Origin of the sequence: Streptomyces sp. NPDC059534, from assembly GCF_042743475.1 — a bacterium.
Taxonomy (GTDB): domain Bacteria; phylum Actinomycetota; class Actinomycetes; order Streptomycetales; family Streptomycetaceae; genus Streptomyces.
This window is the reverse complement of the sequence record NZ_JBHWAQ010000005.1, coordinates 287,249-338,143: the sequence shown is the minus strand read 5'-3', so window position 1 is coordinate 338,143 and position 50,895 is coordinate 287,249. Positions and strand designations below refer to the sequence as shown.

Genomic DNA, 50,895 nt, shown 5'->3' with positions numbered 1-50,895 from the left:
TCTACCGCCTCGCCTATCTGGGCCTCGGCCACGTTCTCACTGGTCATCGATGCATCCTCCATGATCGGGAGTTACACCGAACGATTTACAGTCCCGTCTCAGCCGGCACTGAGGTCTCGCATCGGGCCTCGACGCAGTACCGGAAGAGATACCGCACGTGGGAGGGCTTGATGCCGGTACGGGGATCCGCCGTCGCGTAGACGATGACCTCGTAGTCGCGCATGTAGTTGGTGTATCCGTGGTGTGCGCGGCACGGGACTCGGGGCCGAGCTCGTTCATCCGGCCCAGGATGGCGATGGCGCGCTGGGCATGGCCTCGGGCCAGGAGGCGAGGGCCTCCAGGGAGGAGCGCATGGAGTCGGGGTTGGCGTTGTAGGCGTCGTTGACGATGGTGACGCCGTCCGTGCGGGTGGTGACCTCCATACACCAACGGGACTGCGGGGTCGCGGCGGAGAGGAGGTCCGCGATGTCGGCGACGCTCAGGCCGGCCTCGCGGGCGACGGCTGCGGCGGCGAGGGAGTTGGAGACCTGCGGGGCGCCGACGAGCTGGAGCGACACCGGGGCGCTTACGACGCGGCGCGAGTGACGGGTGCAGGGCCGGGCGGCTGGCCGGGGCGCGGTCGACGTGCCCCGGCCGTCGTGAGGGGCCGGTCTCAGTCGGCGACGGAGCCCGGGTCGTCGAGTTCGTGCAGCCCAGCCGGGTCCTCGTCGCTCTGTACCTCCCCTGCCGCGGTGACGAAGCGCTGGGCGTGGCCCCGGTGGACGCACAGGAGTTGGTCGTGGGTGCCGGTCGGGTCCCGGTGCACGGCCAGTGCCGGACCGTACTTGCTGTGGTGCCCGGGCATCTCGGTGTCCGTGCTCCATCCGGTGCCGTCGAAGGCGGACCACCACAGCTGCTGGCGCGCGGGGTCGCGGTGGACGCACATCAGTTTGCCGTCGAAGACGGCGAGGCCGATGTTGCTCCGCGTACGGTGCCCCGGCAGCGCGCCCTCGGGGGTCCAGCCGGTGTCGCGCAGCCGGCTCCAGTGGATGGCCCCTTCCTTGGGGTTGCCGTTGAGCAGGTGAAGGGCGCCGTCATACACGGCGAGTGCCGGGGACCTCGTGGTGGCGCACCCGGGGACGGGTTCGGGGGTTGTCCAGTGGTGGCCGTCCGGGCTGGTGGTGACCATGATCCGTTGGGCGGCGTCGGCGTAGGCGAGGTGGAGGGCTCCGCGGAAGACGGCCAGCGCCGGGCCGTAGACGCTCTCGGCGTGCGGGACCGGCCGGTCCGGCGTCCAGCTACCGCTGTCGTAGGAGGTCAGCGCGATGCCCCAGTCGCCCGAGCCGCCGCGGTGCGCGCAGTACAGGCGGTCCCGGAACACGGCCAGGGCCGGGCTGCCCAGGGTGTGGTGGGCGGGAAACGGCTGGTCCTCGGTCCGGCTGCCGTCCGCGCGGTGCGCGGTCCACCACAGGTCGGGATTGTCGCCCCGGCCCTGGTAGACGCAGTACAGGTCATCGCGGAAGACGGCCAGGGCGGGGGTTTCGGAGGCGTAGGGGGCGGTGAACTGGGCGTCGGTTCCCCAGCCCGTGCCCGGTGCGAACACGCTGAACCAGAGGCCGGTCTCGCGAGGCGGCGCGTCGAGGGCCATGGGGGCGAGGAGGGTGGGCACGGACCATGGTGAGAGCAGCTCGCAGCCGGTGCCCCGGGCGGCCGACCTGATCTGTTCGGCGCGGCCGGTCAGCGCCGTGTCGACGGCTCCGGCGACACCCGCGGGAAGGGATCCGGCGAGCACCTCCGACACCAGGTCGCGGAAGCCGTCGACGGGCCCGGTGCTGTCGAGGTCCGCGAGGCGGGCGGCGGCCCGTCGGTCGAGGCGGAGGGCGAAGCCCCACTCCAGGGGGCGGACGGAGACGGCCGTCCCCGCCGCGGCGAGCTCCTTGGCCGAGTCCTCCGCGCGCTCCACGGCCTTGGCCGAGGGGGCGTCCGCGCCGAAATCGGGTGCTGCGCCGTGTGGCGCTGTGCCGTCCTTCCGCCCGGGGGCGGCGCCTTCGATCGCCATGTTTGTCTTCCTGTCTGCAGGGCCACGGCCGGGCTGGTCGCCCTGCGCGCGGGCGAGTCATCCGGATACGCGGGCATGGGGGCTTGTGATGTGTGGTGTTCCGTCGGGCACGGTTGCCGGGCCGGCGAGCGGGAGGATTCGGTCGCCCACCCGGATCGTTCCGCCGCGGATCACCTCGGCCCGCAGCCCGCCTCGGTGCAGCAGGCCGCGTATCAGGCCGGGGCGCACCAGGTGTTCGAGGCGGGCGCAGGGTTCGCTGAGTTTGAGACCGCGCAGGATCACCGTGCCGATCCGGAACTCCCGGTCCACCAGAGGGTTGAGCCGGATGTCTCGGCAGACGAGGTTGCGGCGGCACTCGGCGGGGGTGAGCGTGATGCCGTGTTCGCGGGCCAGGGCGTCGAGGGCCTCGGCCTCGATGAGGGTGACGTCGCAGACACCGGACGCCCGGCCGGCTCCCCGGCGCCGTGGCCTGGGGCCTTCGCCCGCCCAATAGTTACGGTCTCCTGCCAGGCCGCGGCCCGCCACCGCGTGGGCCTGCGTGACGTGGAAGGTGGGCTCGCCGACGCGGGCGGCGAGGTGCAGGGAGGTGATCCGGGCGGGTCCGGGCAGCGGGTCCTGCGCCATGGGCGGTTCACCCTTTCAGGAAGGTGTCCTTGAGGGAACGAAGCGTGCGGAACTGGTCCACGTCGATCCGGTCGATCTGTAGTTCCCGCCCGATCAGGTCCTCCAGGAGGAGGATGAACTCCATGAAGCCGAGCGAGTCGATCAGCCGGCTCTCGATCAGGTCGAGGTCCTCCGGGATCTCTTCGACGGTGGGGTTGCGTTCGCGCAGCCAGTCCACGACCGGCTTGATCACGTCGTCCATGGGTCCCTCTCCTGGATCCGGTTCGGCCGGGGGAAGCGGCTCGTGCGCACGGTGGTGGCGTTCGCGGAGCCGGGGGAGGCGGCGTGGGGCCCGCGGGCGTTCTCGTACTCCCGGCTGAGCCGGGCGACGGTGACGGCGGCCGGGTGCCGGGCGGTGACGCGGGCGCAGGAGCGGCCGCAGTACATGGCCATCTCCTCGACGCGGCCGGTGGTGCCGTCACCCGGAGCCGCCGCGCTGTAGCGCGGTACCGGGTACTCCCGCCCGTCCACCTGCGTGGTGGCGATGAAGGTGGCCGGGGCGCGTTTCGCGGTGTCGGTGAGGGGATTGCGCAGGACGCGGTGCGGGCGGTGCGGCCAGCCGATGTCGAACAGGGAGGTGACGAGGGTGTCGTCGGCCTCGGCCTCGACCACTCGCCGTTTGAACTCCGGGTGCGCGGTGGATTCTCCGGCCGGGACGAACAGGGTTCCGGCCATGGCCCCGTCCGCGCCTCGGGCCACGGCGTCCGCGAGGTCCCGTCCGGTGGCGATCCCGCCCGCCACGGCCAGTACGGCGTGCGGGTAGCGGGCCCGGACGGCGGTCAGCAGGAGGTCCACGGGCAGCCGGCCGAGCAGGTGGCCGCCGGCTTCGGTGCCCTGGAGGACCAGGACGGCCGCACCCTGTCCGAGGGCGGTGCCGGCGTCCGCGAGGGTGCCGACCTGGACCACGAGCGGGTGCCCGGCGGCCTGGACGGTCCGGGCCGCGTCGGCGTCGGGCAGCCCGAAGGAGGTGACGAAGGCGCCCGGGGGCAGTTCCGGCAGGACGGCCCGGAGCTGGTCCAGGCAGGCGGCCGGTCCGGTGACCTCGGGGACCACGTTCACTCCGAACGGGCGGGTGGTGGCGGCCGTCACCTCCCGCACCAGCCGGGCGGCCCGCGCGGGTGGTTCCTTGTACAGCGCGAGGGTGCCGCCCGCTCCGGCTTGGGACACCGCGGCGCACAGCCCGGGCCCGGCGACGGCGCCCATCCCGGCTTGCAGCAGCGGCAGTACGAGGCCGAGCCGGGCGGCCAGCCGGGTCACGAGCGCTCACCCGTCCGCCGTACCGCGCGGTGCGCGGCGACCAGATCCCCTTCGAAGCGGTCCCCCAGGGCGTGCACCCATCGCTCCAGGCCGAAGGCGACGCAGCCGGTGAAGGCCGGGCGGCCCGCGTGGCGGATGGCACGGCGCTCGCCGAAGAAGTTGCGGTGGTTGTTGGTGGAGGACACGGCGGTGCCGTCGGTGTGCAGGTACTCGTCCTTGACCGGGGCGAGCATCTGCAGGACGGCGCGGGAGCCGTCCTTCTCGAAGAACGGGTCGGTGGCGGGCTGCCGGTCCAGGGTGAGGCCGAGTGCCGTGCCGAAGGCGGCGATCCGCTCCTGGTGCCGGTCGAGGTGGGCCCGTACGGCTTCGGCGGAGCCGACGCACACGATCTCCCGCATGGTGAACCCCCAAAGCCGGCGCAGCCCGTCGTGGTGGTCCTCGTTGCGGAAGCACTGCGCGAGGGTGGTGATCAGGACGGGGGTGTCGGCACTGGTGCCGGAGAGGTGCAGGAGGCAGCCGTAGCAGGCTGCTGAGGGCAGCAGGTGGGTGGCGTCGGCCAGGTCGGCCGCGGGCACTGCGGTGGTTCCGGGCGGGGCCGCGGCGCCGGCGGCCAGCCGGTCGGGGCGGATGCGGGTGACCGGGCTGCCCAGGTGCGGGAAGTTGCGGAAGTAGTCGAGGTCTCGCAGGTCTTCGGCCCGGAGTAGCGGTGGGTAGCTCTGCCGCCGGGCGCCGGCCTCGGTGCCCCAGCGGGTGAACACCGCGTCGAGCGCGTCCTTCAGCAGGACGGCGGGTTCGTCGAGGGTGGCCAGTCCGTCCCGGACCGACCAGGTGGTCCGGGTCTCCCCCGTGGCCGCGGGGTCAGTGATGGGCATCGAGCACCCCGATCCGGTGGAGGAAGCCGGTCGTCTTGTGCAGGACCTTGGCGTGGGCGGCCTGCCGGGCGGGGTCGGTGAGCAGCCGCCGGCGCAGCGCGAAGCCGTCCGGGAGTCCGGCGTCGCGGTAGACGGCCGGGTTGTAGAAGGACTCGATGCCGGTGGTGAGGTAGCGGCCGAGATAGCTGCGCAGTTCGTGCCGGGCCGCCTCGTCCAGGCCGCGGTCGAGGAGCCGCTTCCACAGCAGGTGCACCAGGCGGCAGCCGAAGGCTATGTGCCGGGACTCGTCCTGGTGGTGCAGCCGGTTGATGTGCCGGACGGTCGGGTGCAGGCGGGGGTCGGCGGCCAGCTGGACGTTGTAGTGGTCCACGATCTGCTCGAAGATCAGGATCCGGGCGAAGACCAGGAAGTTCTCGACGTCCGGGTCGCGTGGGGGCTCGGGCAGCTTGAGCGACTTGTCGGGGTAGATCTTGCCGGCGTACTTGAGGCAGAAGGTGGCGAAGAACCACATGTGGTCGTTCTCCTCACCGATGAAGTGGTGGAAGAACTCGGAGGGGAGCTCGAAGCCGGTCGTGTGGACGCGCCGGGTGACCTCGATGAGCAGTTCGCGGATGCCGTGCACGTTGAGGCTGTAGAAGTTGACGCTCTCCCACCGGCTCAGGGCCTGGAGCTGGGTGGGGCTCAGCTCGTCCATCAGCTCGGTGCCGTGGACGGAGAGCAGTTCGGGGGACATCCAGAGTTCGTCGGTGGGGATCGAGGCCGGCCAGTCGAAGGTGGTGAAGGGGTTGTAGTAGTCCGCGGTGGCCTTGTCGGAGAGCCGGTCGAGCAGGGTCCGGAACTCGGTGTCGTCCGCTGTCGCGGTGACCGCCCGGGCGGGCGGGATGTTCGGGGGGCACATGGAGGTCACTCCTTCCAGCGGATGGTCGACAGCAGGGCCCGGTGGAGTTCGGGGGTGGAAGCGGCCACGCAGGAACGCTGGTTGGCGATGCTCAGGTCGGTCAGGACGGTGTCGCCGAGCGGTTTCCCGTAACCGTCGGTGATGACCGCCCCGGCACGCTCGGCGAGGAAGACGGCCGCCGCGATGTCGTACGGGAACAGGTGCAGGACCCGGCCGTTCCCGACGCGTTCGAACTCGGGCAGCAGCGCCGGATCGTCGCGCAGCAGCCGGTTGCCGATGTCGACGTAGGCGTCGAGCTGGCCTGTGAGCACCCGGGAGATGGACCAGGTCGCGCTGTTGAAGACGAAGACCCCGCCGGTGTTGGCCGAGCGGTCGACGAGGTGGCCGTACGCCTCGGTCATCAGGCGGGCCGGGTGGCCGTTGAATTCCAGCGACCAGAGCATGCGCGCGGGGTCGGTGGTGCGGGTCAGCGCCGGGACGGGATGGTCGTAGCCGTGCGCCGTGATGCCGGGCGTCACCCGGTCCCCGTAGAGGTAGGCGCCCGTACGCAGCTCCATCAGAATCGCGTGCTCGACGTCGGCGATGCGTGGGCGCTGCGACATGCGGGCGACGGCGACCGAGACGGTGGCCGACTCCAGGCCGGCGACGGCGGGCCGGGTGCCGTCGATCGGGTCGACGACCAACAGGTGGGCAGGATCCGTGCCGTGGTACTGCAGGCCGCGGTCCTCGGAGTAGACGGCGACGGGCAGATCGTGGTCGGCGACGTACTTCCAGGTGGCCGCCTCCGCGATGTCGTCGAGGCCGAACTGGGCGTCCCCGCCGGGCGAGTGGCCCCGGACCAGGCGGCTGCCGGCCCGGTGCTGGGCGGCCAGTACGGCCTCACGGACCGTTCCGGCGAGGCCGGTCACGTACTGCCGCATGGCCGCGGCCCCCGGGGAGCCGTCATGCTCGGGTCCGGTCATGCGGCGGCCTCCGCGGCGAAGAGGGATTCGAGCCGGTTACAGAGCAGATCGGCCTCGGCGCGGGTGAGGATCAGCGGCGGGCGGATCTTGATCACATTACCCCGGCCGTATCGGGAGGTACGCAGGATCAGGCCGTGGTCCATGCCGCGCCGGGCCAGGGCCTGGGCCCGTTCGCTGTGCGGGCGTCCCTGGTCGTCGCCGATCTCGATCCCGATCATCAGGCCAAGGCCGCGCACGTCCACGACGGCGGGGTGGCGGGCGGCGAGCGCGCGCAGCCGTTCCATGACGTGGGCGCCGACCTCCCGGACGTTCTCCAGGAAGCCGGGGCGGCCGATCACGTCGAGGGTGGTGGCCGCCGCGGCGGCGGCGAGGACGTTGCCGCCGTAGGTGAAGGAGTGGTGGTCGCTGCCCAGCCCGGACATCCGCTCGTCGGCGACGATGGCCGCGACCTGGGCGCCGGAGCCGCCGAGGCCCTTGGCGGTGGTCAGGATGTCGGGCCGGACCTCGTAGTGCTCGGCGGCGAACATCCGGCCGACCCGGCCTATGCCGGTCTGGATCTCGTCGAAGATGAGGACGATGCCCCGTTCGTCGCACAGGGCGCGCAGCGCGGCCAGGTAGCCGTCGGGGGGCACGATGTTGCCGCCGCTGCCGGAGACCGGTTCGACGACGACGCAGGCGACGCTGCCGGAACTGGCGTGGTCGAGGAAGTCGTTGATGCGCTCGACGCAGAGCATGCCGCAGCTGTCGGGGCCCGCCTGGCGGTAGAAGCAGCGCAGGCAGTAGGGGTCGGGGACCTGGAGCACGCCGGGCATCAGATGCGGGAAGGGGGCCTTGCGGAAGGACTCGCCCGACATGGTGGTCGTCATCATGGTCTGGCCGTGGTGGCTGCGGAACAGCGTGACGACGTCGCGGCGGCCGGTGGCGAGCTGCGCCATCTTGACAGCGCCCTCGTTCGCGGTGGAGCCGCCCGACACCTTGAGGTGCACCTTGGTCAGGTTGGGAGGGGTGACCTCGACCAGCCGCCGGACGAGCTCGTTGACGGGCGCGGTCTGGAAGGTCGAGGTGGTGTGCACCAGCCGTTCAGCCTGGTCCCGCATCGCTTTGACCACTTCTGGATGTCCGTAGCCGAGGCTCAGGTTGAAGGTGCCGGAAGCACAGTCGAGGTACTCGTTGCCGTCGGTGTCGTACAGGTGGACGCCCTCGCCGTGGTCCATCTCATACGCGCTGACCGGGTAGTACAGGTGGTTCTGTGCGTAGCTCAGTGCATCGCTTCGTACGTCACTCCGGGCGTCGTGCTGGGCGCGCATGAGGTCGGCCATGTGACTCCTGTCGAATTCCGTCCGTGGACGCGACTGACGGAGAATGTCGATATCTCCGGGCAGCGGAATGAAGGGTTCCCTCGGGATTTCAGGGCAGAGGCAGGTTCATACGTCCAGGACGAAGGTGAACTCGGCGTCCCAGCCCTCGGGCGTCTCCCGCACATCCATGAGACATTCCGGCCGGAAATACTTGTCGAGGTGGTTTCGGCGCTCCCCGGGGAAATACAGCATCGTGGTCAGGACGACTCCGCCGGGCGGCTGCACCTTCACGTGCACGTGCCGCGTCCGCCCCGGGTACACGGCGGGCAGTACCGTCTCCAGTCGCCACCGCCCCGCGGTGTCCGCGAACTGGTGCCCGCGCAGCCGAAAACCGTCGTCGTCGTAGACTCCGGCATCCCCGACCTGCCAGAAGTCGAGCAGGGTGCCGCCGATCGGTTCCCCGTCGGGGGTGCGCACCGCACCGTGCAGCAGCATCGGGACACCCCCGTCCACATCGCCCCGGAAGCTGGTCCTGAAGGGGGTGTCGGGCTTGTAGTACGGCCCTTCACGCAGGGCGGGCGTGGGCGGCGTCCCGTTGCAGCGAACGGTCGGCGTGAGCGTCTTCAGGACGTTCTCCGGACTTCCGATCTCCACGGCGGAATTCTCCCTAGGTCAAGGATCTTTCGCTTCGACCCAGGCAGAGTAACCGGAATTCCCCATGGTGAGAAGAAGGCTTCATATCACCTCTCGGCCATTCCTCCGACACTTATTGGCAAGATTTCGAGATTCGCACGGACAGCGGTTTCCTCCCGAGAATGGAGCGGCGCATGGGCCGGATGGGAAAGCGGGGACAACGGGTGGCGGCTGGGTTCAGCGCCGATCAGTGCCTGTCGGCGGCGGACCGCCGTAGCGCGGTGCGCGCGCGGGCGAAGTAGGCATGGTCGGGCGGTGCGGTGAGGATGTCCGCGAGCGCGAAGAGGTCCAGCGTCCGGCTGAGCCGCAGCCAGTCCGCGGGCAGCCGGCCGTTCCCGCCCCGGAAGCCGTCGACGAAGCCCGAGGCGAAGGCAGGCGGGTACTCGTGGGCGAAGCGCAGCATGTTCCCGACATCGAAGAGTGGGGAGCCACTGAAGGCGAGCTCCCAGTCGAGCACGGCGGCCACCGCCCACTGCCCGCCGCACCGTCGAACCAGGACGTTCTTCGGGTTGAAGTCACCGTGGACCAGGCTCCTTTCACCCGCCACGGCGGCAAGTGCCGGCGGCCCGCGGCGGGCCAGGGCACGCAGTACGGCCGAGTCCGTCCCGCTCAGCGGCCCGCCCGGGGCCGCCGTGACCAGGCATCGGTCGACGAACCCGGGCAGGTCACCCAGCGGGGCCGCGCCCTCCGGGGCCGGCACCAGCGACGAGTCGCCGAAGACTCCCGGGCGGGGCAGCCTGACGCGGCTGATCCGCGCCAGCACCGCCCCCACGGCCTGTCCCAGGGCCCGCGCTTCGTCGCCCGCCGGGCCGTCCGCGAGCACCTGGCTGAGCGGGGTCCCCTCCACGAACCGGTAGAGCAGGGTGGGGCGGCCGGTGGTGCGGCCCTGCGGATCGGCCGCGACCACCGTGGTCACCGGGACCACGCGGGCCGCCGCCTGACCGAGGACGGCAACCTCCACCGCACAGGTGTTGCGCGGGACACGGCTGCAGTCGGGCCGGTAGCGGCGCAGCACGTAGCGCTCCGCGCCCGCCGCGTCGGGGCGCTGGACGGTGAGCATGGCCATGTCGTTGGTGAACCCGCCGGGCAGCGGATCCACCTGGTGCAGCTGGGCCCCGGGCAGGGCGTGCGAGATCAGCCAGGCGTGGGTGGCCGGGTCCAGGAGACCTGCCGGATACGGGGGTGTCACACCGGCCAGCCTGCCCTGTCCGGGGCCACCTTCATGCGCCCGGCCCCCCCGATGGCCCAGCACCGGACCGCGACCGTGCGGCGGCGGCCGCCCCGGCTGCCAAGACCAGTCCACCCGCCGGTCCGGCGAGCCGGCCGAGTCGCGCCGGCACCACGAAGTCCTCGGCCGCGTGCTCGGACAGCCCGGGATATCCGGCCAATGCCACGGTCAGTTCGGCACGGAGCAGCGGGAAGAGACCGGGGAACTCCGAGACGCCGCCGCCGATCACGATCCGCTGGGGTGCGGTCGTGTAGATGATGTTGCGCAGCCCTGCGGCCAGGTAGGCCACCTCCAGCCGCAGCGCCTCACGCAGTGCGTCACCGGTCAGTTCTTCGGCGGGGGCCCCCCAGCGAGCGCCCATCGCCTCGCCGCCCGCCAGCCCCTCCCAGCAGTCGCCGTGGAAGGGGCAGGAGCCGGGGAAGTCGTCGCCCGCGATCCGGGGCACCGCGAGGTGGCCCATCTCGGTGTGGACCAAGCCGCTGACCACCTTGCCGCCGATCACCGCACCGCCGCCGATCCCGGTGCCGACGGTGAGGTAGACGTACGTGTCCAAGCCCCGCGCCGCGCCCCAGCGGCCTTCGCCGAGGGCCGCACCGTTGACGTCGGTGTCGATGCCCACCGGTACGCCGAGCGCTGCGGCGACCGGACCGGCGACGTCCACCCCGGACCAGCCGGGCTTGGGGGAAGCGGCTAGGTGGCCGAACTTCGCGTGGCCCGGCCGCAGTTCGAGGGGTCCGAAGGAGGCGATGCCGATCGCGTCCAGCGGTCCGGTCTTGGCGACCGTCTCCTCGAAGAAGGCGATGGCCCGGGACAGGGTGGGGCCCGGCCGGCCGGTCGGGAACCGGATCTCGGCCTCGATCCGGTCGGGTGCCGAGCCGACCAGGCAGACGAACTTGGACCCGCCGGACTCGATCGAGCCGAGCCGCAGCGCGCTCACGCGTCCACCGGCCAGCCGTCGGCGCCGACCGGACCGGAGTGCGACCGGATGACGACCTTGAGCGCGTCGTAGCGCGGTGGTCCTTCGGTGCCGTCGCCTCTGTCATTCCTGTCGCCCGGTGTGAGGCCGCCGAGAGCGGTGAACGCCTCCGCGTACCTCTCCAGCGGGAACTCGTGCGTCACCAGCCGGTTCAGGAGCGGCTCGGCGCCGCCGCCGGGCCGCTGTGGGCCGCCGAGCTCGGCGGCCAGATCCACGGCGACCGGGAAGACGTCAGCCCGGTAGTCCCCCGCGCCGATCAGCTGGATGCCCCGGTTGGTGAGCTGGAGCGGGCGCAGCGGCACGGAGTACGTGTCGTCGAAACCCATCACCACCACCCGGCCGCCGTCGTCGATCAGCCGCAGCGCCGCGTCCAGGCCCGTGCCCGCCGTGTCGAAGACGACGGAGGGACGCTCGCCGCCCGATGCCTTCAGTACGGCCTCGGCCGGGTCCGTTCCGGCCACGTCCACCACGTGGGCGAACTGTTCGCGGGCCTGCTCCAGCCGGTAGCCGTCCGGTTCGACGACGGTGACCCGGCGCGCCCGGCGGGCGGCGACCAGTGCGGTGAGCATCCCGATCGGTCCCGCGCCGAGCACCACCACGGTGTCGTCAAAGGTGACGGACGCGGCGTTGACATTGCTCAGGACGCACGCGAGCGGCTCGATCAGAACCGCGCTGCGAAAGGGCAGCCCGGCGGGAACCCGTTCGACGAAGCGTTCCGGCAGGGTCACGGTCTCCGCGTAGGTGCCGTCCCGGTCGACTCCGACCTCGGTCCCGGGCTTGTGACGGCAGAAGTTGGTCGCTCCCCGGCGGCACGGGACGCACCAGCCGCAGTACAGCGTCGGGTTGACCACCACACGGTCCCCCACCCCGACCGAACGCACCTGCGGCCCGGTCTCCCGCACCACCCCCACCGACTCGTGTCCGAGCACGACGCCCGGCCGGGCCGGGAACCGCCCGAGCAGGATCTTGCGGTCCGTTCCGCAGACTCCCGTTCCCACGATCTCCACGACGACGTCGTCATCGTGCACGAGCTGTGCGGCGGGTCTGTCCTGCAGTTCGGCGGAGCCTGGGCCCAGATAGACGAGAGCACGCACGAGACCTCCCCATCGGTGTCGGAAGGTGACGCTAGTGCAGCCGAATGCGACCGGATAGGACACCTCTGAGCCATTTCGTGGTCGCAGTCGCTGAGGAGAGAAAGCGGTTGGTGTGTGCGGTGTGGGCTGTGGTGGCGTGTTGTGGGTCAGGCGGACGCCGCGAGTGAGGCGGGCGGGGCGCGGAACGGCCGCCTGGTCTCGCAGCGCTGCCCCACACGAGCGGCTCGTGATCGCGGCCCCTCGTTGCGTGCGCTGCAGGGACCGGTGAAGCCAGCGCTACTGCGGGTTGCCGTTGGCGGCGAGGTGGGCGCTCATCTCCATGTGGGCACGCTGGGAGTGGGCGTTGGCCGGGTCGTGGTTGAGCCGGAGGTAGTCGTAGAGGACCCGCACGCACTCGTCCCGGGTGGGGTAGGACGTGTCGGAGGCCAGCTCAAGGCTCTTGGTGACCTCCATCAGCTTCCCGTCGGCCGCGGCGTATACCGGGTGCCAGATGAGCTGCACTGCCGGGTTGAGCGCCATGACCACGCGCAGTTGCGGGACCTCCTGCGCGATAAGAACGCTTTCGGGGTTGTATGCCCGCAGAAAGATGTGGACGGGGCCGCGGGCATGGTTCACGAAGGCTTTGGACAGGACGTTCCACATCGGCGTCTTGAGCATCCAGTCAGAGGTCAGGGTCAGCTTGTCGACCACGCCCCCGAAGGGGGTGGACTCCAGGGGGGTGTGGCCCTTGGCAAGGGCGTAGTCGCTGACCTGCCTGCCGCCCGACCAGAGAGCCAGCGTCGGCGTGTCGATCTCCAGGTAGTCGGCGATGAGCTTCACCAGCTCTTGGTACCAGGTGTTCGACGCGCGATGGTCGCGCTGGTCCTGGCGGTCGGCGTACTTCGCCATGGCCTCGTCGTTGAGCTGCCCCTGTTCGGCGATGCCACTGAGGATGAGCTGCCAGGCGTCGTCCGTGACGTCGTTGGGGAAGCCCGCCTGAGCCATCATGTCGCGGAAAGTGCCCCACTCGCCGTGCACGGTGGGATCGGTGGCATGCCGCCGCGCCTCCTCCCGGACCCCGGGATCTCCCTGGCACTGCACCCAGCGCGTCACGGCCGCGTTGCCCACCGTCCGTTGGAGGTCGGCGAGTACGGCGGGGTGCGGCACCTGTCGGGCGGAGCGCTTCGGGGCCGCGCCCTGTGCCTGCTTCCTCGGTGCTGCCGTAGCTGCCGGTGACACCGCGGGCGTCCTTGTCTCGTGCATGCTTGCCAGCTCTCCAGGTCGCTGTTCGGCCCCCGGAGTCCGAGATTAGGACCTCTGCACGGCCCCTGTGAGGGTCGAAAGGGCAGCCAGAAGGGCACGACGGGCCCGAGGCTGGCCAATGGGGTCACCCCCGCGCGCGGTAGGAATCGAGCAGCGCGGAGGGCACCCAATGGGAAGCCGCCGGCTGCGAGGTGACAGGACATTCCGCATGCTGGCGAACCAGATCCTCTGAGACCGGTGAATCGGACCAAGTCACTCGAGACAGGGGCCAGATCACCGGAGACGCGACAGACGTGCCGTGTGTCGACGCGCTGCCCCTCAGTGTGTCCTGTGCCATCGAACCTTGATCGCGTGCCAGCGAACTTTGATCGACAAAACCCTGGATGCAATCGGGCCAGTCCCCTGGCCTCAGCAAGGCCAGGGCTTCACGCTGCACACGAATGGTGTCCTACGGTCCAGGCTGGGTCAGACGGTGGCGGTGACGGTGGCGCGGCTGAAGTCGGCGATGCGGGTGTAGCGGCTGGAGTCCTTTTCACCCTCGCTGAGGGCGGCCTTGCTGTTCTGCCAATAGCCGCCTTCCTTCTTGGTGTTCGTGCTCAGGTACAGCTCGTAGTCACCGGGGTCCAGGTCGGGGATGAGGACGTCGTGGCGGAAGCGGCCGTCGGAGTCGAAGCTGCCGCGGAAGTCCTTGTGGTGGCTGGGGGTGGTGTCCCCCTTTTTCTTCAGCCGCAGGGTGCCGCGGCTGATGGACGGCTTGTACGAGGCGTCGTAGTTCTCGGGGTAGTAGCCGGATCCCCAGTCGTACTCGGCCGTGGCCTCCCAAGTGGCGATGACGGCCTTGTTGCCATTGTTCAGGGTGGCCGGGGTGAGAGAGACGCGGTGCGTGATGCGGGACCAGCCTCCCGCGCTGTGGTCGCGGTGGTAGCCACCGGACACGGTGGTGCCCCGGCTGACGACAGTGGCCACGGCCGGCGGCACGGGGGGCTCGGGCGGAGCGGGCGGCACGTAGTGCTCGACACCCCGATTGACCAGCAACAGTGCCTCGCGCTCCCCGCCGGCCGGCCCGTCCTTGAACACCAGCAGCGCGGGCATTTCCTCCGACTCACGACCTTCCACGTCCTCGCCGTCCGCCCAGCCGTCCTTCGCGGTCCAGGTCGTGTGCCGCAGGGCGTTCTCGGGCGTCGAGTAGACGGCGTGGAGCCGGCCGTCGTACGAGGCGAGAGCAGGAGGGTAACCCGACACGTGGATGGCCGGGAGCACGGTAGCGCTGTGGGCAGAGTTTGATGAAAAGTCCGTAGATATGGAAGGTGGCTGACCAGGCATGATGACGGACCTGGAGTGGCTTGATCACTGGTTGCAGCGGGCGCCGGCTCTCTCAGGGGAGATCCTGGAGCGACTGATGGAGCACCTGACCGAGGGCGAAGACGAGTGACCACCGGGTCTGTGTCGTCGCTCCGAGCCGGCGAGGCTCGAAGCCGGCTCGTGCAGCAGGCCCCGGAGATGGCCGAAGACCCATGGGAGGCGCGGCGATCTGGTCGCGATGGCTGTCGTTGTCCGAGAGGGACGACGGCAGCGCCCTCCCGTGCTTGGCGACGGTGGTGCGGTCGGTTGAGAGGTGGCGTAGCGGGTGGGGATCACGGTGACGACCGCGGGAGCGATATCCAGGGCTGCCGCAGCCATCAGGCAGTGCCACGATGAAGGGAAGGAGATTTGTCGCCAGGCGCTTCAGGGAGGCGGCCATGGGCCGCGAGTATCACTTTCATAGCGAGCACGCAGGCTGCTCGGTCACGGTGGGCCTGCGGATGGGCGGGACGCGGGAGCTGGAGCTCCTCGTGGACGGGAAGCAGGTCGCCGCCGCCCGCGTCCATGGCCACCAGGCCCAGACGGCGGTGATGACCACAATCCTGCCCACCGACCCGCCTCGCGGCATCGAGGTCGAGGTGACGCTCCCGGGCGCTCTCGGCGGCGATCCGGCAAGCATCCTGCTCGCGGGTGGCGAACGCAGGCCCATGCTCGCCCGGGAGGTGCCCCGACGGGCGCGGGCGGTGGAGGCCGACTGGTACTCCTGACCGTGTCGGGGCGCCCGGCACGGTCGCGTACTTCTCCGCGAAGTCGGTCAACGCCCGGTCGAAGGAGTCGCCGCCGCCCAGGTAGGCCGCGGGGGAGTGCTCGGCATGGCTCGACCGAGGCACCCGGGCGCGGGCGGCCCTTCCGGAGGTAGCGCGTTCGCGTGGGCTCGGATGAGGGCGGACCCGAAGGGACTCGGTGGCGTCGGTCATCGGGATGTCCTCCGTCCGGGCCAGGTACTCGCGTTGCGTTCCGGACCTCCCCGTCCCACTCTGGGCCGGCGTGGAGGGCGGCGCCCGTCCGGTCCGTGCCCCGAGGACTGCGACACCGAGTAGGGGAGCGAAGCCGCGTCATGCAGGACTGATCCGTGCCAGGAAGGTCACGTTGAGTATTCGCTGCGGATTGCGTCGATCCGTTGGAAGTCCTGCGCTCGCACGGCTCCTTGGCGCGGCGGTGCTTGTGCTCGCTCTCCGCGATCAGCCTGGTGCCCACCACCCGCTTGACGAGCATCGCCGTCGACGAAGCCGACCGGTGGGCCGACGGCTGACCACGGGGCGCCCTCGATGATCACCAAGACCAGGCGGGCGGCCAAGCGAGTGAAGGCACCCCTCTTGTGTACGCCCGTGGCGCACGCCCCGCTCGGCGGGCAGCAGCAGAACGAAAGCGCCGAGCGGAAACGGACCAGGATGCCCCTTGGTCCTCGCGATGCCATCAACGAGATCAAGAACCATGGTAGGTCCCGGACCGGATCTCGCTTGCGCCAACCGGCGCTTGACGGCATGTCACCTCGTCGTCGGTTCCTTGTGTGCGGGAGCCTGCGACGCGCCGGCCGGTGGCGGGTTGAGTCGTTTTGACACGACATAGGCGACCACGACCGTGACGATGACGAGTGGCATGACGGTGAGGCCCTGCGATCCCAGCAGCAGGGTGGCCAACAGCACCGAGGTCAGCGGGAGCCCGAGCATGGTGACCGACATGGCTCCGATCCCCATCGCGAACGCGGGGGTGAGCTCCAGCCCAGGAAGGTGGGACAGCGCGATCCCGCCCGTCGCCCCCAGGAACATCGCCGGGAAGATCGGGCCTCCTCTGAACGCGCTCAGTGAGGCGCAGTACGCCAGCCCTTTGCACGCGACGAGCAGGGTCAACGTACCGGCGGAGTAGTCGGCGCTGTTCGCGAGCAGCGGGCCCATGGCGGCCTGCCCCGAGTACAGCACGTCGGTCGCGGCTTTCCCCGTGCCTTCGGCGAAGGCGATGGCGAGCCCCGCGACCGCCAGGCCCATCAGTACGGTGGCGGTCACCCGGCGCCGCTCGACATGGGGCTGTACCAGGAGGGCGAGCCGCCGGATGCCCGTGCCGACGAGGGCCGCCGCCAGTCCGATGACGAGTGCCCAGCCGAACTCGGCGACATCGGGCGTGTTGGCGTGCGGGACCTCCGGAAGCGCCAGCGAGTACGTGCCGAGACCGGTCCAGCTGTCCAGGCCGGTGAAGACGAGCGAGCCGATGCCGGCGGCGAGCAGGCCAGGTACGAGCACGACCCCGAGCATCGGCCCGCCGATTCCCGAAGCCTCCATGAGCAGGAACGCACCCGTGAGGGGTGACCCGAGCAGGGTGCTTACCGCGGCGAAGCTTCCGGCGGCTCCGACGACGGCCCCGGCCCGCTCCGGCAGGTCCGGCTTGAGCAGGCGTACGAGCCAGATGGCCGTGCCGCTGCCGAGGGCGATGAGCGGTGCCTCGGGACCGAGGACGGCACCGAGGGCCAGTGTGGCCACGGCGGCGACGAAGATGCCGGGAAGCTCGCGCGGCTTCGGCGCGCCGGTCGTCGACAGCCCCTCGGCGGGCTTGTGGCCACCGATTCCCGGAAGGTATCGGATGGTCGCTCCGACCAGCATGCCTGAGACGGCGAGTAGCGGCAGGGGCCACCAGGGAGGGGTTTCCTGGAAGCCCAGCGCCTTGGGCAGGTCGGTGTAGGTCCACGGCTGGAGCTCGTTGACCAGGGCGAGGAAGCCGTACGCGGCTGCCGAGATCGGCACTCCGAGCGCCGCCGCCATGACCAGGAGCCCGACGTAACCGCGGGTCCTGACCATGGCGAAGGGATCTGGCGTCAGCTCGCCCGGTGCTCCGACAGGTCTGTCGGCCGACATGCGTATCAGCTCCTTGGCTCGACATTCATCGGGATCGCGGCGGTCCACTGGCGTTTTCCTGATGTGGTACCACGCGGCGGCCGCTGTACCGGGCGGGCTCACCGCCTTTGTGCGGTGGTGGAGTGATGGTCATTCAGGCGGACCAAGGTCCTCGTCGGGTGGCTCACCCGATCGGGCCTGCACCGTCGGCGAGCCGGTAGCGTCCCGGGGGTGCGGGGCGCGCGGACGGTCGAGTCCCACGCGGACAGCGTCCAGGACGGTGTGTGCGGCAGCGCCACACGTATGGGTCAGGACTTGTCGAAGGAGCCGGACGGACTCCTTGCCATGAGGAGCAAGTCGCCGCGAACAACAGGATGAACAGCGAGCGGGTGGTCGCGAGCGCCTCGCCGGCTCTCAGCCGAAGGTGCAGGGACCGGATGATCGAACCCGTCTGCCGGGCGACGATCGCGGACACGGCGCGCCGACCGATGAGCAGTTCGACCACCGTTCCGGCGCTGGATGACCCGGTACTTGTCGTCCAGGACGGGGCCACCCGACCCCGACCGCGATGGACCGTGCGTCACGGCGATCGACGGCTCCCTGCGCGGGACGATCGCCGACAGCGTCGGCGCCCGGTTGCCCGCGCCGATGGCCGGACACGGGGCACGAAGATCGCCTACGCCGCCTTGTGGGGCGCCATCCATCCGGGCGGTCGGCATGAGGGCCGACGAGGGTCGTCGGCCAGGGCCGCGACCGGTACGGCACAACTGCGGCCGCCTTGAACGTGGCGGGCGGTGAGTCGTCCCTCGGACCTGGTGACACTCAGTACCGACATCGACTCCACCGGTGTCAAGCCCGCCGACTGCGGCGGCCACAATCGCGCCTTGAACAAGGACATCGCCGCATCAGCCCGCTCGAAGACGGGCGACAACTTCGGGCACGCCACGACCGGAGCCACCGCCGAGATCAGGCGCCAGTGGAACGACTTCAAGGCCGAGCTGCTCAAAACGTACCCCGATCACCGGCGCGGCGCCCAGATGGTCTGTGTCCTCGTCCACGACGACCCTGCCCGCGCCTGCCCCTGACGGGGAGGGTTCGGCCGGATGCCGCAGTGGCAGTGAGCCCAGGCACCGGCCGGACACTTGCCCTCCGGGCCGCAGCCCCCGCTCGCCGGGCGGCGCTGGAAAGAGGTGGGAAGGCCGTCAGCTGGGCTCGTCCGGCCTGACCTCCGTCAGCAGAGCAGATCACCGTGCTTGTCCCGGCTGCTCATCGCAGCCCGTCCACCGTCCTGCCGTGAGGGCGAGACGCACCCATCCAGGTCATGCAGGACGGCCTTGCTCACGCGCGGTTCTTCGATGGGGCGTTCTCCGTTGGGGCAGACGTGTCCGAGCGGGTGCCCGCGTCGTGAAGGTTTATGGGGCAGGTGCGGACCACGCGATCGTTCCGATGCTACTGATCGGCCTGGGCATGGGTGTGCTCGCCTCCCAACTCGGGGCAACCACGGTCTCCGCGGTGCCGGACGAGAAAGGCGCTGAGGCCGGCGGTGTGCAGAACGCCTTCACCAACCTCGGGTCATGGCACCGCACTCGCCGGGTTCATTCCGATCGGCGTGCTGACAACGTTGTTCCTGGCCAACTTCGCTCGGAACCCGGCGATCCCGGAGGGAACCAAGGGCCGTCCCTCGTCGGTCGGCCAGTGCCGGTAGTTTCGGGGGAGCGTCGGTTCTCGGAGCAGGGCGGTGTCCGAGGGACCGCGTGGGGCGTTGAGGTCGCCGGCGGAGCTCTACGGGCGTTCGAAGAGTTGGAGGACGCCGCCGACGGAGAAGCACAGGGCGCCGGTGAGGGTGCCCCAGTTGGCGATGTCGATGTTGACCGGGCTGCCGGTGGCCGGCCGGGTATACGCGGCGAGGGCCGAGAGCATGAACAGGACGGACCCGAGCTGGTTCACCGCGACGATCCACCAGCCGAGGCTGCGCGGGAGCAGGCGGGGCCTGCCGTGGCAGACCTCGGCCAGGGCGAGGTGCCCAGAGGCCAGGAACAGCACGCAGCCCACCAGGTCGGGTACCCAGATCAGTCGGTTGATCTGGTGGACGTTCAGTCCCTGGAGGAAGGAGTCCAGCAGGTTGACGCCGAACACCAGGGTGCCGGTGAACAGGAGGAAGGCGCTCAGCCAGTCCACCCGCGTCGGCTCGTAGCTCCACCACCGCCAGCGGTGGGTGACCAGTGCCTGTCCGCCGACCACGTGGCGGGGCGCGTTGATCACCTGCAGCAGCGAGGTGTAGCCGCCGGTGTTGAAGAACAGGCCGCCAGCGAAGTAGATCGAGGAGATCTCGGTGGCGTCGCCGGAGCCGAACTGGGCGACGCCGGCAGCGGCCGCGAAGAGGGCCCCGCCGATGACGAAGGCGGTTGCGGCTACGGCGTTGAGCCTGCGCAGGCGGCGGACCGCCACCTCGTCGGCACGAGCATGGTGGCCGGCCTCCGGGCCTGGTGCCCGGACGGCGAGGAGTCCGCGGCGCCGCGCGAGGCGCGACTCCCAGACCGCTTCCCCGCCACCAGGTAGAGGCCAGGTGACCCGGGTGGTGAATGGTCCCGCGCCTTCGGCGCGCTGCTCGGCATGGCTCACGACCCGATACTAGATCGCCGAGCATGCCTCCTCCCGGTGAAACGGCGCTCCGGTCCCACACCCAGAGGCACCTCCGGGCTGACCAGGCGGCTGCCTGACGATCTCAGCACGCAGGCATCTCGCTCTGGTTGTACTCCGGTGTGGACCCGGCCGAATGCGCTCGCCGCGCGGGTCAGAGCATCGAGGTCCTCTTCCGGCACTACGCCAAGTTCCTGGACGGCGTGCGGGAGCAGGCCAACAGCCTCATCGAGCAGTCGATGGAGGAGTGGGACCGCGTCAGCCGGGGCCAGGCGCCTGTGCGGTGAGTCCGGAGTCTGGTCCGTGACTGGTCCGGAAGCACTGGTCAGGAGTGGGATACCGGTGGGATGAACCGGGAGTTTGGGCGTAAATGAGACCCCTCCCTGCGCAGAGCTAGGGAGAGGCGCCGAACGGGCGAAAGTGCAGGTCAGGCGCCTCTTCTCGTGCCCCTAGAAGAACCCGAGCTTCTTCGGCGAGTAGCTCACCAGCAGGTTCTTCGTCTGCTGGTAGTGGTCGAGCATCATGCGGTGGTTCTCGCGGCCGATGCCGGACTGTTTGTAGCCGCCGAAGGCGGCGTGCGCGGGGTAGGCGTGGTAGCAGTTGGTCCAGACGCGGCCGGCCTGGATGGCTCGGCCGGCTCGGTAGGCGGTGTTGGTGTCGCGGGTCCAGACGCCGGCGCCGAGTCCGTAGAGGGTGTCGTTGGCGGTGCGGATCGCGTCGTCGAAGTCGGTGAAGGAGGTGACGGCGACGACGGGGCCGAAGATCTCCTCCTGGAAGACGCGCATGCGGTTGTCGCCCTCGAAGATGGTCGGCTGGACGTAGTAGCCGCCCGCGAGGTCGCCGCCGTGCTCGACGATCTGGCCGCCCGTGAGGATCTTCGCGCCCTCGTTCTGGCCGATCTCCAGGTAGGAGAGGATCTTCTTGAGCTGGTCGGCGGAGGCTTGGGCGCCGATCATCGTGTCGGTGTCGAGGGGGTGGCCGGGGATGATCCGTTCCGTACGGGCGACCGCCGCTTCGAGGAAGTCGGCGTAGTGGCCGCGCTGGACGAGGGCGCGCGAGGGGCAGGTGCAGACCTCGCCCTGGTTGAGCGCGAACATCGTGAAGCCTTCGAGGGCCTTGTCGCGGAAGTCGTCGTCGGCGGCCCAGACGTCGTCGAAGAAGATGTTCGGGGACTTGCCGCCGAGTTCGAGGGTGACCGGCTTGAGGTTCTCGGAGGCGTACCCCATGATCAGCCGGCCCGTCGAGGTCTCGCCGGTGAAGGCGATCTTGGCGACGCGGGGTGAGGAGGCGAGCGGCTTGCCGGCTTCCTCGCCGAAGCCGTTGACGACGTTGAGGACGCCGGGCGGCAGGAGGTCGGCGACGAGGCTCAGCCAGAAGTGGACGGAGGCCGGGGTCTGTTCGGCCGGCTTGAGGACCACGGCGTTCCCGGCCGCCAGGGCCGGGGCCAGCTTCCAGACCGCCATGAGGATCGGGAAGTTCCACGGGATGATCTGCGCGACGACGCCGAGCGGCTCGTGGAAATGGTACGCGACGGTGTCGTCGTCGATCTCGCTCAGGGCGCCCTCCTGGGCCCGCAGCGCCCCCGCGAAATAGCGGAAGTGGTCGATCGCGAGCGGGATGTCCGCCGCGAGGGTCTCCCGGACGGGCTTGCCGTTGTCCCACGTCTCGGCGACGGCGAGCGCCTCCAGGTTGCCCTCCATACGGTCCGCGATCCGCAGCAGGACGGCCGCGCGCTCGGCCGGCGCCGTCCGCCCCCACGCGGGAGCGGCGGCGTGCGCCGCGTCCAGGGCGCGCTCCACGTCCTCGGCGGTGCCGCGGGCGACCTCGGTGAAGGGGCGGCCGTCGACCGGGCTCGGGTTCTCGAAGTAGCGGCCGCCCGCCGGGGCGACGTACTCGCCTCCGATCCAGTGGTCGTAGCGGGCCTGGTACGACATGAGCGCGCCCTCGGTACCGGGTGCGGCGTAACGGGTCATGGGCATGGCCTCCCTGGGACGCGCCGACCGTCCCTGGCCGGCGCTCACGGCCGAGTGTGGTGACCCGTACGTTGCAACCCCGTTGCACCGGCCGACAGTTCCGCCTCAAGGGAGTCCAGGCGCGCGCGTACGGGAGGAAGCTGGGGCGCCGGGACGGCGGCGCACAACGCCCGCCAGACCACCACGTCGTCCTCACCCCACGTGCTGTACGCCCAGTCGGCGAGCAGTCCGGGGTCGCCCCGGTCCACCAGCGCCGCCCGAAGCCGGCCCGCGAGCCGCTCCCTGAGCCGTACGACCCCGGGCGCGGTCGACGACGGGAGCAGCGGGCCCGGGTACTCCGCGGCCGCCGCAGCGACCGCGCCCGAGGCCAGCCGCCGGTCCACCGCCGCGAAGTCCGCGTCCACGGCGCCCGCGAGGCGGTACGGGCGGGAGCGCAGCACGTCGGGGCCGACCAGTGCCCGCAACCGGGACAGCTCTGCCCGCAACGTCACCGGGGTCACCGACTCGTCCTCGTACAGCAGGGTGAGGAGCCCGTCGCCGCCCACGCCCTCCGGGCGGTGCGCGAGGAGCACCAGGATCTCGCTGTGCCGGTGGCTGAGCCGCACCCGCCGTCCGTCGACGGAGAGCACGGCCTCGTCCCGGCCGAGCGCGGACAGGGAGAGCCGCCCGGGCTCCGGGGCCGGTGCGAGGAGGGCCAGTTGCGACTCGGCCGCCCGCGCGACCGCCTGCACGAAGCCGAGGCTGTGCGGGTGGGCGAGCCGCGCCCCGCCCGTGATGTCGACCGCGCCGAGGACCCGCCCGGTGCGCGGGTCGTGCACCGGTGCGGCGGCGCAGGTCCACGCCCGGACCGTACGCCGGAAGTGCTCGGCGGCGACGACCTGCACCGGCCGGTCGACGGCGAGGGCGGTCCCGGGCGCGTTCGTCCCCGCCGCCGACTCCGACCAGCGGGCCCCGGCCACGAAGTTCATCCCCCGTGCCTTCCGGAGCGTGGCCGGGTGTCCCTCGACCCACAGCATCCGCCCGGCCGCGTCGCAGACGGCGAGCAGATGCTCCCCGTCCGTCGCGTACGCCCCCATCAGCTCCCGGATCACCGGCATCGCCGCCGCCAGCGGATGGCCGGAGCGGTACGCGGCGAGCTCGTCCTCCTCCAGCTCCACCCGCGCCGCGCCGTCGGGGCTCACGCGCGCGCGTACGGAGCGTCGCCAGGACGCGGCGACCAACGGCCGCGCGTCCCCGGCCGCCTGCCGGGTCTCCCGAGCGCCCTGACCCGGCGCCGGGGCGGCTTCCGGATCCAACCGCGGATCCAAGCCCGGATCCGAAAGTGGTACCGGGCCGACCCGCGCCCCCCGATCCCGCGCCGGTTCCGATGTGCCGGCCATCCATCCGTCGCTCAACTCGGCCTCCCCGTCGAGGTCGTCACGGCCCGTCCGGGTCATCGTGGTGGTCGTACGGGCCGTCGACAAGCGGCCGGACGCCGTCGCATATGCACCCTGTCCGGGACCCGCCCCGGGCCGCTCACGTAGAGTGGGGCTCGGGCCGTGACTGGCGCTTGAGGTGGATCACCACCGGGGAGCGGCCCGGTGGGGCGCGTCGTGACGGCGCGGTTCCGCCGATGCCGTGCGCCTGGGCGAACCACCGGTCAGAGACGACGCCCAGGAGTTGCCATGTCCACCAGCACCGCCACCCTCATGGACGGCACGGCCCTCGCCCGCCGTACGGTCGAGGAGACCGCCGCCCGCGCCGCCGAGATCACCCGTCGCACCGGCGTCACCCCGTGCCTCGCGACCGTCCTCGTCGGCGCGGACCCCGCCTCCGTGACGTACGTGAAGATGAAGCAGAACCGCTGCGCGAAGGCCGGAATCCGCTCCAAGCACGTCGAGCTGCCCGCTTCCACGACGACCGAGGAACTCGTCGCGGCGATCACCGCGCTGTCCGAGGACCCCGAGGTCCACGGCATCCTCCTCCAGCACCCGGTCGGCCCGCACATCGACGAGCGCGCCGCCTTCGAGGCCATCGCCCCGGAGAAGGACGTCGACGGCGTCACCATGGCCTCCTTCGCCGCCATGGGTTTCGGACTTCCCGGCTTCGTCTCCTGCACGCCCGGCGGCATCATGCGGCTCCTCGACGCGTACGACGTCGAGCTCAGCGGCAAGCGGGCGGTCGTCGTCGGCCGCAGCGCGATCCTCGGCAAGCCGGCCGGTCTGCTCCTCCTCGGCCGGGACGCCACCGTCACCTACTGCCACTCGCGCACCAAGGACCTCTCCTCCGTCGTCCGCGAGGCCGACATCCTCGTGGCGGCCGTCGGCAAGCCGAACTTCATCAAGGGCGAGGACATCAAGCCGGGCGCCGTCGTCATCGACGCCGGCTACAACTCGGGCAACGTCGGCGACGTCGACTTCGCCTCGGCCGTCGAGCGCGCCTCCCTCATCACCCCCGTACCCGGCGGCGTCGGCCCCATGACCATCGCCGTCCTCCTCGCCCAGACCGTGGAAGGCGCGGAGCGCCAGCTCGGCCTGTAGGACCGGACCGGCCCCGTCGGCGCCCCGTGGTGGAAGCCCGGCGCGCCCGACCCGGTGGGAGGGGCGCGCCGGAGCGACTGCCGTTCTTCCCATACTCGGATCCAGGCCGGACCGGACCAGACCGGATCCAGGCTGGACCAGGCTGGACCAGACCGGACCCGGCGGGACAAGACCCGCCCTGACCCGGCCAGGCCGGTCGCAGCCGGCCCGACCCACGGCCGCCGGTCCCCACCCGGATCGGTCGCGTGCCTACGCGTCCTCGCCCGTGGCACCGCCGGTCAGCGCCGTCGCCAGGGCGACCGCCGGGTCACGGTCCGGCGGCCCGGCGGGGGACCACTGAGCACCGGCCCTGGCGTACGGCCACCAGCGGCCGTCGGCACCGAGCCGTAGTTGTGCCTCCGTACCCACGGCCGTCCAGCGGCTGCCCGACCGCCGCAGTACGGGCCGCTCGTCGTCCTCCCATGCCTCGGACAGCCGTGCGCCGGCCCGGGTGAGGTGTTCCGCGTCCGGGGTCCACTCCTCCTCCAGTACGGAGAGGGCGGCGGCGCCTCCGAGGCGCCACGCGCGCGTGGCCAGGTCCAGCTCGGCCGGTGTCCGGCCGGAACCGGCGGCGAGCCGAGCCGTGATCCACGACACGGGCGAGTCCGCCGCCAGCCGTACGGCGTCCTGAGTGGCCGTCAGCGGCGCGACCGCCGCGTCCTGTCCGGCGAAGGCGGCCAAGCCGCCCGAGGGGTCGGGAGCGGTGGCGCTGCCGTGGACACCCGCGGGATGGGGTGGGGCGGCCGGGCCGCCGGCGGCGCCGAGGGCGGCCACGAGCAGCCGATGGGCGCGCGCCGCCGCGTCCGTCGCCAGGAACTCCAGCGCCGTCGGGTCGATCCCCGGCTCGGGGTCGGTCTCCGTGTCCAGGCCGGGCGAGACGCCCGGGACGGCGAGGGCGGTCGGGGGCGCGGGCAGCGGCGGCAGGAGGAACCCTTCCGCGTACGCGTCGGCGGCCGACACGCCCGGCATGCCGCCGACGCCCACCGCACCGTCCGCGGCCGGCGTGCCGTCCCCCTCCCGTCCGCCGTGCGCCGACGGAGCCGAGGCACGGGCGACGCTGCGCGCCTGGAGCTGGTCCAGCAGGGTGCGTTCGCCGCGTCCCCGCATCAGCAGCAGGACGAAGGGGTCCTCGTCGAGGAGGCGCGCGACCTGGTAGCAGAGCGCCGACGTGTGCGGGCAGTGGTCCCATGCCTCGCAGCCGCACTCCGGCTCGAGGTCACCGACGCCCGGCAGCAGATCGAGCCCGGCAGCCGCCGCGTCCTCCACCAGGTGGGGCGGCATCTCGCGGTCGAGGAGCGCGGCGATGTGCCCCGCGCTGTCCACGGCGAGGTCGAGCAGCCGCTCCCACTCGTCCTCGGAGAGCTCCCTTACGAGCACGTCGCCGCGGTACGCCGTGCCGTCGCGGTCCTTGACGACCGCCGTGATCCGGCCGGGCCGCACCGTCACGGCGCCCACCGCTCCCGCGCGCGCGTGCCGGCGTCCTGCCTTGAGCTGCACGTTGTCGAGCGCGGTGTCCTCCAGGGCCTTGAGCCACGCCAGGCCCCACCAGGTCCGGGCGAACGCCTTGCCCTGCGTCGGCGGCAGCGCCGCGAACGTCCGCTCGTCGCCCCCGTGCCCGGCGCCCGGCGCGCCGCCGTGTCCACCGCCCGGCGTGCCCGCGTGACCGCCGAGCGGTCCGTCGCCGCGCCCGTAACCTCGTCCGGTCCCGCTCATCGTCCGTCCCCTCGCAGTCGCACCAGCTCCGCCAGTTCGGCATCGGTCAGTTCGGTCAGCTCACGCGGGGCGTCCGCGCCCGTCCCGAGCACGCTGTCCGCGAGTTCCTTCTTGCGGTCGAGCATGGCCGCGATCCGGTCCTCCACCGTGCCTTCGGCGATCAGCCGGTGGACCTGGACCGGCCGGTCCTGCCCGATCCGGTAGGCGCGGTCGGTGGCCTGTGCCTCCACGGCCGGGTTCCACCAGCGGTCGTAGTGGACGACGTGCTCGGCCCGGGTGAGGTTGAGACCCGTCCCGGCGGCCTTCAGGGAGAGCAGGAAGACGGGGACCTCCCCGTCCTGGAAGCGGGCGACCATCGCCTCGCGCTCGGCGACCGGTGTGCCGCCGTGCAGGAACTGCGTCCGCACGCCCCGCGCCGCCAGATGCGCCTCCAGGAGCCGGGCCATGGCCACGTACTGGGTGAAGACCAGTGTGCGGGCGCCCTCGGCCAGGATGGTGTCGAGGAGTTCGTCCAGCAGCTCCAGCTTGCCCGAGCGGCCCTCGATGCGCGGCCGCTCCTCCTTGAGGTACTGGGCGGGATGGTTGCAGATCTGCTTGAGGGCGGTCAGCAGCTGCATGACGAGGCCCCGGCGTTCCATGCCCTGGGCCTCGGCGATGGCCGCCAGGGTCTCGCGTACCACCGCCTCGTAGAGTCCGGCCTGCTCCGGCGTCAGGGAGACGGCCCGGTCGGTCTCCGTCTTCGGCGGCAGCTCGGGTGCGATGCCGGGATCGGACTTGCGGCGGCGCAGCAGGAAGGGACGGACGAGGGCGGCCAGCCGCTCGGCGGCGGCCGGGTCCGTACCGCTCTCGACGGCGGCGGCGAACCGGGTCCGGAAGGCGCCCAGGGTGCCGAGCAGCCCCGGCGTGGTCCAGTCGAGGATCGCCCACAGCTCGGAGAGGTTGTTCTCCACCGGTGTGCCGGACAGGGCCACGCGTGCGCGTGCGCCGATGGTCCGCAGCCGACGGGCCGTCGCCGAGTACGGGTTCTTGACGTGCTGCGCCTCGTCCGCGACGACGAGTCCCCAGTTCCGCGCGGCGAGCCGCTCGGCGTCGAGGCGCATGGTGCCGTACGTGGTGAGGACGAAGCCGCCGTCGGCGAGCCCGTCCAGGTCACGTGTCGCGCCGTGGAAGCGGCGCACCGGCGTGCCGGGCGCGAACTTCTCGATCTCCCGCTGCCAGTTGCCCATGAGCGAGGTGGGGCAGACGACGAGTGTGGGGCCCGCGGCGGCCGGGTCGGTCTGCCGGTGCAGATGGAGCGCGATGACGGTGATCGTCTTGCCGAGGCCCATGTCGTCGGCGAGACAGCCGCCGAGGCCGAGCGAGGTCATGCGGTGCAGCCAGTCGAGCCCGCGCAGTTGGTAGTCGCGCAGGGTCGCCGCGAGCGCCGCCGGCTGGGAGATCCCGGGACCGCCGCCCTCGGGGTCGGCCAGCCGTTCCCGCAGCCGCTCCAGCCAGCCGGTCGCCGCCACCTCGACAGGGCGTCCGTCGACCTCGGTCGTGCCGGTGAGCACGGCCGCGAGGGCGTCGACCGGTGTCACCTTGTGGTCCTGGTGCGCCCTCGCCCGGCGCACCTCTGCCGGGTCGACGAGGACCCAGCGGTCACGCAGCCGGACGAGTGGCCGTCCTGCCTCGGCGAGGCCGTCGAGTTCGGCCCGGGTCAGCTCGCGGTCACCGACGGCGAAGCGCCAGTGGAAGGCGAGCAGCGCGTCGGCGGAGAGGAAGGAGGGGAGGGACGAATTGGAGTGGCCGTCGGCCGAGCCCGAGGAGAGGCCGTCCTCGAAGGGGCCACGCCCGCCGGAGCCGTCCTCGAAGGGGCCACCCCTGCCGGAGCCGCCCCCGTTCCCGCTTCCGTCGCCTCCCGGGTCCACCCCCGCAGGGCCGATCGCCGCGCGGGCGGTCAGCCGGTCCGAGAGCTCGCGCGGCCAGTGGACCTGGACGCCCGTCGCCGCGAGGGCGTGGGCGGCCGGGCCCAGGAGTTCGGCGACCTCCTCGTCGGCGAGTTCGACGGTGTCGGGGACGGCCGCCGAAAGCAGCGGGGCCAGCGGGGGCCAGGCCCGGGCGGCGCGGCGCAGGGCGAGCAGGGCGTCCATGCGGGCGCGTGGGCCGAAGGCCGCCCCCGCCGGGCCGGAGCCCGCCCATACCTCCGCCGCGTCCGCGACCAGGGTCGGGTCGGCGACGCCGTGCAGCTGGAGCACCGCATGGAAGGCCGGCGCGTCCTGGGCCTCGACGGTGAAGCCGGGAAGTTCGAGGCGGAGCGACAGCCGGACCCCCGCGTCGTGGACGGCGGCCACATCGGCGGCCCACGCCCGCTGCTCCGGGATGGGTTGGGGCTCGTCGGCGGCGAAGGCGGGGCCACCGGCCGCGATCGGAGCCGCCGGGGTACGGGGGAGGGTGTCGGCGACCGCGTCGGCGAAGGCACGGAGCAGCGCCTCGGGTTCGGGCAGCAGCAGCGGCTCGTCCAGGGACAGGGGGACGGCGTGGGCCACGGGCGGCATCGAGGCGGCGAGCGTACGGATCTCCGCCAGCTCCTCCGGGCCGAGGGGACCGATCCGCCATGCGTCGTGGTCTTCGGCGGTGAGGCCGGGGAGGAGGAGGCCGCGGGAGACGAGGTCGAGCGCGAGGAGCGACGCGGCCCCCCAGAAGGCCGTCGCCGGGGACGCGGAGTCCGAGAAGCGCGCGCGGGCGAGCAGCGGCAGGGCGTCCCGTACGGGAACGGCGTAGGCGGGGACGGTCACGGGCTGGTGGCCGTCCCCGTCGACGACCGTCAGCTCGACGTGCGGTGACGCGGGGCCGCCGTCGGTGGCGGAGCCGTGCTGGGCGTCGCCGCTCGCCGGGCCTCCGTCGAGCAGGGCCTCGCCGTCCGGCGACCAGAAGGCGATCCGGCCGGCGCGGGGCGGATCGGCGGGAAGGAAGACGGCGGCGTGACGGGTGAGCGCGGGGCGGAGCCCGGGGACGGCTTCGGGTGCGGGTTCTCGAACGGGAGCGGGAACAGGAGCGGGTTCGCGGGCCGAATCATCGGGTCCGTGCGACAGCGACAACGCATTCCTCAAATTTGACTACCTGGGGACCGAGCCGCCGAGGTTACCTCACCGCAGGCGTCTGACGGGCCATCAATCGCGGTGATCCACCTCACAGGTCACGGGGGTGGGGCTGGCCCCACCCCCGCACCCCGGGCCACCCCCTGCCGGGGACGGGTGGTGACGCCATGGCCCCGGACGATCACGGATCCGTACGTTTCCGGTAGGCGCAGACGACCGCTCGTCACCGAACGCCGGCGAAGCCGATCGCCCCCCCGGCCGCCCCGTACGACCGACAGAAACCGGAGCCCCACATGTCCCAGGCCACCGTCCTGCCCCCGGCCGCCGCGCCGTCCGTGGTGCTCCCCGCGGCCACCGCGAAGCACGGCCGCGCCAGGGGCGCCGGCGAGTTCACCCCGCTCCTGCGCACGATCAGGGAACAGGGCCTCCTCGAACACCGCCCCGGCTGGTACGCCCGGGGCATCGCCGTGAACCTCATCGGCATCGCCGCCGTGGTGGCCGGCCTCGCCCTGATCGGCCCGTCCTGGTGGGCGCTCCCGCTCGCCGTCCCCCTCGCCCTGCTGTCCGCCCGCGCCGCGTTCGTCGGCCACGACGCCGGCCACTCCCAGATCACCGCCAACCGCCGGGCGAGCCGGATGATCCAGCTCGTGCACGCCAACCTCCTCCTCGGCATGAGCAGGGAGTGGTGGAACGACAAGCACAACCGGCACCACGCCAACCCCAACCACCTCGACAAGGACCCGGACGTCGCTGCGGACATCCTCGTCTTCGCGGAGCACCAGACGACGGGCCGCACGGGTCTGCGCGGGTTCCTCACCCGCCACCAGGCTTGGCTGTTCTTCCCGCTGACGACGCTGGAGGGCATCGCGCTGAAGGTGTACGGCGTCCAGGCCCTGCTCGCGAAGGACGGCCCCTGCCGCACCCGCCGCGACCGGCTGGTCGAAGGCGGTCTGCTCCTCGCCCACTTCGCCGGATACGCCGCCCTGCTCCTCACCCTCCTGACCCCCGCCCAGGCGCTGGTCTTCGCCCTCGTCCACCAGATGCTGCTCGGCGTCCACCTGGGCATGGCCTTCGCCCCCAACCACAAGGGCATGGAGCGGCCGGACGAGCACGAGGACGGCGACAGCTGGGGCCATCTGCGCCGCCAGGTGCTCACCTCGCGCAACATCCGCGGCGGCGCCCTGACCGACTGGTTCCTCGGCGGACTCAACTACCAGGTCGAGCACCACCTCTTCCCGAGCATGCCGCGCCCCCACCTCCGCCTGGCCCAGCCCGCCGTCCGCGCCCACTGCGCCGCGCTGGGCGTGCCGTACACGGAGACCGGCTTCCTCGACTCGTATCGCCAGGCCCTCGGCCATCTGCACGAGGTGGGCGCTCCGCTGCGCTCGGAGTTCGCCGAGTAGGGTCGGGACGTACAGGGCGCGATGTGATGATCGGTCCGGGAGGTCGCTTCCTCCTGGTCACCCGGACCCGGAGAAAAGGGGAGCTCTCTTCATGAGCGGCGGCAACGTCACCACGGTCAGCAGCAACGGCACCTACTCGTTCACCAAGCCCAACCGGGAGGGCATCACCCTCCTCGCCGGGCTAGGCGTGGAGGGCGACGTCCACGCGGGCGTGACGGTGAAGCACCGGTCCCGTGTCGCGCAGGACCCGACCCAGCCCAACCTGCGCCAGGTCCACCTCATCCACGCCGAGCTCTTCGAGGACGTCGCCGCCGCCGGTTTCGAGGTCGCGCCCGGCGACCTCGGGGAGAACATCACGACCCGGGGGATCGATCTCCTGGGCCTGCCCACCGGCACCCTCCTCCGGATCGGGGCCGAGGCCGTCGTCGAGGTCACCGGACTGCGCAACCCCTGCGCGCAGATCGACAACTTCCGGCACGGCCTGCTCAAGCAGGTCCTCGGCCGCGACGAGAACGGCGAGGTCTTCCGCAAGGCCGGTGTCATGGGCGTCGTGCTGACCGGCGGCGAGGTCCGCCCCGGCGACCCGATCACGGCCGAGCTGCCGGCGGAGCCGCACCGCCCGCTGGAACGCGTCTGAGTCCGGGCCGGGACCCGGCTCAGTCCTCCAGGCCGCAGGAGTTGACCAGGTCACCGCTCGCCGGCCGGGCGATCGTACGGTCCGCGGGCGGAGCCGTACCCTCCTCGACCCAGCGCGTCAGCGCGTCGAAGGCCGAGCGGTAACAGGGCAGGATCGGGCGCAGCCGGTCCGGGTAGGTGTCGTACAGGCCGTCGGTGTGCGTCCCGCCCTGCACCGTGTAGTACCGGTGCAGTTTGCCCCGCCCGCGGGCGTCGATCATCCCCGCGTACACGTCGGAGTCCGTGGCGATCGGCAGCAGTGTGTCGAGGTCTCCGTGGAGGGTGAGGAGCGGCTTGCCGATCCGGCCGGTGAGCGCGACCTTGGCGACCGCCCGGTGGACCGACGCGGGCCGGGAGGCGTAGTCGTACGAGGCGTCCGAGGCACAGGGCGCGAGGATCTCCTCCACGGTGCCGCCGGCCGTGGCGCCCGGGCAGGCGGGGTCGTACGACGGGTCGAACTCGGTCCGGAACATCTTCTGCGTCAGACCCCAGTACGCCTTCTCGTGGTACGGCCACAGGAAGCGCGAGCCGGGCGCGAAGCCGGCCGCGATCAGGTCCTCGTCCGAGGCCCGTCCGAACTGGCGCGCCACGGTGACCGGCAGGCTGGTCAGGAGGTTGGGGCCGCGCGTGGTCCAGAGGACGCCCTCCCAGTCGACGCCGCCGTCGTACAGCTCGGGCCGGTTCTCCAGCTGCCAGCGCGTCAGGTATCCGGCGTTGGAGATACCGGTCATGTACGTGTGCTCGGGGGTCCTGCCGTAACGCTGGCGTACGGCCTTCTTGGCCGCCCGCGTCAGTTCGGTCACCCGGCGGTTCCACTCGGCGACCGCGTCGCCGGGCGCCTGTCCGTCGGTGAAGAAGTTGGGGCCGGTGTTGCCCTTGTCGGTGGCCGCGTAGGCGAAGCCCCGGGCCAGGACCTGGTCGGAGATGAGCGCGTCCGTCGAGTACTGGCGCCGTGTTCCCGGGGCGCCGGTGACGACGAGGCCGCCGTTCCAGTGGTCGGGCAGCCGGATGACGAACTGCGCGTCGTGCGACCAGCCGTGCGTGGCGTTGAGCCGCGAGTCGTCGGGGAAGTACCCGTCGATCTGCACGCCCGGCACCCCCGCGGGATTACGGGTCCCCTTGGCGGCCAGACCGGCCTGGTCCGCCATGTCGGTGTACGGCGTGCCGGCCAGCCCCGCCGTGGTCAGATCCTCCAGACAGGCCGCCTGCTGGTGCTCGGCACCGGGTACGTGGAGCCGGTCCTGCCGCGCGCAGTGCGCGACAGCCCCGTCCTCGGCCCCGGCGGAGCCGGCGGGAGCGAGCACGGTGACGCCGGTCAGCAGCGCGGCGAACAAGGAGACGCCTGGGAACAGGCGCATGGTGGGCCTCCGGTGGGACGACGTGATGGGGTAAGGCCCCATATCGTGCGGGGCACCCCCGTCCCTGGCCCATGGTTCGGAACCACACCTCGACTCGTCGCCCCATGTGGGCTTACAACGGATGCCGGCCGGACGGTCGCCGGACTCGTTACGCTGCGTGGATGGACATTCCGACGCCGGACGACATCCGCGCGCTGCACCTGAAGCACGCGCCCCATGAGGAGGCGTTCGAGCGTGTCTTCACCCACTGCGAGATCGTGTGGCAGGTGGCCGAGCACCTCCTGTCGGTCTCGGACCACGGCGCCGACCCCGAGCTGGTGCGTGCCGGGTGTCTGCTGCACGACATCGGCGTCTACCGCCTGTACGACGCCGAGGGGCGGCGGGACGGCCGGAGCTATGTGCTCCACGGAGTGCTCGGCCACGAGATCCTCGCGGCCGAGGGCCTGCCGGAGGTGCTGTGCCGGTTCTCCTCGTGCCACACGGGCGTCGGGCTGACCAAGGAGGACATCCTCACCCAGGGACTGCCGCTGCCGCCGGGCGACTACGTGGCGGTCACCCCGGAGGAGCGCCTGGTGATGTACGCGGACAAATTCCACAGCAAGTCGACGCCGCCGAGGTTCCTCTCCCCGGAGACCTACGCCGTGTCCGTCAGCAGGTTCGGCCAGGACAAGGCCGCGGCGTTCGGGGCGCTGCGCGCGGTGTTCGGCGACCCGGACCTCGACGCGCTGGCCGCTTCGTACGGGCATGCCCTGACCTGACGGTCCGGCAGGCCCGTACCCGCTCAGGACGGGCGTACGGCCATCGCGTCGAGCGCTTCGAGCAGGGCGGGCAGTCTCGGGCCCCGGGCCACCGGCAGAACCTCGCGCGGCAGCTCGTCGAGCAGGACGAAGGCCATGTCGTCGGTGCGGGCCACCAGCGACCAGCCGGGCCCGTCCACGCGCAGGGTGCGAGGACCGCCCTCCGGCCCGGCCGCGGACCGGACCCGTCCGACCGGCGGCGGCTCCTCCAGGTAGCCGCGGAGCTCGTCCAGGGCCCGCCTGACCCCGCTGTACGGGCCGGGGGCCGGCGCGCCCGGCGGACCGTCCGCTCCCTGAGCCGGGGGCGCGGTCGCAGGCGTCGGCGCGGCCGCGGACGTGCCGTCGTCGCCCGCCCGGGACCGCCAGGCGGCCCACTGGAGCCCCACCTCGTCGGCGCCCAGGCGGCGCTGGGCCGGTCCCCACTCGGCGCCGGACGGCGAGGTCAGCGGGGCGGGATCGCCCTCCTGCGGCTCCGGGTCGTGCGGCGCCGGTACACCCGGGGCGCGGGTGGCCACCGGAAGCGGCCAGCCCGGCAGACCGGCCACCACCGACCGCTCGTCGGGGGAGAGGTCGTACGCCATGCCGCAGTCCCACGACGAGATGGCGACGGCGACCAGCGACACGTCGTCGACGACGACCGTCCACCGCGCCCCGAGCCCGTCCTGGCCGAAGACCAGCCCGTACCCCTCCGCGTACGGCTGGAGCCCCAGCGCGGCGCACGCAGCCGGATAGTCGTCGCCGAGCACGCTCGGGAAGCGGGCGGGCGTCAGCAGCGCCGCGGTCAGCACGAACAACGCGTCAGCGTCGCCGTCGGCCTCGGCCTCGGCGATCGGGTCCGTCCCAGCCACGGCAGCCTCCCCATCCGGTCGTCGGCGCACCTTAACCAGTGAGTAACCCGCACGTCGAGGGGCCCCGCCCCGGAATCTGGCCCCTCGACGCCCCGGCCGCCAGGGGCCGCCCTCGGCCTCCGCCCGTCAGGCGTCACCCGCCGGGCCCTGCGGCGATCCGCTGCGCAGACCCAGCAGCGAACGGGCGACGGCGCTCGGCGACTCGTTCCGTTCCCGGGCGAGGGTGAGGAGGGCCCGGCAGGCCAGTTCGTTGACGCCGAAGGCGAGCATCCCGGGAGAGACCCGGCTCGCCGCCTCCTCCGCGCGCGCCGGATCGTCCTCGGCGCACGCCGCCACGTACGCGGCCGCCGCCTCGAAGAGATTGTGTCCCTGCCGCGGGCGCGGTGGCGCCGGAGCCGCGGCCGCGGGCTCCCGCCGCGCCGAGGGGAGGAGTCTGCGCAGTCTTTCCGGTACTCGTGCCACGGCCCGCCGCCTCTCCCGGGCACGACTGCCCGGCACGTCCACGGTAGACAGTGAAATGCCGTGACAGAAGGGCGCGTTGACATCGGAGGTCACCGAGTGACGTCGGGTTCCACGGATCACTCCGGGGCGGACGGCGCGTCCGTCCGCGGGAGCGGCGAGTTCTTCCCCGCGTGGAGGTGTCGTAGGTCACCACCCGCGCCTGCGGGGCGATCAGCGTCCGGAGGGTGAGGGCCGAAGCGGAGCCCGAGCTCAGAGGTGGCTCAAGTCCCTTGCTCGGCCGCTGTGGTGCCGGGCAGGATCGACCGCACCATCTGACCAGTGGTTCCGGGGGAAAAGAACATGAAGATCAAAGAGACGCTTCTGTCAGCGTGCGCTGTTGCCGCGGTGCTGACGGGCACGGCTGCCTGCACGTCGGACGGCGGCGGACCGACCGCCAAGGCCACGGCCACGGCCAAGGCGACGGCCACGGCCGACACCACCTGCAAGGACGGCACCTACTCGTGGTTCAACGTGGACAAGCGGGACGTCCTGACGGGTGTCGCCGAGAAGGAGAAGATCGACAGGAAGGGCGCCGGGCTCACACACAAGCTGGCGCCACTTCACACACCGCGTACCGACGTCACCTTCGAGAAGGGATCGCGGGCAGGCGACGCGAAGGCCGCCCTCCGCTCGCTGGCCGTCCTCATCGGAGAAGTGAACGCCGATGACGACGGAGTGAGCATCGAATTCACCAATGTCCACAGGTCCGCACCGGACCTCGACAACGGCAGCACCACCATCGACGGTGTCGGAACCATCGTGCAGTACGCCTGGGTGAACCAGGTCACCGCCGACTTCCGATACACCTGCGGGGGCGGCAAGCCGGTGACGGGCCGGGCAACCGGCTGGGTCATCGACGGCTCAGGCATCCTGGAATGCTTCACACCGATGAAGAACGTGAAGGAGGGGGCACCGGCCCTGGCAGCGGCCCGCCTCTCCTGCGACCCCGGCGCCCCGGCCGCCAAGACCTGATCGATCAGGCCGGACACGTCCACCTGCCCCCACTCGCTGACGCCACGAGCGCAAAGCCGAGGTGGCGCTTGCTCCGCGTCGACCGTGCCGGCGCCTGCGGGGGACACCCAGGAGGTCACCGCGCACAGCGTGTCCGACGGGGCTGAGGCGCCGACGGGCCGGAGCGTCGGCTCAGGACTCGCGGACGGCCAGGGCCAGATAGCGCGTGTCCTCGTCGACGTAGCTGATGAGCCGCCAGCCGGCCTCGGCGAGCACCGGGCGCAGGCGCGGCTCGGCACGTAGGTCGTCCGGGGTGATCTGCCGGCCGTGGCGGGCCGCGAGGGCGGCTCGGCCGATCGGGTGGAACAGCGCGAGCCGGCCGCCCGGGTGTACGACACGGGCGAGTTCGCGCAGATCGGCGACGGGGTCGGCCAGGTGGGAGATGAGCCCTGCCCCGAACACGGCGTCGAGGGCGCCGTCCCGCACCGGGAGCCGGCCGACGTCGGCGAGCAGCAGGGTCGCGGTACCGCTGGCACCGGCACCGGCACCGGCACCGGCACCGTCGTGGTCGCTCACGTCGTTCCGGCCGCCGCGTCCGGCCCGCACGGCCTGTTCGAGCATCTCGGGGGTGAGGTCGACGCCGAGTACGGTGCCGGTGGGGCCGACGGCGGCGCGCAGCGGCGGGAGAGCCCGGCCGGTCCCGCAGCCGGCGTCGAGTACCGCGTCTCCGGGCCGCAGGCCGAGCTGCTCCGCGGCGGCGGCGTACGCGGGCCCGTCGTCGGGGAAACGGCTGTCCCAGTCGGCCGCGCGGACGCCGAAGAACTCTCGTACGTGTGTGGGGTCATCGCTCATGCGCTCATGATCCCGTACTCGGAGGGGTGAACGTTCTGTGTGCTCGTTCGAACTCTGCGCGATCGTTCGGGACCATCTCTCTGTCATATTCCATCAGCTTTCGAAATGCGCCCCTGGTGCGCCCCCTGGTGCGCCTAGCGTCCCTGAGCCATGGGACACCTGGACCACGCCACCTTCGGCTGGCTGACACCCGCGCTGTCGTACGCGATGGCCTGCATCGGCGCCGCCCTCGGGCTGCGCTGCACCGTACGGGCGCTCGACGCCACCGGCCGATCACGGCGGAACTGGCTGCTCACCGCCGCCTCCGCGATCGGCACCGGCATCTGGACGATGCACTTCGTCGCGATGCTCGGCTTCGGCGTCTCCGGTACCGACATCCGCTACGACGTGCCGCTCACCCTCCTCAGCCTGGTCGTCGCGATGGCCGTCGTCGGCGTCGGGGTGTTCGCCGTCGGCTACGGACGGGACCGCGTGCGCTCGCTCCTGATCGGCGGACTGACCACGGGCATCGGCGTGGCGAGCATGCACTACCTGGGCATGGCCGCGCTCCGGCTCCACGGGCGCGTCACGTTCGACCCCGTGCTCGTAGGACTGTCCGTGCTGATCGCGGTGGTCGCCGCCACCGCGGCACTGTGGGCGGCCCTCAACATCCACTCGCCTGCGGCGGTCGCCGTCGCCTCGTTGGTGATGGGCGCGGCCGTCAGCAGCATGCACTACACCGGCATGTTCGCGGTGACCGTCGAGGTGGCCCCGTCCGCCGAGGTCCTCCCCGGCGCCACGGTCATGCAGTTCATCTTCCCGTTCGCCGTCGGCCTCGGCTCGTACCTCTTCATCACCTCCGCCTTCGTGGCGCTCTCCCCGACGGCCAGGGAGCGGGCGGCGTACGCGTCCGCCGGGCGCCTCACCGAGCCGGACGAGCGCGCCGTCGACGTCGCACCTCCCGGCTTCCGCCCGGCCGAACCCGCCCGCACACCGACCACCTGACCCCGAACCCGGCACCGGGTATCCGGACCCGCTCCGCCACCCGAATCCATCCCTCTGAATCGCCTGAGCTCTCCGAGCTCTCTGAGCTCCGTGAACTCTCTGAGCTCTCTGAACTCCCTTGATCCCCGCACGCCCGACCCACCGCACCAGAGCAGGACCGAGCCGGAACGAGGAGGCCATGCGAACTCCCCGCAAGACCAAGGGCGCCGAGGCGGCATCGCCTCCGGCGGCCGCACGCGGGCGGCGCGCACACGCCGGGCCGCCCGCCGACGAGCCAGGGCAGCACGGCCCGGACGCCGTTCCCACGACAGGCCGCGCGCGCGCCGAGGTGCCGCCCACGCCCGCCTCCCCGCCGCCGCGCCACGGTCTGCGCCCCCGCACGGTCCGCGCCAAGATCGTGTCGCTCCTGATGGTCCCGGTCGTCTCGCTCCTCGCCCTGTGGGGATTCGCCACGGTCACCACGGCCCAGGACGTCGCCGCGCTCCGCCGCCTCCAGCGCGTCGACACCGAGATCCGTGAACCCGTGACGGCCGCGCTCGCCGCCCTCCAGGCCGAACGGCGCGCCGCCGTACGGCAGGTGTCGGCGCCCGGTGCCACCCGCGCCGCCGAGCTCAAGGATCGGATCCGCCGCACGGACCAGGCCGTCGACCGGCTGCGCCTGGACGACGAGCACACCGTGGGGGACACCGGGGACCTGCCCGACGAGGTCGCGGCCCGCGTCGCGGAGTTCGTCGGCAAGGTCGAGGGCCTGGCCAGACTCCGTACCGCCGCCGTCGACGGACGGGCCGACTGGGACCAGGTGTACGAGGAGTACACCGCCACGGTCTCCGCCGCGTTCGCCGTCGGCGGCGCCCTCACCGGCATCCAGGACAGCGGGCAGGGCTCCGACGCGCGCGTGCTCCTCGAATTCGGCAGGGCCGGGGAGATGCTCTCCCGCGAGGACGCCCTGCTCACCTCCGCCCATCTCTCCGGCCGGCTCACCGCGGACCGGCTCCGCGCCTTCTCCGGCGCCGTCGACACCCGGCGTACCCTCACCGCGACGGCCACCCCCGACCTGCCGCCCGCAGCGCGGGCGGCATGGGCCGAACTGGCCGCCGGCGGCGACCACGCCCGGCTCACCCGGGCCGAGGACAAGGTCCGCGCCGCGAGCGCCGGCCGCCCGGCCGCCCAGGCGGTCACCTCCGCCGACTGGGACGACACCCTCACCGCCGTACGCGCCGGGTTCACCGAGATCGAGACCGACGCCCGCGTCGCCGCGGCCGACCGCACCGACCCGTTCGCCGGGGGGCTTCTCAGCGCGGGCGGCGCGGCGGTCGTCCTCGGCCTCGCCGCCGTCGCCGCGTCCCTGGTCATCTCCGTCCGGATCGGCCGCGGCCTGGTCGTCGAGCTGGTGAGCCTCCGCAACACCGCGCTCGGCATCGCCCGCCGCAAACTCCCGTCCGCCATGCGCCGGCTGCGGGCGGGCGAGGAGATCGACGTCGTGGCCGAGACGCCGCCGGGGCCCGTCTCCCAGGACGAGATCGGCCAGGTCGGCGAGGCCCTCACCACCGTCCACCGAGCGGCCCTCTCCGCCGCCGTCGAACGTGCCGAACTCGCCAGTGGCATCTCCGGAGTGTTCGTCAACCTCGCCCGCCGCAGCCAGGTCCTCGTCCACCGCCAGCTCAACCTGCTCGACAGCATGGAGCGGCGCGCCGACGACCCCAACGAGCTCGGCGACCTCTTCCGGCTCGACCACCTCACCACCCGCATGCGGCGCCACGCCGAGAGCCTGATCATCCTCTCCGGCGCCGCACCGGGACGGGCCTGGCGCATGCCCGTCTCCCTGACCAACGTCGTCCGGGCCGCCGTCTCCGAAATCGAGGACTACGCGCGCGTGGAAGTGCGACGACTGCCCGAGACGGCCGTCGTCGGCGGGGCCGTCGCCGACCTGACCCACCTCCTGGCCGAACTCATCGAGAACGCGGCCCAGTTCTCCCCGCCCCACACCAAGGTGCGCGTCAGCGGCGAACCCGTCGGCAACGGATACGCCCTGGAGATCGAGGACCGCGGGCTCGGCATGGGCAACGAGACCCTCGCCGAGGCCAACGCCCGCATCGCCCAGTCCGAGGCCCTCGACCTCTTCGACAGCGACCGCCTCGGCCTCTTCGTGGTCAGCCGGCTCTCCGCCCGCCACGACATCAAGGTCCAGCTGCGGACCTCCCCGTACGGCGGCACGACGGCCGTCGTCCTGCTCCCGACCGACCTCCTCCAGGGCGCACTGCCGCCGGGCCGCGCCACACCGGCGACCGGCCGCGGACCCGACGGCCCCCGCAAGGGAGGCGCACACGCCGCCGCCCCGCGCGCCGGGGACCCCCGCTCCCTCGGCACCGGTGCGGAGGGCCGGGTCGCTGGCGACCCGCGTACGGACGACGCCCGCGCCGCGCGGGAACGCGACGAGGCGCACCGCGCCGAAGCCCGCCGCTTCGGCCGGCCCCCGGCGCCCCGTACACCGGTCGAGGCGGGCCCGTCGTCACCCGGCACACCCGGCACCCCCGCGCTCGGGAGCGGCACCCCCGTCCGGTCCGTAGGACCCACCGGTCCGTCCGGAGCGCCGGCCGCGGCTCCGCGCCGCAGCACCCCGCCGCCGTCGGCAGGCCCACGGCCCGGGAGTACGCCCCCGCCGGCGGTCGGCTCACGGTCGCCCTCCACGCCCCCCTCGGCTCCGGTCTCCCGGCCGCAGTCGTTGCCCCGCCCGAGCGCCGTCCCCGCGCTAGGCGCGGGACCGGACACTGGGCCCTCGCCCGCCGGAGTCACCGAACTGCGCCGCCGCGGCCCCGTCGTACCGTCACCGGCGGGGGAACGGCCGTCGGCTACTCCGGCTACTCCGGTCACTGCCGCCGGTGCCGCAGGGCACGACGAACCCGAGGGCGAACTGCCCCGTCGCGTACGGCAGGCGAGCCTGGTCCCGCAGCTGCGCGAGGCGCCCGCGCCCGAGCCCGTGTTCGTACCGGTCGCCGCCGGGGCGGACACCCGTACCCCCGAACAGGTCAGGGACAGGATGACGGCCTACCGGGAGGGCTGGCAGCGCGGTGGTGGCGCAGCCCCCGGCAGCCGCCGCCCCCTCGGCGCCGGCGCTGGCGCCGGCTTCGGCGGAGCCACGGGCCCGGCTGCGGCGCCTGGCCCGGCTTCGGTCACCGGCCCTGGCCCGGTGACCGGTCCCGCCTCGGCGCCTGGACCCGCCTCGACCACCGGCCCCGCCTCGACCACCGGGCCGGCTTCGACCACCGGGCCGGGGCCGGTCGCAGGGCCGCGCGGCGTGGACCCCCGTACGACGTCGGGTGCCCACGCCGGCTCGCAGCCGGGCCCGTCCCCGCGCGCGTACCCGGGACCTTCGGCGAGCCCGTATCCGGCTTCGTCCGCGGGGTCGTCCCCGGGCACGGACTTCGGCACCGTTCACCACCTCGGCCACGGCCAGGGCACGACCCCCCTCGACGACCCCCGCACCGAAGGAGACGACGCATGATCGACCACGAGAGGATCTCCCACCACCGGTCCGGCGAGCTCGACTGGCTCCTCGACGACCTCGTCATGCGGGTCCGCGAGGTCCGCCACACCGTGGTGCTCTCCAACGACGGGCTCGCCGTCGGCTCCTCCAGCGGACTCAGCCGCGAGGACGCCGAGCACCTGGCCGCCATCGCCTCCGGCTTCCACAGCCTGGCCAAGGGGGCGGGACGCCAGTTCCACACCGGCGGGGTGCGCCAGACGATGGTCGAGATGGACGACGGCTTCCTGTTCGTGGCCGCGGCGGGGGACGGCTCCTGCCTCGCGGTGCTCAGCTCTGTGGCCGCGGACATCGGCCTCATCGCGTACGAGATGGCTCGCCTCGTCAAACGCGTCGGCGAGCACCTGCACACCCCGCCGCGGCTCACGGTGACCCCGCCGACCGCCGGCTGACCCGGAGACACCGATGAACGACGACAGCACCGGCGACGGCCTGTCCGTAACGGGCAGTCAGTGGTACGACGCCGAGGCCGGACCCCTTGTCCGCCCCTACGCGATGACCGGGGGCCGCACCAAGCCGGGGCCCAGCAACGTGCGGTTCGACCTCATCGCCCTCGTCGTCGTCGACGACGACCCGCCGGGACCGGCGGACGAGGCCCTTCTCGGCCCCGAACACCGGTCCCTGCTCACCCTGTGCCGGGCCGAGACCCAGTCGGTGGCCGAACTCGCCGCCGACGCCGACCTTCCCGTCGGCGTCGTCCGGGTCCTCCTCGGCGACCTCCTCGAATCGGGATTCGTACGCGTCAGCAGGCCCGTACCCCCCGCGCAGCTCCCTGACGAAAGAATCCTGAGGGAAGTAATCGATGGCCTACGAGCGCTCTGAGAGCAGCGGCGCGGACGACGCGGCGGACAGCACCGCCCTCGCCCTGAAGATCCTGGTCGCCGGCGGATTCGGCGTGGGCAAGACCACCCTCGTCGGCTCGGTCAGCGAGATACGCCCGCTGCGGACCGAGGAACAGCTCAGCCGTGCCGGTGAGAAGGTCGACGACACCGGGGGCGTCGACCAGAAGACCACCACGACCGTCGCCATGGACTTCGGCCGCATCACCATCCGCTCCGGGCTCTCCCTGTACCTGTTCGGGACGCCCGGCCAGGACCGGTTCTGGTTCCTCTGGGACGAGCTGTCGCAGGGCGCCCTCGGAGCCGTCGTCCTCGCCGACACCCGCCGTCTGGAGGACTGCTTCCCGGCGGTCGACTACTTCGAGCACCGGAAGATCCCGTTCGTGGTGGCCGTCAACTGCTTCACGGGCGCGCGTACGTACGGCGCGGCCGAGGTCTCCCGCGCGCTGGACCTGGACCGCGGCACCCCCGTCGTGCTGTGCGACGCGCGCGACCGCGACTCCGGGAAGGAGGTGCTCATCCGCCTGGTCGAGTACGCCGGGCGGATGCACACCGCACGACTCCTGGACACCGTCGGCTGAGCCTCGGCCGTGTCGCGGGCCGGCCGGACAGGGGGACTGACCGGCCAGGGCGCTGACCGGCCGTCGTCAGTCGGAGACGCCGCCTTCGGCGATCACCTTGTCGATCCGTACCCGGACGAGGAGTTCGCCGGGGACCGCGTTGCGCTCCCCGAACTCCTCCGCCCGGTCCTCGCCCATGTACCGGGCGCCGATGCGGGCGGCCCAGTGGCGCAACTCGACGGGATCCTGACTGAGTTCGGCGCGACCGCGCAGCGACACGAAGGCGAAGGGCGGGGTGTCGTCGTCGACGCACAGGGACACCCGTCCGTCCCGGGCGAGGTTGCGGCCCTTCACCGTGTTCCTGCCCGTGTTGAACACGAGGTCGTCGCCGTCGAGCAGGAACCAGACCGGGACGACGTGCGGACTCCCGTCGTCGCGCACGGTCGCCAGCTTGCCGGTACGGGTCCCCGCGGACACGAAGGCCCGCCACTGATCCTCGGTCATCTTGGTCATGCTCCCCATCCTGCGGCACGCGCGGGCGTGGTGCGGTGCTTGCCCTGTTCACGACAGTGCGTAAGGCTTGCGGCGATACGGCGGACACGGAGACACGGGGACCAAGGGAACCGGTCGACGGGGACGCACCACCCAGGGGGAGGAACACTGATGGCGTTGGACAAGGGACTGGACTGGCTCCTCGACGACCTGACGCAGCGGGTCGGTTACATACGGCACGCGCTGGTGCTGTCGAACGACGGTCTGGTGACGGGCGCGAGCAGCGGGCTCGCACGCGAGGACGCCGAGCACCTGGCGGCCGTCTCCTCCGGTCTGCACAGCCTCGCCCGGGGCTCAGGCCGGCACTTCCGGGCAGGCCGCGCACGGCAGACGATGGTCGAGTTCGACGACGCGCTGCTCTTCGTGACGGCGGCGGGCGAAGGCAGCTGCCTCTGCGTCCTGAGCGCGGCGGAGGCCGATGTCGGCCAGGTGGCCTACGAGATGACGCTGCTGGTCAACCGCGTCGGCGAACACCTCGGTGTGGCGGCGCGCCAGCCGGGCCTGCCCGGCGGCGCGCTCTGACACCAGCGTGGCGAAGGCCGGGGGCCACCCTGGCCTGAGGTCATGCGCCGGGGCTTCCATCCGGGCTTGGTCCGAATCGAGGCCGTCGCCCTGACGGTGGCGCCGTGACGGTGTCGCCCTGGTGTTGTCCACAGGTGGTTATCCACAGGTCGTGCAAGTGTCGTCACTCTGCGTTACGTTCTCGTTGTGGGTCCGACGGATCCGCGGCATCGAGAGAACAGGGACGTACGAGGGAGGGCCACAGGATGACGGTGGACGAGGGGACGCGCGCGGTCACACCGGGACGGGCGGCGCAGGAACTGGAACTGAGGCGCGACGAGTTCCGGCTCGCCGTCCAGCTCGGTGTGGTGAGGACGGTGCCGACGGGCGAGGGCGGACGGAGGCATGTCGAGCGGTGCGAGCTCGACCGCCTCAGAGGAGCACCCGACTTCCCCGTCGGCCTGCGCGATCGAGTGCGCACGGTCGGCACGGGGGAGGCGGCCGCGCTCCTGTCGATCACCCCGGAACGCTTCACCAGGCTGGCCCGCACGGGGCACCTCAGCCCGGTGCGGTTCGCACTGAACCGCTACCGGGCGGTCGTGTGGACGTATCTGGCGGAGGAGGTCTCCGACTTCGGCCGCCGGTGTCCGGCCCTGCTCACCGGGCGCCTGCCGCTGGACCTCCGGGAGCGCCTCGCCGCGCACGAGGACCGGCGCCCCAGGAACTGGCGGGCCCGGCGGCTGGGCCTGCTGCTCCGCGCCACGGACGACCCATGGGCCCGCGCCGCCGCCATCGCGTCGCTCCTCGACCCCGTCCAGGTGGCCGAGGTCGTCGACGACCCCTACGAGCGCGCCCATCTCGACCGGCTGCGGCCACCACCGCCGTCCGGGATGCCGGTGGCCGCCGCCGCGCATGAGCTCGCCGAACGGCTGACGCGTGCGGACGAACCGGACGAGATCCTCTGGCAGCGGATGAGCCTGGCCCTGGCCCTGGACGAAGCGCGCGCCCGGCAACCGGCACCGTACCCGGGCGACTTCCACGAGCCTTCCATTCCCGCTTCCGCTTTCGACTCTGCCTCTGCCTCTGCCTCTGCTGTGTTCGTGGGCGCGCCCACGCCCTCGCCTTCGCCCGTGCCCGTGCCCGTGTCTGTGTCCCTGCCCTCGGCAGCGGCATCCGCCGGATCCGTGTCCGAGTCCCTCGTGCCCGCGTCGGCAGGGGAGTGGGCCGCTGCCGTGGGGCCCGGCATCCGGGTCCGGCGAGTGGAGAGGACGGGATCCGATGACGCTCCGAAGGGTGTGACGATCCCTCCCCTTCCCTCTGCGCCGCCTACGGTTCCGGTACGGGGACCTCAACGCGACCCGGTGCCGGAACCCGAGCCGACAGGGTGGCGTAAGGTCCCCGACGACCCGCCGGGCCACCTGGCGGCACCCGACCGACCGCCGGGCCGTCCGGCGCGGACCCGACTCCTCGATCGGCTCCGCCGAGGGAAGGCGACAGAGTCGGGGCGCACGCGCCGGCGGAGGGGCCCCGTGTCCTGGCCCTGAGACACCGGCTGTCATGGTCGAAGGGCAGCTGTCCGTCGGCGGCGTCGCTTCGGGATGCGGTGAGGTCCGATGCCGGATGTCGGATGCCGGACACCGGACCCCTGGCCCCCGGCCCCGGCGTGGGGGTGGCGACGAGGGATGACGGGCCCCTGATGGCAGCCGGGGAGCCGGGGTGCGGAGGGGGTGTGGTGTGGGGAGGATGGGCCCCATGCTGCTGGCCCGTGTCGCGGAGGTGTCCCGGGAGGTCGCCGCGGCTTCGGCGCGCTCCCGCAAGATCGGTCTGCTCGCCGAACTGTTCGCGGAGGCGAGCCCGGACGAGAGTCCGCTCGTCATCGCGTATCTGTCGGGTCGGCTCCCGCAGGGGCGGATCGGTGTCGGCTGGAGCGTGCTCAAGGAGGTCGTCCCGCCGGCCGTTCCGCCCACCGAGCGGCCCGGTCTCACGCTCGGAGTGGTCGACGCCGCGATGACGGGGCTCGCCGCCGTCTCCGGGGCCGGTTCACGCGCCGATCGGACCCGGCTCGTCCACGCGCTGTTCGCCGCCGCCACCCAGGACGAACAGGAGCTCCTGCTGCGCCTGCTCACCGGTGAGGTGCGGCAGGGGGCCCTCGACGCCGTCGCGCTGGAGGGGGTGGCCCGGGCGGCCACCGTGCCCGCCGCCGAGCTGCGGCGCGCGGTGATGCTCGCAGGTTCGCTGCCGCCGGTCGCCCAGGCCGTGCTGGCCGAGGGTGCCGCAGCTCTCGACCGGTTCACGCTGCGGGTCGGCAGCCCCGTGCAGCCCATGCTCGCCCACACGGCGGGCTCTGTCACCGAGGCGATCACGGCCCTGGGGCCGTGTGCGGTGGAGGAGAAGCTCGACGGATTCCGCATCCAGGTCCACCGCCTCGGTGATGACGTCCACGTCCACACCCGTTCGCTCGACGACATCACCGGGCGCCTGCCCGAAGTGGTCGCGGCGGCGCGGGCCGTGCAGGCCGACGGGTTCATCCTGGACGGCGAGGTCATCGCGCTTGATCCCGGCACCGGGCGCCCGGTGGCGTTCCAGAGCGTCGCGTCCCGGGTGGGCTCGCGCACGGACGTGGCCGGCGCGCACGCCGCCCTCCCGCTGACGCCTGTCTTCTTCGACGTCCTCGCGTTGGACGGGGAGGGCCTGATCGACCGGCCGGGTCGGGAACGGCACGATGTGCTCTCCCGGCTGCTCCCCGCCGCCCACGTCGTCCGCCGCACCGTCGTCACCGACCCGGCCGACCCCACGCAGATCGAGGCGGCCGAGCGGTTCTTCACGGACGCGCTGGCCCGCGGGCACGAAGGAGTCCTCGTCAAGGCGCTGGAGGCGCCCTATGTGGCCGGTCGACGGGGACGCACCTGGCTGAAGGTGAAACCGGTCCACACCGTCGACCTCGTCGTCCTGGCCGTCGAGCGCGGCCACGGGCGCAGGACCGGCCTGCTCTCCAACCTCCACCTCGGCGCGCGCACCGCCGAGGGCGACTTCGTGATGCTCGGCAAGACCTTCAAGGGACTCACCGACGAGATGCTGCGCTGGCAGACCGAGCGCCTCGGCGAACTCGCGGTGGCCGACGACGGGTTCACCGTACGGGTACGGCCCGAGCTAGTCGTGGAGATCGCCTACGACGGCCTGCAGCGATCGACGCGGTACCCGGCAGGCGTCACCCTCCGCTTCGCCCGCGTCGTACGCCACCGCCCCGACAAACCGGCCTCGGAGGCCGACACCGTGGACACGATCACCGGACGTGACTGATCGCGGCGCGCGGGTCTCGCGGGACGGCGGCCCGAGAGGGATGCTGGAGACGTGGCACGGGGATCGCCGGGCACGCCGACCGCGTGGCACCACGAGCGACGGACGGGCCGCGAGGAGATGAGCGACGTGTACGACTTGCACATCGACACCGACGTCACCGTGCAGCTGTGCGACTGCAGCAGGGAGGACGCCCAGGCCGTCTTCGGCGTCCTCGACCGGTTCTACCAGCTGGAGGACACGGCGACGCCAAGCCCGCAGACGGCCACCGGACCCACGCCCACCGTCTGGACGGCCACCTTCGACACGGCCGGCGGAGAGCACCAGGAGGTCCACCCCACCGCGCTGACCGGCCTGGTCGGCGCGACGCTCAGTGGCGGCTACCACGCGGTCGACGAGGTCCAGAAGGTGCTCGCGTCGGGCTTTGAAATCCAGTCCCAGCAAGCCGTCTCCGGAGACCAGGAGACCGAGGCCAGACTGCTGCTCGCCTCCCGCTGAGCGGGAAGCCACGGACACCCCGGACGGAGCGGACGGGCTCCGCCCGGGGTCCGTGTGTGCCCGCATACCCGCCTGAATCGCCCGAGCTCCGGAATGCCGGAATGCCCGAGTCCCCGAATACCGGTGTCTGCGAGGGCTTGCGCGCCCGCGTCTCCGTGAGATCGACATCCGTGTGCCGTCTGCCCTGACATACCTTGTCGGACCCCGCTGATCACCTCGGTATACACCGTGTGTAGAGTCCCTGTCGGTCGCGAGCGCCGCCCTGACCAGGCGGCCGCGGCTGCATCGAGACCACTACGGGGAAAGCGGGTTCCACCATGTTCCGATCCAGGCCGGGCCGACGCGGGGGAGCGGCCGCCGCCCTGCTCGCCGCCGCGTCGCTGATGCTGACGCTCAGTGCCTGCGGAGTCGATACGGTCACCCCGCAGGACGCCCGGGACGAGGCCGGAACCGACGACAAGGCGGGCACCACGGGCCGCCGCGTCGACTGCGCCAAGGTCAAGTGCATCGCCCTGACCTTCGACGCGGGGCCGGGCAAGGACACTCCCCGGCTTCTCGACATCCTCAAGGAGAAGCAGGTCCCTGCGACCTTCTTCCTGCTCGGCGACAAGCACGTCAACCGTTACCCCCAGGTGGTCAAGCGCATAGCCGACGAGGGGCACGAGGTCGCCAACCACACCTGGACCCACCAGATCCTGACCGATCTCGACGCCGCCGAGGTCCGCGACGAACTGTCACGCACCCAGGACGCCGTGGAGAAGATCACCGGCCGGAAGCCCACCCTCATGCGTCCGCCGCAGGGCCGGACCGACGGCACTGTCTCCGAGGTCAGCCGCGAGCTCGGACTCGCCCAGGTCCTGTGGAGCATCACGGCCAAGGACTACTCCACCACCGACTCGGACCTCATACGTCAGCGCGTCCTCGAACAGGCACACGGTGACGGGATCATCCTCCTCCACGACATATACGACGGAACGGTCCCGGCCGTCCCGTCGATCATCGACGAGCTCAAGCGCCGCGGGTTCACTTTTGTGACGGTGCCGGAGCTTCTCGCCCCGGGGAAGGCCGAGCCGGGCAGCGTCTACCGCCCCGAGAAGGACTGATCCCATCAGTCGAAACCGGGTGAGGTGACTCACATCGCCCACCCGGGACCTCTCGGAACATTCGGGAAAGGTTTACCGTTCATACGTATGTGACTGCGAAGGGGCCCGGTCCCCAAGGTCCCCCCCAGAGGTGACCGCTCTTCGCCGTCACGGCGATCGGCCCCGGTTGGAATCCCCCGTCCAACCGGGGCTCTGTCGTTCCCGGACACAGGGTCACGGGGTCGCCAGGCCACAGGGTCGCCAGGCCACAGGGTCGCAGGGCCACGGGGTCACCGGGCGCCGCACACCGGGTAACGGGGGCGCCGGACGCCGGGTAACCGGGTGCTCGACGCCGACGCCGACGCCGACGCCGACGCACGGTACGCCGGACGCACGGCACGCCGGCGGCGCCCGAGGGGCGCGCACCCCGGCGCGTTCGACCCGTTCGAGTGAGCATCGGCATGGTCGCCGAGCCCCCGGGAAGTGCTCACCCCGGGTCGCCTGACGATCACCGGCCGGCCCCTCCGACCAGGGACGATCCATGGGGGACACCATGCTTAGCAAGGCCGGGCGCGCCCGCCGCGCCGTCGTCACCACCGCCGCCTCCCTCCTCCTTTCCGGCTGCGCCGTGGTCGGGCCGGGAGGGGCAGGAGCGCCGGGCGTGCCGGCCACCCGGGCCGCGCAGGACGAGCTGCTGAGGTCCGCGGAGCACCGGCTCGCCGTCGACTGCCTGAGCGACCGGGGGATCACCCTGTCGGCCAGGCCCCGCGCACCGGACGAGGACCGCGTCCTCCAGGCGGCGCTCTTCGGCGCGGGCCCCCGTGAACTCTCCGTCACCCTTGCCACGGGCGCCACCGTCACCGCCCACGAGGACGGCTGCCTCGCCACCGCCCGTCAACGGCTCTACGGCGACCAGCGTCGCTGGTTCCGGGCCCAGGTCACCGTTGACAACCTCCGCGCCGAGGCGCAGTCCCGCATGCGCACCGACCCCGCCCACCGTGCGGCGCTCGCCCGCTGGACCCGGTGCGCGACCCCGCCCGATCGTCCCCGGCCCGACCGTCCCGATCCGGCTGTCGCCGCCCGCTGTGCCCGCGAGAGCGGACTCGACGAGGTGCGGAGGCGGCTCGAGGCCGCCGAGCTGGTCGAGGTGCGCAACCTGCACCGGGCCGAACTCACCGCATACCGGCAGCTGCGCGACCGCGCACTGCGACGGGCAGCCGAACTGCCCGTGTCCGGACCACCCGTAGAAAGGCCCCACCTCTCGTGAAGCGACTTCTCGCCACGGCCGCCGCCGCGCTCCTCGCCACCACCGCCGGCCTCGCCCTCGCCGGCACCGCCAGGGCCGCGGAATGCCCCAGCGGCGAGTTCTGCGTCTGGCAGGACGCCGACTTCGGCGGCCAGCGTGCCAACTGGAGCGGAGACGACGGCTGGTGGGAGAGCTGGATCTCCGACACCGACTCCTCGTGGGCCAACCACGGCATCTCCGGCCCCGGCATCAAGGACCACGTCCAGGTCTACGAGAACGCCTGGCAGGGCGGCAGCATGACCCTGTGTCTCGCCCCCGGCCAGGAGGTCGGCTACAACGGCGCCGCCAACGACCGCGGCGACTCCCACATCTGGTCGACCGGCTGCTGACGAAGCCGACCATGCCCCGGGCCGGTCCGGGCTTCCGCGCACCAAGGGCGTGTTTGAGAAGTCCGGCCTGCCCCACCCTTCGGGTGGACGACGCTGCTTCTCGGACACGCCTCGGGAGCACGCCGGCGGGGCCGGGGCGCTCGCTCACGCGTGCGAAGCTACGGATACGATCGTCGGCATGCTGAACCGAGTTCCGTTCAACGAGGCGCTGGTCTCCACCGTCGGCACCCCCCAGCAGGCCGAACTCCTGGACAGCAGTCCGCGGTCACGGGTGTGGCGGGTGCGGCTGGCCGACCGGCGGCTGGTGATCGTCAAGCAGGTCACCGACGGCGGGGACGCGGGCGCCGACGCGAACACGCGCTTCGCGCGGGAGGTCGCCGGGCTTCGCCTGGCGGGCCGGGCCTCCGGGCCCGCCGTGGCCCCCGCGGTGCTCGCCACGGACCCGTCCTCGCGGGTGATGGTCCTGGAGCACGTGGACGACCTCGGCAAGACGGACGACTGGATGCCGGGGTACGCCGAGTCGCTCGCCCGGCTCCACGCCCTGACCGGGCCCGCCGACGCGGGCGCTCTACCGGTCTGGTCGGGGCCCACGGCCGGCGACGCGGAGTCCTTCCTCACCCTGGCCAGGGCGCTCGACGTGCCCGTACCGTCC

The 50,895-nt window shown here is 72.3% G+C and carries 48 protein-coding genes and 1 riboswitch (1 of these 49 running past the window's edge); of the genes, 21 read left to right on the top strand and 27 right to left on the bottom strand.

Annotated features, from left to right (window positions below):
- Positions 1–85 precede the first annotated feature (85 nt).
- The 16 genes from ACFVZH_RS09205 to ACFVZH_RS09130 all read right to left on the bottom strand — a co-directional run bounded on the left by ACFVZH_RS09205 (position 86) and on the right by ACFVZH_RS09130 (position 14,481).
- Positions 86–223: a hypothetical protein gene (locus tag ACFVZH_RS09205; protein ID WP_384894869.1), complete on the bottom strand. Its 138-nt coding sequence runs from the start codon at positions 221–223 to the stop codon at positions 86–88.
- 52 nt (positions 224–275) lie between these two features.
- Positions 276–557, bottom strand: a complete 282-nt coding sequence (locus ACFVZH_RS09200) for a hypothetical protein (protein ID WP_384894867.1) — start codon at positions 555–557, stop codon at positions 276–278.
- 95 nt (positions 558–652) lie between these two features.
- Complete coding sequence (locus ACFVZH_RS09195; protein ID WP_384894865.1) at positions 653–2,038, bottom strand: hypothetical protein; 1,386 nt, start codon at positions 2,036–2,038, stop codon at positions 653–655.
- Between the two features lie 57 nt (positions 2,039–2,095).
- A complete protein-coding gene (locus ACFVZH_RS09190; RefSeq protein ID WP_384894863.1) occupies positions 2,096–2,662 on the bottom strand; it encodes an MOSC domain-containing protein in 567 nt (188 codons plus the stop codon).
- A gap of 7 nt (positions 2,663–2,669) precedes the next feature.
- Entirely contained in the window at positions 2,670–2,903 is a 234-nt protein-coding gene (locus tag ACFVZH_RS09185; protein ID WP_384894861.1) for an acyl carrier protein, read from the bottom strand.
- Complete coding sequence (locus ACFVZH_RS09180) at positions 2,891–3,958, bottom strand: NAD(P)H-dependent flavin oxidoreductase (protein WP_384894859.1); 1,068 nt, start codon at positions 3,956–3,958, stop codon at positions 2,891–2,893. The genes ACFVZH_RS09185 and ACFVZH_RS09180 overlap by 13 nt, the downstream gene beginning before the upstream one ends.
- Positions 3,955–4,830 carry a hypothetical protein gene (locus tag ACFVZH_RS09175; protein WP_384894857.1) on the bottom strand — a complete coding sequence of 292 codons (876 nt, stop codon included), beginning with the start codon at positions 4,828–4,830 and terminating at the stop codon, positions 3,955–3,957. Before ACFVZH_RS09175 ends, ACFVZH_RS09180 begins: the two co-directional genes overlap by 4 nt.
- A complete protein-coding gene (locus ACFVZH_RS09170; protein WP_384894855.1) occupies positions 4,817–5,728 on the bottom strand; it encodes a diiron oxygenase in 912 nt (303 codons plus the stop codon). The genes ACFVZH_RS09175 and ACFVZH_RS09170 overlap by 14 nt, the downstream gene beginning before the upstream one ends.
- 5 nt (positions 5,729–5,733) lie before the next feature.
- Positions 5,734–6,690: an inositol monophosphatase family protein gene (locus tag ACFVZH_RS09165; RefSeq protein WP_384894853.1), complete on the bottom strand. Its 957-nt coding sequence runs from the start codon at positions 6,688–6,690 to the stop codon at positions 5,734–5,736.
- On the bottom strand, positions 6,687–8,009 hold the full coding sequence (locus ACFVZH_RS09160; protein ID WP_384894851.1) for an aspartate aminotransferase family protein: 1,323 nt from the start codon (positions 8,007–8,009) through the stop codon (positions 6,687–6,689). Before ACFVZH_RS09160 ends, ACFVZH_RS09165 begins: the two co-directional genes overlap by 4 nt.
- A 105-nt stretch (positions 8,010–8,114) precedes the next feature.
- The gene (locus ACFVZH_RS09155) at positions 8,115–8,642 is read right to left on the bottom strand and encodes a dioxygenase (RefSeq protein WP_384894849.1); all 528 of its coding nucleotides are present in this window, start codon (positions 8,640–8,642) and stop codon (positions 8,115–8,117) included.
- A 226-nt stretch (positions 8,643–8,868) separates the two neighbouring features.
- Positions 8,869–9,870, bottom strand: a complete 1,002-nt coding sequence (locus ACFVZH_RS09150) for a phosphotransferase family protein (protein WP_384894847.1) — start codon at positions 9,868–9,870, stop codon at positions 8,869–8,871.
- Between the two features lie 31 nt (positions 9,871–9,901).
- The gene (locus ACFVZH_RS09145) at positions 9,902–10,846 is read right to left on the bottom strand and encodes an ROK family protein (protein WP_384894845.1); all 945 of its coding nucleotides are present in this window, start codon (positions 10,844–10,846) and stop codon (positions 9,902–9,904) included.
- Entirely contained in the window at positions 10,843–11,979 is a 1,137-nt protein-coding gene (locus ACFVZH_RS09140) for a zinc-binding dehydrogenase (RefSeq protein ID WP_384894843.1), read from the bottom strand. Before ACFVZH_RS09140 ends, ACFVZH_RS09145 begins: the two co-directional genes overlap by 4 nt.
- 276 nt (positions 11,980–12,255) lie before the next feature.
- Positions 12,256–13,197, bottom strand: a complete 942-nt coding sequence (locus ACFVZH_RS09135) for a hypothetical protein (RefSeq protein ID WP_384894841.1) — start codon at positions 13,195–13,197, stop codon at positions 12,256–12,258.
- Positions 13,198–13,686: 489 nt separating this feature from the next.
- Complete coding sequence (locus ACFVZH_RS09130) at positions 13,687–14,481, bottom strand: hypothetical protein (RefSeq protein WP_384894839.1); 795 nt, start codon at positions 14,479–14,481, stop codon at positions 13,687–13,689.
- Positions 14,482–14,960: 479 nt separating this feature from the next.
- Here ACFVZH_RS09130 and ACFVZH_RS09125 point away from each other — a divergent pair, with 479 nt between their 5' ends.
- A complete protein-coding gene (locus ACFVZH_RS09125; protein WP_384894837.1) occupies positions 14,961–15,290 on the top strand; it encodes a hypothetical protein in 330 nt (109 codons plus the stop codon).
- Positions 15,291–16,070: 780 nt separating this feature from the next.
- On the opposite strand, the gene ACFVZH_RS09120 is transcribed toward ACFVZH_RS09125, so the two are convergent.
- A complete protein-coding gene (locus tag ACFVZH_RS09120) occupies positions 16,071–17,429 on the bottom strand; it encodes a chloride channel protein (RefSeq protein WP_384894835.1) in 1,359 nt (452 codons plus the stop codon).
- Between the two features lie 794 nt (positions 17,430–18,223).
- On the opposite strand from ACFVZH_RS09120, the gene ACFVZH_RS09115 reads away from it, so the two are divergent.
- Positions 18,224–18,493 carry a hypothetical protein gene (locus tag ACFVZH_RS09115; RefSeq protein ID WP_384894833.1) on the top strand — a complete coding sequence of 90 codons (270 nt, stop codon included), beginning with the start codon at positions 18,224–18,226 and terminating at the stop codon, positions 18,491–18,493.
- A 697-nt stretch (positions 18,494–19,190) separates the two neighbouring features.
- Here the strand turns inward: ACFVZH_RS09115 and ACFVZH_RS09110 are convergent.
- Positions 19,191–20,030 carry a hypothetical protein gene (locus ACFVZH_RS09110; RefSeq protein WP_384894832.1) on the bottom strand — a complete coding sequence of 280 codons (840 nt, stop codon included), beginning with the start codon at positions 20,028–20,030 and terminating at the stop codon, positions 19,191–19,193.
- 128 nt (positions 20,031–20,158) lie between these two features.
- Between ACFVZH_RS09110 and ACFVZH_RS09105 the strand changes: the two genes are divergently transcribed.
- A complete protein-coding gene (locus tag ACFVZH_RS09105) occupies positions 20,159–20,335 on the top strand; it encodes an integrase (RefSeq protein ID WP_384894830.1) in 177 nt (58 codons plus the stop codon).
- 162 nt (positions 20,336–20,497) lie between these two features.
- Here ACFVZH_RS09105 and ACFVZH_RS09100 read toward each other — a convergent pair whose 3' ends face one another.
- Positions 20,498–22,021, bottom strand: coding sequence for an aldehyde dehydrogenase family protein (locus ACFVZH_RS09100; RefSeq protein ID WP_384894828.1), 1,524 nt, complete (start codon positions 22,019–22,021; stop codon positions 20,498–20,500).
- 44 nt (positions 22,022–22,065) lie between these two features.
- Positions 22,066–23,400: a GAF domain-containing protein gene (locus tag ACFVZH_RS09095; RefSeq protein WP_384894889.1), complete on the bottom strand. Its 1,335-nt coding sequence runs from the start codon at positions 23,398–23,400 to the stop codon at positions 22,066–22,068.
- Positions 23,401–23,549: 149 nt separating this feature from the next.
- Positions 23,550–23,657: riboswitch (ZMP/ZTP riboswitch) on the top strand.
- 28 nt (positions 23,658–23,685) lie between these two features.
- On the opposite strand from ACFVZH_RS09095, the gene ACFVZH_RS09090 reads away from it, so the two are divergent.
- Positions 23,686–24,540: a bifunctional 5,10-methylenetetrahydrofolate dehydrogenase/5,10-methenyltetrahydrofolate cyclohydrolase gene (locus tag ACFVZH_RS09090; protein ID WP_384894826.1), complete on the top strand. Its 855-nt coding sequence runs from the start codon at positions 23,686–23,688 to the stop codon at positions 24,538–24,540.
- A gap of 249 nt (positions 24,541–24,789) precedes the next feature.
- On the opposite strand, the gene ACFVZH_RS09085 is transcribed toward ACFVZH_RS09090, so the two are convergent.
- Together ACFVZH_RS09085 and ACFVZH_RS09080 are read right to left on the bottom strand one after the other, a co-directional pair.
- Positions 24,790–26,292: an SWF or SNF family helicase gene (locus ACFVZH_RS09085; protein ID WP_384894824.1), complete on the bottom strand. Its 1,503-nt coding sequence runs from the start codon at positions 26,290–26,292 to the stop codon at positions 24,790–24,792.
- Positions 26,289–29,369 carry an SNF2-related protein gene (locus tag ACFVZH_RS09080; RefSeq protein WP_384894822.1) on the bottom strand — a complete coding sequence of 1,027 codons (3,081 nt, stop codon included), beginning with the start codon at positions 29,367–29,369 and terminating at the stop codon, positions 26,289–26,291. The genes ACFVZH_RS09085 and ACFVZH_RS09080 overlap by 4 nt, the downstream gene beginning before the upstream one ends.
- Positions 29,370–29,662: 293 nt before the next feature.
- Here ACFVZH_RS09080 and ACFVZH_RS09075 point away from each other — a divergent pair, with 293 nt between their 5' ends.
- Together ACFVZH_RS09075 and ACFVZH_RS09070 are read left to right on the top strand one after the other, a co-directional pair.
- Positions 29,663–30,772 carry a fatty acid desaturase family protein gene (locus tag ACFVZH_RS09075; RefSeq protein WP_384894820.1) on the top strand — a complete coding sequence of 370 codons (1,110 nt, stop codon included), beginning with the start codon at positions 29,663–29,665 and terminating at the stop codon, positions 30,770–30,772.
- A gap of 91 nt (positions 30,773–30,863) precedes the next feature.
- On the top strand, positions 30,864–31,409 hold the full coding sequence (locus ACFVZH_RS09070) for an MOSC domain-containing protein (RefSeq protein WP_384894818.1): 546 nt from the start codon (positions 30,864–30,866) through the stop codon (positions 31,407–31,409).
- A gap of 19 nt (positions 31,410–31,428) precedes the next feature.
- Here the strand turns inward: ACFVZH_RS09070 and ACFVZH_RS09065 are convergent, their stop codons facing one another.
- The gene (locus ACFVZH_RS09065; RefSeq protein WP_384894816.1) at positions 31,429–32,805 is read right to left on the bottom strand and encodes a tannase/feruloyl esterase family alpha/beta hydrolase; all 1,377 of its coding nucleotides are present in this window, start codon (positions 32,803–32,805) and stop codon (positions 31,429–31,431) included.
- Positions 32,806–32,966: 161 nt separating this feature from the next.
- Between ACFVZH_RS09065 and ACFVZH_RS09060 the strand changes: the two genes are divergently transcribed.
- Complete coding sequence (locus ACFVZH_RS09060) at positions 32,967–33,563, top strand: HD domain-containing protein (protein WP_384894814.1); 597 nt, start codon at positions 32,967–32,969, stop codon at positions 33,561–33,563.
- 23 nt (positions 33,564–33,586) lie between these two features.
- Here ACFVZH_RS09060 and ACFVZH_RS09055 read toward each other — a convergent pair whose 3' ends face one another.
- A complete protein-coding gene (locus ACFVZH_RS09055) occupies positions 33,587–34,450 on the bottom strand; it encodes a hypothetical protein (RefSeq protein ID WP_384894812.1) in 864 nt (287 codons plus the stop codon).
- A gap of 126 nt (positions 34,451–34,576) precedes the next feature.
- Positions 34,577–34,912: a hypothetical protein gene (locus ACFVZH_RS09050; RefSeq protein ID WP_384894810.1), complete on the bottom strand. Its 336-nt coding sequence runs from the start codon at positions 34,910–34,912 to the stop codon at positions 34,577–34,579.
- 339 nt (positions 34,913–35,251) lie between these two features.
- Between ACFVZH_RS09050 and ACFVZH_RS09045 the strand changes: the two genes are divergently transcribed.
- The gene (locus ACFVZH_RS09045) at positions 35,252–35,923 is read left to right on the top strand and encodes a hypothetical protein (RefSeq protein WP_384894809.1); all 672 of its coding nucleotides are present in this window, start codon (positions 35,252–35,254) and stop codon (positions 35,921–35,923) included.
- 171 nt (positions 35,924–36,094) lie between these two features.
- Here ACFVZH_RS09045 and ACFVZH_RS09040 read toward each other — a convergent pair whose 3' ends face one another.
- Positions 36,095–36,754 carry a class I SAM-dependent methyltransferase gene (locus ACFVZH_RS09040; RefSeq protein ID WP_384894807.1) on the bottom strand — a complete coding sequence of 220 codons (660 nt, stop codon included), beginning with the start codon at positions 36,752–36,754 and terminating at the stop codon, positions 36,095–36,097.
- A gap of 150 nt (positions 36,755–36,904) precedes the next feature.
- On the opposite strand from ACFVZH_RS09040, the gene ACFVZH_RS09035 reads away from it, so the two are divergent.
- The 5 genes from ACFVZH_RS09035 (at position 36,905) to ACFVZH_RS09015 (ending at position 42,699) form a co-directional block, all read left to right on the top strand.
- On the top strand, positions 36,905–37,738 hold the full coding sequence (locus ACFVZH_RS09035) for an MHYT domain-containing protein (protein ID WP_384894805.1): 834 nt from the start codon (positions 36,905–36,907) through the stop codon (positions 37,736–37,738).
- A gap of 178 nt (positions 37,739–37,916) precedes the next feature.
- Entirely contained in the window at positions 37,917–41,240 is a 3,324-nt protein-coding gene (locus tag ACFVZH_RS09030; protein WP_384894803.1) for a nitrate- and nitrite sensing domain-containing protein, read from the top strand.
- Positions 41,237–41,671, top strand: a complete 435-nt coding sequence (locus ACFVZH_RS09025) for a roadblock/LC7 domain-containing protein (RefSeq protein ID WP_384894801.1) — start codon at positions 41,237–41,239, stop codon at positions 41,669–41,671. Before ACFVZH_RS09030 ends, ACFVZH_RS09025 begins: the two co-directional genes overlap by 4 nt.
- A gap of 13 nt (positions 41,672–41,684) precedes the next feature.
- The gene (locus ACFVZH_RS09020) at positions 41,685–42,101 is read left to right on the top strand and encodes a DUF742 domain-containing protein (protein ID WP_384894800.1); all 417 of its coding nucleotides are present in this window, start codon (positions 41,685–41,687) and stop codon (positions 42,099–42,101) included.
- Positions 42,082–42,699 (top strand): ATP/GTP-binding protein, encoded by a 618-nt coding sequence (locus tag ACFVZH_RS09015; protein ID WP_384894798.1) that lies wholly within the window; start codon positions 42,082–42,084, stop codon positions 42,697–42,699. The genes ACFVZH_RS09020 and ACFVZH_RS09015 overlap by 20 nt, the downstream gene beginning before the upstream one ends.
- Before the next feature lie 66 nt (positions 42,700–42,765).
- Here the strand turns inward: ACFVZH_RS09015 and ACFVZH_RS09010 are convergent, their stop codons facing one another.
- Positions 42,766–43,191 (bottom strand): PPOX class F420-dependent oxidoreductase, encoded by a 426-nt coding sequence (locus ACFVZH_RS09010; protein ID WP_384894796.1) that lies wholly within the window; start codon positions 43,189–43,191, stop codon positions 42,766–42,768.
- A 150-nt stretch (positions 43,192–43,341) separates the two neighbouring features.
- Here ACFVZH_RS09010 and ACFVZH_RS09005 point away from each other — a divergent pair, with 150 nt between their 5' ends.
- The 8 genes from ACFVZH_RS09005 to ACFVZH_RS08970 all read left to right on the top strand — a co-directional run.
- Positions 43,342–43,752: a roadblock/LC7 domain-containing protein gene (locus ACFVZH_RS09005; RefSeq protein WP_384894794.1), complete on the top strand. Its 411-nt coding sequence runs from the start codon at positions 43,342–43,344 to the stop codon at positions 43,750–43,752.
- A gap of 245 nt (positions 43,753–43,997) precedes the next feature.
- Positions 43,998–45,275: a DUF6397 family protein gene (locus ACFVZH_RS09000; RefSeq protein ID WP_384894792.1), complete on the top strand. Its 1,278-nt coding sequence runs from the start codon at positions 43,998–44,000 to the stop codon at positions 45,273–45,275.
- Positions 45,276–45,483: 208 nt separating this feature from the next.
- Complete coding sequence (locus ACFVZH_RS08995) at positions 45,484–47,031, top strand: ATP-dependent DNA ligase (protein ID WP_384894790.1); 1,548 nt, start codon at positions 45,484–45,486, stop codon at positions 47,029–47,031.
- Positions 47,032–47,082: 51 nt separating this feature from the next.
- Positions 47,083–47,526 carry a hypothetical protein gene (locus ACFVZH_RS08990; protein ID WP_384894789.1) on the top strand — a complete coding sequence of 148 codons (444 nt, stop codon included), beginning with the start codon at positions 47,083–47,085 and terminating at the stop codon, positions 47,524–47,526.
- Positions 47,527–47,843: 317 nt separating this feature from the next.
- The gene (locus ACFVZH_RS08985) at positions 47,844–48,629 is read left to right on the top strand and encodes a polysaccharide deacetylase family protein (RefSeq protein WP_384894787.1); all 786 of its coding nucleotides are present in this window, start codon (positions 47,844–47,846) and stop codon (positions 48,627–48,629) included.
- A 532-nt stretch (positions 48,630–49,161) separates the two neighbouring features.
- A complete protein-coding gene (locus ACFVZH_RS08980) occupies positions 49,162–49,875 on the top strand; it encodes a hypothetical protein (protein ID WP_384894785.1) in 714 nt (237 codons plus the stop codon).
- Positions 49,872–50,243: a peptidase inhibitor family I36 protein gene (locus tag ACFVZH_RS08975; protein ID WP_384894783.1), complete on the top strand. Its 372-nt coding sequence runs from the start codon at positions 49,872–49,874 to the stop codon at positions 50,241–50,243. The genes ACFVZH_RS08980 and ACFVZH_RS08975 overlap by 4 nt, the downstream gene beginning before the upstream one ends.
- A gap of 178 nt (positions 50,244–50,421) precedes the next feature.
- On the top strand, positions 50,422–50,895 hold the beginning of the coding sequence (locus ACFVZH_RS08970) for a phosphotransferase family protein (RefSeq protein WP_384894781.1). 585 nt of this gene lie beyond the right edge of the window; only the first 474 of its 1,059 coding nucleotides appear in the window; the start codon lies at positions 50,422–50,424; its stop codon lies off the right edge, out of view.

Bases quoted from the DNA above. Each gene is read 5' to 3' on its own strand.
- ACFVZH_RS09205 (WP_384894869.1), bottom strand. From the start codon at position 223: ATGCGCGACTACGAGGTCATCGTCTACGCGACGGCGGATCCCCGTACC.
- ACFVZH_RS09195 (WP_384894865.1), bottom strand. From the start codon at position 2,038: ATGGCGATCGAAGGCGCCGCCCCCGGGCGGAAGGACGGCACAGCGCCA.
- ACFVZH_RS09190 (WP_384894863.1), bottom strand. From the start codon at position 2,662: ATGGCGCAGGACCCGCTGCCCGGACCCGCCCGGATCACCTCCCTGCAC.
- ACFVZH_RS09185 (WP_384894861.1), bottom strand. From the start codon at position 2,903: ATGGACGACGTGATCAAGCCGGTCGTGGACTGGCTGCGCGAACGCAAC.
- ACFVZH_RS09175 (WP_384894857.1), bottom strand. From the start codon at position 4,830: ATGCCCATCACTGACCCCGCGGCCACGGGGGAGACCCGGACCACCTGG.
- ACFVZH_RS09170 (WP_384894855.1), bottom strand. From the start codon at position 5,728: ATGTGCCCCCCGAACATCCCGCCCGCCCGGGCGGTCACCGCGACAGCG.
- ACFVZH_RS09165 (WP_384894853.1), bottom strand. From the start codon at position 6,690: ATGACCGGACCCGAGCATGACGGCTCCCCGGGGGCCGCGGCCATGCGG.
- ACFVZH_RS09160 (WP_384894851.1), bottom strand. From the start codon at position 8,009: ATGGCCGACCTCATGCGCGCCCAGCACGACGCCCGGAGTGACGTACGA.
- ACFVZH_RS09125 (WP_384894837.1), top strand. From the start codon at position 14,961: ATGGGCCGCGAGTATCACTTTCATAGCGAGCACGCAGGCTGCTCGGTC.
- ACFVZH_RS09120 (WP_384894835.1), bottom strand. From the start codon at position 17,429: ATGTCGGCCGACAGACCTGTCGGAGCACCGGGCGAGCTGACGCCAGAT.
- ACFVZH_RS09100 (WP_384894828.1), bottom strand. From the start codon at position 22,021: ATGACCCGTTACGCCGCACCCGGTACCGAGGGCGCGCTCATGTCGTAC.
- ACFVZH_RS09095 (WP_384894889.1), bottom strand. From the start codon at position 23,400: ATGGCCGGCACATCGGAACCGGCGCGGGATCGGGGGGCGCGGGTCGGC.
- ACFVZH_RS09090 (WP_384894826.1), top strand. From the start codon at position 23,686: ATGTCCACCAGCACCGCCACCCTCATGGACGGCACGGCCCTCGCCCGC.
- ACFVZH_RS09085 (WP_384894824.1), bottom strand. From the start codon at position 26,292: ATGAGCGGGACCGGACGAGGTTACGGGCGCGGCGACGGACCGCTCGGC.
- ACFVZH_RS09075 (WP_384894820.1), top strand. From the start codon at position 29,663: ATGTCCCAGGCCACCGTCCTGCCCCCGGCCGCCGCGCCGTCCGTGGTG.
- ACFVZH_RS09070 (WP_384894818.1), top strand. From the start codon at position 30,864: ATGAGCGGCGGCAACGTCACCACGGTCAGCAGCAACGGCACCTACTCG.
- ACFVZH_RS09065 (WP_384894816.1), bottom strand. From the start codon at position 32,805: ATGCGCCTGTTCCCAGGCGTCTCCTTGTTCGCCGCGCTGCTGACCGGC.
- ACFVZH_RS09060 (WP_384894814.1), top strand. From the start codon at position 32,967: ATGGACATTCCGACGCCGGACGACATCCGCGCGCTGCACCTGAAGCAC.
- ACFVZH_RS09045 (WP_384894809.1), top strand. From the start codon at position 35,252: ATGAAGATCAAAGAGACGCTTCTGTCAGCGTGCGCTGTTGCCGCGGTG.
- ACFVZH_RS09040 (WP_384894807.1), bottom strand. From the start codon at position 36,754: ATGAGCGATGACCCCACACACGTACGAGAGTTCTTCGGCGTCCGCGCG.
- ACFVZH_RS09035 (WP_384894805.1), top strand. From the start codon at position 36,905: ATGGGACACCTGGACCACGCCACCTTCGGCTGGCTGACACCCGCGCTG.
- ACFVZH_RS09030 (WP_384894803.1), top strand. From the start codon at position 37,917: ATGCGAACTCCCCGCAAGACCAAGGGCGCCGAGGCGGCATCGCCTCCG.
- ACFVZH_RS09025 (WP_384894801.1), top strand. From the start codon at position 41,237: ATGATCGACCACGAGAGGATCTCCCACCACCGGTCCGGCGAGCTCGAC.
- ACFVZH_RS09020 (WP_384894800.1), top strand. From the start codon at position 41,685: ATGAACGACGACAGCACCGGCGACGGCCTGTCCGTAACGGGCAGTCAG.
- ACFVZH_RS09015 (WP_384894798.1), top strand. From the start codon at position 42,082: ATGGCCTACGAGCGCTCTGAGAGCAGCGGCGCGGACGACGCGGCGGAC.
- ACFVZH_RS09010 (WP_384894796.1), bottom strand. From the start codon at position 43,191: ATGACCAAGATGACCGAGGATCAGTGGCGGGCCTTCGTGTCCGCGGGG.
- ACFVZH_RS09005 (WP_384894794.1), top strand. From the start codon at position 43,342: ATGGCGTTGGACAAGGGACTGGACTGGCTCCTCGACGACCTGACGCAG.
- ACFVZH_RS09000 (WP_384894792.1), top strand. From the start codon at position 43,998: ATGACGGTGGACGAGGGGACGCGCGCGGTCACACCGGGACGGGCGGCG.
- ACFVZH_RS08995 (WP_384894790.1), top strand. From the start codon at position 45,484: ATGCTGCTGGCCCGTGTCGCGGAGGTGTCCCGGGAGGTCGCCGCGGCT.
- ACFVZH_RS08985 (WP_384894787.1), top strand. From the start codon at position 47,844: ATGTTCCGATCCAGGCCGGGCCGACGCGGGGGAGCGGCCGCCGCCCTG.
- ACFVZH_RS08980 (WP_384894785.1), top strand. From the start codon at position 49,162: ATGCTTAGCAAGGCCGGGCGCGCCCGCCGCGCCGTCGTCACCACCGCC.